This is a genomic window from Mesorhizobium sp. P2_A12 (genome assembly GCF_056405075.1).
The window spans coordinates 109081-166751 of the sequence record NZ_JBFUCU010000007.1 but is presented as its reverse complement, the minus strand read 5'-3'; the positions used below and the strand labels follow the sequence as shown (position 1 = coordinate 166751).

Annotated in this window: 38 protein-coding genes and 1 pseudogene (2 of these 39 only partly in view); 17 read left to right on the top strand and 22 right to left on the bottom strand. The window is 63.6% G+C overall.

The genetic code is table 11. The features are described 5' to 3' along the window. On the bottom strand, positions 1–347 hold the 5' portion of the coding sequence (gene aptA / locus AC1DZU_RS17655; protein WP_095088901.1) for an omega-aminotransferase AptA. It extends 982 nt beyond the left edge of the window; only the first 347 of its 1329 coding nucleotides appear in the window; its start codon is at positions 345–347; its stop codon lies off the left edge, out of view. 242 nt (positions 348–589) lie between these two features. On the opposite strand from aptA, the gene AC1DZU_RS17650 reads away from it, so the two are divergent. Next, on the top strand, positions 590–1225 hold the full coding sequence (locus AC1DZU_RS17650; protein ID WP_477286774.1) for a TetR family transcriptional regulator C-terminal domain-containing protein: 636 nt from the start codon (positions 590–592) through the stop codon (positions 1223–1225). Positions 1226–1238: 13 nt separating this feature from the next. On the opposite strand, the gene AC1DZU_RS17645 is transcribed toward AC1DZU_RS17650, so the two are convergent. Then, positions 1239–2141 (bottom strand): helix-turn-helix transcriptional regulator, encoded by a 903-nt coding sequence (locus AC1DZU_RS17645; RefSeq protein WP_477286772.1) that lies wholly within the window; start codon positions 2139–2141, stop codon positions 1239–1241. Positions 2142–2244: 103 nt separating this feature from the next. Here AC1DZU_RS17645 and AC1DZU_RS17640 point away from each other — a divergent pair, with 103 nt between their 5' ends. Both AC1DZU_RS17640 and AC1DZU_RS17635 read left to right on the top strand, forming a co-directional pair. Further along, on the top strand, positions 2245–3090 hold the full coding sequence (locus AC1DZU_RS17640; RefSeq protein WP_477286770.1) for an SDR family NAD(P)-dependent oxidoreductase: 846 nt from the start codon (positions 2245–2247) through the stop codon (positions 3088–3090). Further along, entirely contained in the window at positions 3087–3809 is a 723-nt protein-coding gene (locus tag AC1DZU_RS17635) for an SDR family oxidoreductase (RefSeq protein WP_477286768.1), read from the top strand. Before AC1DZU_RS17640 ends, AC1DZU_RS17635 begins: the two co-directional genes overlap by 4 nt. Before the next feature lie 45 nt (positions 3810–3854). On the opposite strand, the gene otsB is transcribed toward AC1DZU_RS17635, so the two are convergent. The 11 genes from otsB to AC1DZU_RS17580 form a co-directional block, all read right to left on the bottom strand. After that, complete coding sequence (otsB, locus tag AC1DZU_RS17630; RefSeq protein WP_477286766.1) at positions 3855–4616, bottom strand: trehalose-phosphatase; 762 nt, start codon at positions 4614–4616, stop codon at positions 3855–3857. Then, positions 4616–6400 carry an alpha,alpha-trehalose-phosphate synthase (UDP-forming) gene (locus tag AC1DZU_RS17625; protein WP_477286764.1) on the bottom strand — a complete coding sequence of 595 codons (1785 nt, stop codon included), beginning with the start codon at positions 6398–6400 and terminating at the stop codon, positions 4616–4618. The genes otsB and AC1DZU_RS17625 overlap by 1 nt, the downstream gene beginning before the upstream one ends. Before the next feature lie 145 nt (positions 6401–6545). Then, complete coding sequence (locus AC1DZU_RS17620; RefSeq protein WP_477286762.1) at positions 6546–8708, bottom strand: amylo-alpha-1,6-glucosidase; 2163 nt, start codon at positions 8706–8708, stop codon at positions 6546–6548. A 50-nt stretch (positions 8709–8758) separates the two neighbouring features. Beyond that, complete coding sequence (locus tag AC1DZU_RS17615) at positions 8759–9820, bottom strand: glycosyltransferase family 4 protein (protein WP_477286760.1); 1062 nt, start codon at positions 9818–9820, stop codon at positions 8759–8761. A 158-nt stretch (positions 9821–9978) separates the two neighbouring features. Beyond that, on the bottom strand, positions 9979–10356 hold the full coding sequence (locus tag AC1DZU_RS17610; RefSeq protein ID WP_477286758.1) for a DoxX family protein: 378 nt from the start codon (positions 10354–10356) through the stop codon (positions 9979–9981). Positions 10357–10424: 68 nt separating this feature from the next. Then, a complete protein-coding gene (locus AC1DZU_RS17605; RefSeq protein WP_477286756.1) occupies positions 10425–10883 on the bottom strand; it encodes a carboxymuconolactone decarboxylase family protein in 459 nt (152 codons plus the stop codon). Between the two features lie 10 nt (positions 10884–10893). Further along, complete coding sequence (locus AC1DZU_RS17600; RefSeq protein WP_457151188.1) at positions 10894–11412, bottom strand: RrF2 family transcriptional regulator; 519 nt, start codon at positions 11410–11412, stop codon at positions 10894–10896. Positions 11413–11525: 113 nt separating this feature from the next. Continuing rightward, positions 11526–12839 carry an NAD-dependent dihydropyrimidine dehydrogenase subunit PreA gene (gene preA, locus AC1DZU_RS17595; RefSeq protein ID WP_457151189.1) on the bottom strand — a complete coding sequence of 438 codons (1314 nt, stop codon included), beginning with the start codon at positions 12837–12839 and terminating at the stop codon, positions 11526–11528. Positions 12840–12851: 12 nt separating this feature from the next. Beyond that, positions 12852–13694, bottom strand: a complete 843-nt coding sequence (locus AC1DZU_RS17590; RefSeq protein ID WP_477286754.1) for a class I SAM-dependent methyltransferase — start codon at positions 13692–13694, stop codon at positions 12852–12854. Positions 13695–13698: 4 nt separating this feature from the next. Continuing rightward, positions 13699–15054: an NAD(P)-dependent oxidoreductase gene (locus AC1DZU_RS17585; protein ID WP_477286752.1), complete on the bottom strand. Its 1356-nt coding sequence runs from the start codon at positions 15052–15054 to the stop codon at positions 13699–13701. 120 nt (positions 15055–15174) lie between these two features. Then, positions 15175–15900, bottom strand: a complete 726-nt coding sequence (locus tag AC1DZU_RS17580) for a gamma-glutamylcyclotransferase (protein ID WP_477286750.1) — start codon at positions 15898–15900, stop codon at positions 15175–15177. Positions 15901–16073: 173 nt separating this feature from the next. On the opposite strand from AC1DZU_RS17580, the gene AC1DZU_RS17575 reads away from it, so the two are divergent. Continuing rightward, positions 16074–16850, top strand: coding sequence for a VOC family protein (locus AC1DZU_RS17575; RefSeq protein WP_477286748.1), 777 nt, complete (start codon positions 16074–16076; stop codon positions 16848–16850). An 85-nt stretch (positions 16851–16935) separates the two neighbouring features. Here the strand turns inward: AC1DZU_RS17575 and AC1DZU_RS17570 are convergent, their stop codons facing one another. Continuing rightward, a complete protein-coding gene (locus tag AC1DZU_RS17570; protein WP_477286746.1) occupies positions 16936–17424 on the bottom strand; it encodes a hypothetical protein in 489 nt (162 codons plus the stop codon). Positions 17425–17629: 205 nt separating this feature from the next. On the opposite strand from AC1DZU_RS17570, the gene AC1DZU_RS17565 reads away from it, so the two are divergent. Then, the gene (locus AC1DZU_RS17565; protein ID WP_477287054.1) at positions 17630–18022 is read left to right on the top strand and encodes a DoxX family protein; all 393 of its coding nucleotides are present in this window, start codon (positions 17630–17632) and stop codon (positions 18020–18022) included. Between the two features lie 102 nt (positions 18023–18124). Here the strand turns inward: AC1DZU_RS17565 and AC1DZU_RS17560 are convergent, their stop codons facing one another. Together AC1DZU_RS17560 and AC1DZU_RS17555 are read right to left on the bottom strand one after the other, a co-directional pair. Further along, complete coding sequence (locus tag AC1DZU_RS17560; protein WP_477286744.1) at positions 18125–20551, bottom strand: GcvT family protein; 2427 nt, start codon at positions 20549–20551, stop codon at positions 18125–18127. Positions 20552–20608: 57 nt separating this feature from the next. After that, positions 20609–22147, bottom strand: a complete 1539-nt coding sequence (locus tag AC1DZU_RS17555) for a trimethylamine methyltransferase family protein (RefSeq protein WP_477286742.1) — start codon at positions 22145–22147, stop codon at positions 20609–20611. Between the two features lie 216 nt (positions 22148–22363). Between AC1DZU_RS17555 and AC1DZU_RS17550 the strand changes: the two genes are divergently transcribed. After that, positions 22364–22954: a transglycosylase SLT domain-containing protein gene (locus AC1DZU_RS17550; RefSeq protein WP_477286740.1), complete on the top strand. Its 591-nt coding sequence runs from the start codon at positions 22364–22366 to the stop codon at positions 22952–22954. A 32-nt stretch (positions 22955–22986) separates the two neighbouring features. On the opposite strand, the gene AC1DZU_RS17545 is transcribed toward AC1DZU_RS17550, so the two are convergent. The 6 genes from AC1DZU_RS17545 to AC1DZU_RS17520 all read right to left on the bottom strand — a co-directional run bounded on the left by AC1DZU_RS17545 (position 22987) and on the right by AC1DZU_RS17520 (position 37574). Then, entirely contained in the window at positions 22987–25179 is a 2193-nt protein-coding gene (locus AC1DZU_RS17545; RefSeq protein ID WP_477286738.1) for a dipeptide ABC transporter ATP-binding protein, read from the bottom strand. 60 nt (positions 25180–25239) lie between these two features. Continuing rightward, complete coding sequence (locus AC1DZU_RS17540) at positions 25240–26397, bottom strand: ABC transporter permease (RefSeq protein ID WP_184874997.1); 1158 nt, start codon at positions 26395–26397, stop codon at positions 25240–25242. A 12-nt stretch (positions 26398–26409) separates the two neighbouring features. Continuing rightward, positions 26410–27444: an ABC transporter permease gene (locus tag AC1DZU_RS17535; protein WP_477226940.1), complete on the bottom strand. Its 1035-nt coding sequence runs from the start codon at positions 27442–27444 to the stop codon at positions 26410–26412. A 226-nt stretch (positions 27445–27670) separates the two neighbouring features. Beyond that, a complete protein-coding gene (locus AC1DZU_RS17530; RefSeq protein ID WP_477286736.1) occupies positions 27671–29323 on the bottom strand; it encodes an ABC transporter substrate-binding protein in 1653 nt (550 codons plus the stop codon). Between the two features lie 265 nt (positions 29324–29588). Continuing rightward, positions 29589–35642 (bottom strand): translocation/assembly module TamB domain-containing protein, encoded by a 6054-nt coding sequence (locus AC1DZU_RS17525; RefSeq protein WP_477286734.1) that lies wholly within the window; start codon positions 35640–35642, stop codon positions 29589–29591. A 3-nt stretch (positions 35643–35645) separates the two neighbouring features. Beyond that, on the bottom strand, positions 35646–37574 hold the full coding sequence (locus AC1DZU_RS17520; RefSeq protein WP_477286732.1) for an autotransporter assembly complex protein TamA: 1929 nt from the start codon (positions 37572–37574) through the stop codon (positions 35646–35648). Positions 37575–37846: 272 nt separating this feature from the next. Here AC1DZU_RS17520 and AC1DZU_RS17515 point away from each other — a divergent pair, with 272 nt between their 5' ends. The 11 genes and pseudogenes from AC1DZU_RS17515 to AC1DZU_RS17465 all read left to right on the top strand — a co-directional run. Further along, a complete protein-coding gene (locus AC1DZU_RS17515) occupies positions 37847–43327 on the top strand; it encodes an alpha-2-macroglobulin family protein (RefSeq protein ID WP_477286730.1) in 5481 nt (1826 codons plus the stop codon). Positions 43328–43435: 108 nt separating this feature from the next. Further along, entirely contained in the window at positions 43436–45526 is a 2091-nt protein-coding gene (pbpC, locus tag AC1DZU_RS17510; protein WP_477286728.1) for a penicillin-binding protein 1C, read from the top strand. An 18-nt stretch (positions 45527–45544) separates the two neighbouring features. Next, entirely contained in the window at positions 45545–46267 is a 723-nt protein-coding gene (locus tag AC1DZU_RS17505) for a M15 family metallopeptidase (RefSeq protein WP_477286726.1), read from the top strand. A 167-nt stretch (positions 46268–46434) separates the two neighbouring features. Next, entirely contained in the window at positions 46435–50724 is a 4290-nt protein-coding gene (locus tag AC1DZU_RS17500) for a beta strand repeat-containing protein (RefSeq protein WP_477286725.1), read from the top strand. Positions 50725–50804: 80 nt separating this feature from the next. Next, entirely contained in the window at positions 50805–51908 is a 1104-nt protein-coding gene (locus tag AC1DZU_RS17495) for a TIGR03032 family protein (RefSeq protein ID WP_477286723.1), read from the top strand. A gap of 223 nt (positions 51909–52131) precedes the next feature. Beyond that, a complete protein-coding gene (locus AC1DZU_RS17490) occupies positions 52132–53160 on the top strand; it encodes a sulfate ABC transporter substrate-binding protein (protein WP_477286721.1) in 1029 nt (342 codons plus the stop codon). A gap of 22 nt (positions 53161–53182) precedes the next feature. Beyond that, positions 53183–54034, top strand: a complete 852-nt coding sequence (gene cysT / locus AC1DZU_RS17485; protein ID WP_477286719.1) for a sulfate ABC transporter permease subunit CysT — start codon at positions 53183–53185, stop codon at positions 54032–54034. Then, on the top strand, positions 54027–54911 hold the full coding sequence (cysW, locus tag AC1DZU_RS17480) for a sulfate ABC transporter permease subunit CysW (RefSeq protein ID WP_477286717.1): 885 nt from the start codon (positions 54027–54029) through the stop codon (positions 54909–54911). The genes cysT and cysW overlap by 8 nt, the downstream gene beginning before the upstream one ends. Before the next feature lie 13 nt (positions 54912–54924). After that, positions 54925–55965, top strand: coding sequence for a sulfate/molybdate ABC transporter ATP-binding protein (locus tag AC1DZU_RS17475; protein WP_477286715.1), 1041 nt, complete (start codon positions 54925–54927; stop codon positions 55963–55965). A gap of 217 nt (positions 55966–56182) precedes the next feature. Beyond that, positions 56183–57168: pseudogene (locus tag AC1DZU_RS17470) on the top strand (sulfate ABC transporter substrate-binding protein). Between the two features lie 353 nt (positions 57169–57521). Next, positions 57522–57671, top strand: partial view of an RrF2 family transcriptional regulator gene (locus tag AC1DZU_RS17465; RefSeq protein ID WP_013530871.1) — the 5' end (the start) only. The gene runs 300 nt beyond the window's last position; the window shows 150 of its 450 coding nt (coding positions 1–150); it begins with the start codon at positions 57522–57524; its stop codon lies off the right edge, out of view.

Sequence of the window (57671 nt, the reverse complement as noted above, 5' to 3'; positions counted from 1 at the left end):
GAGCCGGAATTGGTGAAGAAGACATGGTCCATGCCCTTGGGCGCAAGGTCGACCAGGCGGTTGGCCAGTTCGAAGACGATCGGATGGCCCATCTGGAAGGCCGGCGCGTAGTCGAGCTCGGCCGCCTGATGCTGGATGGCCTCGGTGATCTTCGGCCGGCAGTGGCCGGCGTTCACGCACCACAGACCGGCGGTGCCGTCCAGTACCTTGCGGCCGTCGCTGGTCGTATAATGCATGTCCTTGGCGGACACCATCATGCGTGGCGCCTGCTTGAACTGCCGGTTTGCCGTGAACGGCATCCAGAATGCGCTGAGATCGTTCGGCGTGACTTTCAGCCGGTTGGACATGACCAAGACTTCCCCTTGTAACTTGTTTCGGTGCGCCCAACGCTTGGTCTTCGTTGCGATTTCGTGCTACGCAAATTTTTGACCGATTGGACAAACGTTAGCACCGCCCTGTCGGCGGTCAAGGGATTACTAGCGGAAATGCGGCACCTGAAGTGCGTTCCACAGGCCAAGGAAAAACTGGTCCAGAGAATTGGTCCAGATGACCTTGAACGCGAGGTTTGGCAAAGCGAGGGCTGGCAACGGTGACCACCAGCACGAACGCCCCTCGCCGCACCCGCATCCAGCAGGAAAAGCGCGAACTCATCCTGGAGGCGGCGCTCGAGGTTTTCTCCACCAACGGCTTTCGCGGCTCGACCATCGACCAGATCGCCGAAGCCGCCGGCATGTCGAAGCCGAACCTGCTTTATTATTTCCGCCGCAAGGAGGACATCCACGAGACGCTGATGCAGCGCCTGCTCGACACCTGGCTGGCGCCGCTGCGAGAGCTGGACGACATCGGCGATCCGATGACCGAATTGCGCAACTACATCAGGCGCAAGCTCGAAATGGCACGCGATTTTCCGCGCGAGAGCCGGCTGTTCGCCAACGAGATCCTGCAAGGGGCGCCGCGCATCATGCCGCTGCTGGCGGGTGAACTGAAAACGCTGGTCGATGAAAAGGCCGCCGTCATCAAGAGCTGGATGCGCGCCGGCAAGATCGCCAGGACCAACCCCTGGCACCTGATCTTCTCGATCTGGGCAACGACGCAGCACTATGCCGATTTCGACGTCCAGGTCCGCGCCGTGCTCGGCCCCGACCGCGGCGGAGATGGCCGTTTCGAGGATGCCGCCCGTTTTCTGGAGCAATTGTTCCTCGACGGGCTGAAGCCGAAGAACTAACTTTCGTCGGTTATCAGGCGCTGCGCCGTTCGGCCGGCAGCGCGTCCAGCAAAGTCTGCAGCTTGGCGACCGAGTTCTGCTCGGCAAGCGGCGTGTAGACGATCAGCTTCATGTCGGAGCCGTCGCCGACCGACAAGCTCATATGCTCGAACGTCATGGCGCCAGCGCTCGGGTGCCGGACATGCTTCACCCCCGACAATCGGTGCGCCACGTCGCGCTGCGGCCACCAGGCGCGGAACTCCGGGCTCGAGCCCGTCATCAACTCGATCAGCCGCTCGAAATCCGGATCGCCGACATATCTGGCGCTTGCGGCCCGGAACGAGGCCAGCACGATGCGCGCCAGTTGCTCCCAGTCGACCAGCAGCCGCCGGTGGTGCGGATTGGTGAAGACCATGTGGACGATGTTGCGGGCATCACCTTCCAGCAGACCATAGTCGCCGAACACGGCCACCGCCGCCGGGTTCCAGGCCAGCACATCCCAGCGCCGGCCGACGACATAGGCCGGCTGCAGCACCAGGCTTTGCAGCATGTGCAGCAAGGGGCCGTCGACCTTTTCCGGCGCCACGGCGCGACGCTCCGGCTGCTGGCGGCCGGCGAGGATGAACAGATGCTGTTTTTCGGCGCCGTCGAGGCGCAGCGCCTCGGCAAGCGCGGTCAGCACCTCGACCGAGGGCCTGACCTCTCGCCCCTGCTCCAGCCATGTGTACCAGGTCGTGCCGACGCCGGCGATCATCGCCACCTCCTCGCGCCGCAGCCCGGGCGTGCGACGTCTGAGGCCGGTGGCAATGCCTGTGGCCGATGGCGTCAGCCTTTCACGGCGCGAGCGCAGGAAGGCGCCCAACTCGCGCCGGCGGCTGTCTTCAGCGGAGTGAGTGGGGGCAGAGCGAGTGAGGGCAGAGTGAGATTGGGATTCCATGAGCCTATTATAGCAGTATTGATACCAGGATAAAGTTTGAACTGTTTGGCGCGCGCTGGCTGTTCCATCTTCCGTTCAGAGCAACAGAACGGAGGTTCCGAATATGGAACTCAAAGACAAGACAATCCTCGTCACCGGGTCAACCGACGGCGTCGGCCGCGTCGTCGCGCGACGGCTTGGCGCTGGTGGCGCCCGTGTGCTGGTGCATGGCCGCGATGCGACACGCGGCAAGGCGACCGTCGCCGACATCGAAGCCGCCGGCGGCAAGGCCGAGCTGCTGGTCGCCGACCTCTCTTCACTGGCCGAGGTGCGCCGGCTCGCCGAAGCCGTGCGCGCCAGGACGGACCGGCTCGACATCCTCATCAACAATGCCGGCATCGGCACCGCAGGCCAAGGTGCCAAGCGGCAGGTCAGCGCCGACGGCTATGAGCTGCGCTTTGCGGTCAACTATCTCGCCGGTTTCCTGCTGACGTCGGAACTTCTGCCATTGCTGAAGGCAAGCGCTCCGGCGCGCATCGTCAACGTCGCCTCGGCCGGACAGCAGGCGATCGACTTCGGCGATGTCATGCTGACCCGCAGCTACGACGGCGTGCGCGCCTACTGCCAGAGCAAGCTGGCGCAGATCCTGTTCACCGTCGACCTCGCGCAGGAGCTGAGAGGGACAGGCGTTACGGTCAACGCGCTGCATCCGGCCAGCTACATGAACACCACCATGGTCCGCCAGGCAGGCGTGACGCCATGGAGTTCGGTCGAAACCGGTGCCGACGCCATCCTCAACCTCGCGACCTCATCGTCCCTGGAAGGACGCAGCGGCCTCTATTTCGACGGCCTGCGGGAATCCCGCGCCGACGCCCAGACCTACGACGCCAAGGCAAGACAACAGTTGCGAGCCTTGAGCCTCGACCTCGTCGGCCTCGCCTCACCGACATCGAAGGAACAGCATTCATGACCACGACAATCCAGCACACCGTCGTCATCGGCGGCTCGTCCGGCATCGGTCTGGCGACGGCGCGCAAACTACTTGGTCCCTGCATGAAGGTGACCATCACCGGGCGCAACCAGGATCGGCTCAACGGCGCGTGGAAGAGCCTCGGCGGGGCCGTCGAAAAGGCTGCGTTCGATGCCTCGAAGCCGGACGAAGTCAGCCAGTTCTTCGAACGCCTCGGCCCCTTCGACCATCTGGTCCTGGCAGCCAGCGGCGGCAAGGGCCTTGGCCCCTTCCAGACGCTTGACCTGACCGACATCGGCAGCGGCGTCGACGAGAAAGTCCGCCCGCAACTGTCATGCCTGCAGGCCGCCTTGCCGACGCTGAACAAGAGCGGATCGGCCACCTTCATCTCGGCAGTATCGGCTCAGCTTGCGACGCCGGGCGTCGCCGGCATCGCCGCCATCAACGGCATGCTTCTGACCGTGGTGCCGATCCTGGCCATGGAACTGAGGCCGCTGCGCGTCAATGTCGTGGCGCCTGGCGTCATCGACACGCCCTGGTGGGATTTTCTCGCCGAGGAGCAGCGGCAAGCGATCTTTGCCGAATATGCCGGCAAGACCCCGGTCGGCCGCATCGGCCGCGCCGAGGACGTCGCCGGCGCAATCGCCTTTCTCGTCTCCAACGGCTTCATGACCGGTCAGGTGCTGACCTGCGACGGCGGCCTGCGATTTGCGGCTTGATCCACATCGCCCAAAAGTGGCCGCGGTTGCTTGTCTCGGCTGGACCTAAAGTTGGCCTCTCAGCCAGGCGAGCGTTTCGGTAACGCCGGCAAGGCCAAACCGCGCGGTGGTAAGCGCTGGTGGTTTGATCCGTATCGATATGCCGCCGGCATCGTTGACAGCTTCGAAGCCGTTTTCGTCCGGCGTGTCGTCGCCCAGGAAGACCGGGCGGCGGCCTGTGAAGGGCGCGATACGCATGAACCGCCGGATCGCAGCACCCTTGGCCGCCTCTAGCGGCAGCAGCTCCACGCCGGCATTGCCGGCAACCACGCGGTAGCCCTCGGGCAGGCTGGCCAGCGCCTGTTCGACAAGCTGCGTTGCGCGCGGAAGCAGGTGCGGGGCAGCGCGCGTATGGATGGCGAGAACCCGGCCTTTGCGCTCGATATAGGCCTGCCCACGGCCGAGTTCAGCCTCGATCTCGTCAGCAAGAGCAGCAATATCCGCCGGCTCTCCCGCGACTTCCACATCGTCGTCCGGCAGAAGTCTGTGTTCCAGGCCATAAAGCCCGGCCGCGCGCAGCTTCAAAGGCTGAAAAAGCTGATCAACGGCCGCAACCGAGCGGCCCGTGATAACGGCCAATGCCCCGTTCAGCTTGTGATCCAGGCCTTGCAGCAAGGAGCGAAGTTCGTCGCTGACCGAGACCGCGTCCGGGTGTTCCGCATGCTCAAGCAGAGTGCCGTCAATGTCGAGGAACAACGCCCATTCGCCAGTCAGCAAGGCCTGTGGCTTCTGCAGGGTCTCGCTCACATTTTCCAGGGTCTCGCTCATCACATTGCCACCCGTTTGCGCTCGAACATGGAAACGACATTGTCCATGCCTGGCGGCCGGTCGCCGGCACCGGTCACCCGATCGAGGTCACCGCGCTTGCGCAACCGCGCCGCATCCAGAAGCATGCTGCCGGCCCAGCGATAGACATTGTTGTCGCGGACCATCTGCCGCATCGGCCGCATGCGCTCGCGCTGTTCGTCGGGCGTCATGGTCAGCGCCTGCAGTAGCGCCTCGCTCATCATGGCGGCATCGTAGGGGTTGACGATCAGCGCCTCCAGCAATTCGCGCGAGGCACCAGCGAACGTGCTGAGCATCAAGATGCCCTGTTCGTCGTCGCGCGCCGCAACGAATTCCTTGGCGACCAGGTTCATGCCGTCATGCAGGCTGGTGACCATGCATATGTCGGCGGCGCGGTAGATCTCATAGACCTGTTCCTGCGAGTGATGTTCGGCCACCATGAGTACCGGCTTGTAGCCTTCGCTGCCGTAACGCTCGTTGAGCTCTTCGGCGTAGCGGTGACATTCGTCGTGGAGCAGCTTGTAAGCCGGGAGCGTGCCGCGGCTGGGTGCAGCGATCTGCAGGAAAACCAGTTTTCCGATCCATTCCGGGTATCGCTTGAACAATTCGTCGAGCGCCTGAAACCGATCCAGAATGCCCTTGGTGTAGTCGAGACGCTCGACGCCGACGCCAAGCTTCACATCCGCTTTCAGCCCGAACCTGTCACGCAGGCGGGCCCGGCAGTCGTCGACATCAGGCAATCTTGCCAGGAGGTCCGCCGGCCATTCTATGGAGATGGGATAGGCGTGCACCAGCGTCGTCTGCCCGCCATAGGAGATGGCCGCATCGGCCCGCTCGATGCGGCTTTCCAGGAAGCGATCGACGCTTTCGGTGAAATTGTTGGCGTGGAACTGGGTGTGGAAACCGATGATCGAGCTGCCCAGCAGCCCCTCAAGGATGCGCTCACGCCATGGACAGATGCTGTACACTTCCGAGTTCGGCCACGGGATGTGCCAGAAGGTGATGACGATCGCGTCGGGCAGGCGCTCGCGGATCATCCGCGGCAGCAGCGCGAAATGGTAGTCCTGGACCAGCACGATCGGTCGCTCGTTGCGCGCCTCGGCCACCACCGTTTCGGCGAACTTCCGGTTGACGGCTTCATAGGCCTCCCAGTCCGAGGCGCGAAAGATCGGCCGGGTGAAGGCGATATGGCAAAGCGGCCACAGGCCCTCATTGGCGAAGCCGAGATAGTAGCCCTGATGTTCTTCCTCCGTCAGCCAGACCCGGCGCAGCGTGTAGGACGGATTGCCGGGCGGCACCTGTACCCGGTCGTCCTTGTCGACCATGAGACGGTCCGCGGTTCCGCCGCCATAGGCGATCCAGGTCCCAGCGCAGGCGCGCGTGATCGGTTCCAGCGCCGAAACCAGCCCGCTGGCCGGCACAAGCAGTTCGACGCCGTTACCGCTGACGTTGTGAATGTACGGTTCGCGGTTGGAGACCACGATGACCTGCGCATCGGGCAGATCGTCGGCCAGTATCTTGCGCAATGTTTCGGGCGACCATGTCACCAGGGCGGCATCGGCCGATTGGCCATTCTGGCCGTTCTTTTCGAACTCCCGTATGATCTTGCGCGCCGCTTCCGCGGTCACGTCCTCACCGGCCGGATGTGCTACCGTTGGCGGCTGACTGCGGCGTTGCCGCGATATGGAGAAGAAAACGGCAAGAGCGGAAAGACCGAGGCTCGCGAGGATCAGGACCCAAAGCAGGCCCGCACCATAATCTGTCATTGGAATGCCAACTCACCTCAGGCCGTACGGCGGCCTTTTTGTTCGTGTTTCCGATTTGAAACTGTCCGCGGCGACCTAGTCGCCGTCCGAACCTGTATTTTGCAACGCACAAGGCGGCGATCGGTTCCAGCCAATCTGGCTCGGATCATGTTCTGACGATGAGCGGCACCAGGCCTTCATGCCGGTCGGCGAGGAAGGCGACGACACGGTCGCCGACGCGCTGGAACGTGAGATCGACCACTCTTTCGCCGACGCCCAGATGTCGCAGCGTGAGTGTGTCGATGCCGATTGGCAGCCTCGGACGGGTGACGCGGATTTCGCCATCCCAGCCATCGATTTCCAGCCCGAGGCAGGCCTGCATCAGCATGAAGGCGGACCCCGCCGACCACGCTTGCGGCAGGCAAGCGACGGGATAGGCGATCGGCGCTTCGCCCGGCGCGCGGGTAAAACCGCAGAACAGTTCGGGCAACCGCATGTTGAAATGGACCGCGGATTCGAACGTGCCGCTCATCAGGCGAACCACGCTGTCGCGCTCGCCATAGCGCGCCAGCCCGGCGCCGCACATGGCGGTGTCATGCGGCCAGATCGAGCCATTGTGGTACGACATCGGATTGAAGAACACGGCATCGTCGGCAAGTGTCCTCAACCCCCAGCCGGAATGGAAGGAGGCCGAAAGAAGCTGATCGGCGACCATCTGCGCCCGCGCCGGCTCCGGAAGCCCGACAAGGAGGAGATGGCCCGCATTCGAGGTCCGCACCTTGCAGGGCTCGCCGGCACCATCGATCGCCAAGGCATAGAAGCCAAGGTCGTCCAGCCAGAAATCGCGTTCCACCGCCGCCCGCATCGCCTCGGCGAGGCTGTCCCAGTGATCGGCTCTCTCATCCTCGCCACGGCGACGGGCGAGCGCCGCCAGCCCCCGGAAGGCGGCAAAGACATAGCCTTGCACCTCGACCAGCGCTATCGGACCCTTGGGAATGCGACCATCGGCATGAAAGACGGAATCGAAGCTGTCTTTCCAGCCCTGGTTGGCGAGGCCGGACTCGGCTGCCCGCTGGTAGGTCACGAATCCGGTCTCGCGGCCCGCCTCCTCCGTCCATTCGGCCGCCGCGCACAGCGACGGCCACAGGCTGTCGATGAACGCCATATCGCCGGTGCGATCGGCATAGGCACAGGCGAGATGGATGTAGAGCGGCGTCGTATCGACGCCGCCATAGTAGCGGCCGAACGGAAGCTCCCGCAGCGCCGCCATCTCGCCCTTGCGGGTCTCGTGCATGATCTTGCCCGGTTGCGAATCGCTGAACGGCGACGTCTCCGTCGCCTGGTGCTGGGCTAGGAAGGCCAGCACGCCCCGCGCCAGGCCGGGATTGAGCCAGAGCATCTGCAGCGCCGAGATGACGCCGTCACGGCCGAATGCCGTCGAGAACCAGGGGATGCCGGCATAGGGATAGGGTCCGGTCGCAAGCTCGGTGGTCAGCAGCGCGACATCGGCGCGGGCGCGCTCGACCCAGTCGTTGAAGACGCGACCGGAACTGTGCACCGTCGCGCCATGGCGCCGCTTGGCCCGCATGCCAAAGCGGGCCCGGGCGGCGGCGGCGCGGAAACGGTCGCGATCGGGCGCATCCGCCACCTCGGAACCGACCTCGACATAGAGCACCTTGCTGCTGCGCTTGGTCACCGCGAGCAGGAAATCGGCGCGGTCGGCTGTCAGTTGATCGGGTGCCTGCGAGAACGAGATCGCCGACGCGCGCGCCAGCCCGTCCAGCCCGTCGTAGCGCAACAGGACGGATGTCGCATCCATCTCGGCCATATGGGTCATGCCGCGCCGCAGCCGTGTCGAGCCGCGCACTTCGAACATGTCACGGAAATCAGCGGCAAAGTGCAGGGAAACGCCGATTGTCGAGGTTTCCCGACTGTAGTTGGAAAGGGTGATGCGTTCGAACAGCCTGTCCTGCCAGAGCAGCCGGACGCGTTCGACATGAATGGCTCCCTGCGGAATATCGCGACCGCTGGCGCTGAGCATCGGCAGGTTGGTCAGGTTGGTGGTGAACAGCACATTGTCCTGGCTGAGCGAGGCGCCAAGCAGCGATGTCTGCCTGCCACCGACGGTCAGCCGGAACTCCGAGAGCACCCGTGTGTCGTCGCGGAAGAAACCGTCGCCAGCGCCGCGTATGTCGCCATAGGCATCGGCAACCGCAAAGCAGTCACCCTGCTTGAGCGCAAACAGCCGGTGCGGCTCACGAGGCGCGGTCGCGTCGAGCGAGGCAAGCGCGACGGCGGGATCGAGCTGGCGCTCATCGAGTTGGGCCATTCGTCACAAATCCCTGTCGTTTCATTCCCATAGATCGAGCGCGTCGCTGCTCACGACGCCTTCGCCTCGCTCGGGACACCGAGCAGGCGCGCATAGGCGGCCAGGTAGTCGCCGGCCATTCTTCTGGCGGAAAACCGCTTTTCGAAGACGCCTCTCACCTTTCGCCTGTCGAGCTGCAGCAAGTCCGGCACCGCGGCGACCGCGCCATCCAACGAATCCGCGATAAAGCCGGTGACGCCTTGATCGATGATCTCGGGCAGCGCGCCGCAATTCCAGGCGATCACCGGCGTGCCGCAGGCCATTGCCTCGATGGCGGCAAGGCCGAACGGCTCCGGCCAGTCGATCGGAAACAGCAGGCCGGCCGCGTTGCCGAGAAATTCCGCCTTCTGGTCCTCCTCGATCTCGCCGACATAGTCGATGCGATCGCCGTCGATCAAAGGCTCGACCACCTCGTGGAAATAGGCTCGGTCGTCGTCGCCGATCTTTGCCGCAAGCTTCAGCTTGAGCCCGGAGCGCAAGGCGATCTCGATGGCGCGATCCGGGCGCTTGTCGCGTGAAAACCGGCCGAGGAAGGCAAGATAGGGTTCTTGCGCCTTCGTCTCGAACGTCGGTTCGTAAACACCGGTCGGCAGTCCGTGGTGGATCGTTGCCAGCCAGTTGGCCCTGGCAAGGCCTGTCTTCTGGCTGCGCGAAATGGAAATCATCGGGAAGCGCGGGAACCGCTCATAGGCCGGCGCCAGGTCGACATAGTCCAGCCTGCCATGCGGGGTCGTCACCGTCCGTCCCGCCATGTCCTCGAAGAAGGAAAAGTGCAAGAAGTGGCTGAGGTGGAAGTGGATGACGTCAAACTCGCGCGCCCGTTCCCGCACCTGCGCAAGCATCGAAAGATGCGCCGCAATCTCGGATTTGAGCGGACGCGGATCGAGGCGAAGCGCGCATTGCCGGCCGGCGACCAGCTTTGCGGAGGTCTGGCTGTCGCCGCTGGCAAACAGCGTCACCTCATGGCCTAGGTCGACCAGCGCCTCGGTCAGATACGAGACGATGCGTTCCGTGCCGCCATAAAGTCTGGGTGGCACCGATTCATAAAGCGGCGCGACATGGGCAATTTTCATATTTCATCCCGGGATGCTCGGCATACAGGTGCGAAATGCATCAACGGCTCGATTGGTTCCGATTTAAGATCGATGCCGTCGGGGGCTACGGGCCAGCGGTCACTATGGAAACACGCATCCAGGAAATGACAATGGCTGCAAGACCGCCGCCCGATCTGTCAAACAGACTGAGCGATCAGCATCAGAAAACCACCGCCCAGTGCGACATTGCCGACGAATCCGTTGATGCGCGACGCCCGGTCCGGGCCCTGATGATCCCAGAAATTGTGGAACATTGGCGTGGCAACGATGAGGAACACGACCAGCACCGCACAGGCAATTGCGGTCCAGAAGCCCGCCATTACCAAGACGCCGGCAATGATCTGCAGGACAATGCCGGCCCATAGCGCCAACCGCGCCTGCGGCACGCCGCGCGCGGCCATCAGATGGGTCAGGAAGGCCGCGTTCTGGATGTTTCGCAGGCCGGCGAAGACGAAGGCGCCGCCGAGCAACAACCGGCCAAGAAACAACAAGGTCGAAGGCAAATCGATCGGCATCAAACTCTCCCTTTCAAAACAGTTGGAGCGCCGCCTCCTCGACGACGCCCCAAGTCAAAGCCTGTCAATCAGGCAGCTTTGGCCGTCGCCACTGGATGGATGGCGTGGAACGGGATGCAGAGCCGGTTCCAGGTGTTGATCATGCCGAGCGCGACCGACAGCTTGACCAGTTCCTCTTCCGAGAAATGCTGGAGCGTCTTTGCATAGAGTTCGTCCGACACGCCATTGTCAGCGATCAGGGTAACGGCCTCGGTCCAGGCTAAGGCGGCGCGCTCACGCTCGGAAAACAGCGGCGATTCCTTCCAGGCCGAAACCAGATAGAGCCGTTGCTCGGTCTCGCCGTCGCGCCTGGCCTCGCGGCTGTGCATCTCGACGCAGAACGAGCAGCCATTGATCTGCGATGCCCTGAGCTTGATCAGGTGCAGCAGGCTCACCTCGAGCCCGCATTCGTCGACCGCCTTGTTGAGCGCCGACACCGCCTTCATGATTTCCGGCGCTTTGGCGAAGAACTGGAGCCTCTGTTTCATCTGATGTCCTTTACGCTTGCTTGGTTGAACTGGATTTCTGTGGCCGCTGATGGCGCGCCACGAAGGCGCAGCCGGCAGCAACCGAACGCGGATCCGCATCGGTCACGTATTCCGCCACGATGTCGGACAGCTTCGCTTCGGCGAGTGCGGCGCGGTAGGCCTTCTCGGCCTTCAGCATCGCGATATTGATGCCGCAGGGTTTGACATAAGCCGAGGCGTCTAGCCTGGTCGGACCGTTGCGGCGGATCTCGCCACACCGGAAGGCCGGTTCACGCCCTTCGACCGCCAGCACGATATCGAGCAGCGTTATGCGCTCGGCCGGCCGCGCCAGCCGGTAGCCGCCGGCCGGTCCCGGCACCGATTCCAGGATGCGCGCAGCGCTCAGCATGTTGAGATGCTTCAGGAGATAGCTTGGCGACAGGCCAAATGCCTCCGCCAGCGCGGCGCCCGGCATGGTCGCTTCGCCCTCGACGCCGGCCAGCATGGCGGCGCAGTGGATGGCTGCTTCAACGCCCTCGCCCAGCTTTATTGTGTTGATCTCCAATTCATGGATAATTTTTATCGTGGATAATTTCTATCTGCAATAGGAAAAATGAAAAAAGGCGCCCGAAGGCGTCGCTTTTTTCGACGAATGGCTGCCCTTTACTCCGCCGCCACCTTGGCCATCGGGTTGTTCGGGTGCGTCGTCCAGTTGGCATAGATCGGCGACACTGGCTTGCCGGTACGCTGGTCCATCGCGCCTGCCGCGAGCGGCTCCATGGTGATGCAGTTCTCGACCGGACAGACATTGACGCACAGATTGCAGCCGACGCACTCGGCCTCGATCACCTCGAAATGCCGCTTGCCGTCGACCATGCTGGTGATCGCCTGGTGAGAAGTGTCCTCGCAGGCAATGTGGCAGCGGCCGCATTGGATGCAGGCGTCCTGGTCGATACGTGCCTTGGCGACATAGTTGAGGTTGAGGTACTGCCAGTCGGTGACGTTGGGCGTGGCGCGGCCGACGATGTCGTCGAGCGAGGCATGCCCCTTCTCGTCCATCCAGTTTTCGAGACCGGCGATCATCTCCTGCACGATCTTGAAGCCGTAGGTCATCGCCGCCGTGCAGACCTGCACATTGCCGGCCCCGAGCGCCATGAACTCGGCCGCGTCACGCCAGGTGGTGATGCCGCCGATGCCGGAGATCGGCAAGCCGTGGGTTTCGGGATCGCGCGCGATCTCGGCCACCATGTTCATGGCGATGGGCTTCACCGCAGGGCCGCAATAGCCGCCATGCGAACCCTTGCCGTCGATGGTCGGCTGCGGCGCGAAACTGTCGAGGTCGACGCCTGTGATCGAATTTATGGTGTTGATCAGCGACACCGCGTCGGTGCCGCCGGCAAGCGCGGCACGCGCCGGCTTGCGCACATCGGTGATGTTGGGCGTCAGCTTGGTGATGACGGGCATGCGGGTGTTGGCCTTGCACCAGCGCACCACCATTTCGATGTATTCCGGCACCTGGCCGACGGCGGCACCCATGCCGCGCTCGGACATGCCATGCGGACAGCCGAAATTGAGCTCGATGCCGTCGGCTTCCGTCTCCTCGACCACCGGCAGGATCGCCTTCCAGCTCTCCTCGACGCATGGCACCATCAGCGAGACTACGATGGCGCGGTCGGGCCAGTCCTTCTTGACCTGCTTGATCTCGCGCAGATTGACCTGCAGATCGCGGTCGGTGATCAGCTCGATGTTGTTGAGGCCGAGCAATCGCCGGTCGGCGCCCCAGATCGCGCCGTAACGCGGGCCGTTGACGTTGACCACCGGCGGACCTTCCTCGCCAAGCGTCTTCCAGACAACCCCACCCCAGCCGGCCTTGAAGGCGCGGATGACGTTGTAGGCCTTGTCGGTGGGCGGCGCCGAGGCCAGCCAGAACGGATTGGGCGATTTGATGCCGACGAAATTATTGCGGATGTCTGCCATGACAGGTCCCTTTCAACCGAGACGAAGGAGCAGTTCGACGGGTGCAAGAATGCCGCCTTCAAGTGCGGCGGTGAGATTGGCGATCTTGGTGCGGGCGTCCTCGCCCATGACGAGGCCGACGCCGGGCGGCGGCTTGCTGCCTTCCGCTTGCGCGGCTGCCAGGCGCGCACGCATCGTGGCAAAGAACTCGATGGCAAAGCCGCCGCGCGGCCGCTCGGCGATCACAGAGAACCCTGCAGCGACGGCCGCCGAGCGATAGTCGTCCGGGGTGGCAACGAAGGACATGGTTTCATCAGACGCCCATGGCAGCGGATAGGTTAGCGCGCCGTCCTTCAGCCGCATCACATCGTAGACGGCGAAAACGCCGCCCGGCCGCAGCACGCGGGCGGCCTCGCTCATCAGTCCCGGCTTGTCGGGGAGGTTCATGCCGACATGCAGGATGATCGCCGCATCGAAGCTGGCATCCGCGAATGGCATGTCCAGCGCACTGCCTTGCACGAATCGCGTCTTGCCCGCCATGCCGGTTCGCTCGGACAGGCTGGCCGCGATATCGACATAGCTTTGCGTGAGGTCGATGCCGGTAACATCGGCGCCAACATTGTTGGCGACAAAGCGGGCCGGCCCGCCGACGCCCGACCCGATGTCGAGAAGCATTGTCCCCGGCTTCAGCCCCATCTGCCCGACGAGTGCCTTGGTGGCGGCCACGCCGCCAATGTGAAATTCGTCGACCGCTTCGAGATCGCTTGCACGCAGATTGGCAACGTCCACGCCGCTATCGGCGAGCGCGGCAATGATCCGCTCCTCCAGGCCCGATATGTCGTAGTGTCGGGCGATGCCCGGTTCCACCGTGGCCATGATCCTATCCCTGAGCGAGGCTCCTGTGGATGCTCTCCGCCGCGTCGCGGCCTTGCGCCACGGCAGAAACGGTGAGGTCGTCGCCACCGAAGATGCAGTCGCCGCCGGCCCAGACCTTGGCGAGCGAGGTGCGCCCTTCCGCATCGACCTTGATGCGGCCGCCTTCGAGCTCGATCTCGGCACCGCTGCCGTTAAGCGCGGCTGGCACGAAACTCTGGCCGATGGCCTTGAACACCTGGTCGGCGACCAGTGTCAGCCTCTCGCCGGTGCCGGCAAGCCTGTCGCCGTCCATGGCGGTGTATTCGAGTTCGATGGCCGACACCCTGCCGCCTTCGGCAATCACCCGCTTCGGCTGCAGCCAGTGGCGGATGGTGACGCCGTTGGCCGCGGCCAGATCCTGTTCGAACCCGGAAGCGTTCATCTGCTCCTGGCCACGCCGGTAGCAGATCGTCACTTCCTCGGCGCCGAGCAGCTTCGACTGGACCGCCGCGTCGATCGCCGTCATGCCGCCGCCGATGACGACGACACGCCGGCCGACCGGCAGGCTGGCGAGATCACTGGCCTGGCGCAGTTCGGCAATGAACTCTACCGCATTGGTGACGCCGTCGGCATCCTCGCCATCGGCACGCAGCGCATTGACGCCGCCTAGCCCCATGCCGAGGAACACGGCATCGTAGTTGCGCATCAGGTCGGACAGCTGGTAGTCGCGGCCAAGCGCCTTGCCGTTCTGGATGTCGATGCCGCCGATGGCGGTGACGTAGTCGACTTCGGCCTGGGCGAAATTATCGACGCTCTTGTAGGCGGCGATGCCGTATTCGTTGAGCCCGCCGGCCTTCGGCCGCGCCTCAAGAATGGTCACGTCATGGCCATGGCGAGCGAGCCGGTGTGCGGCGGCGAGGCCTGCCGGCCCTGCGCCGACCACGGCGACCGTCTTGCCGGTGGCATCGGCGCGTTGGTAAAACTGCTTGTTCTCGCTCATCGCGACATCGGTGGCATAGCGCTGCAGGCGGCCGATCTGCACCGGCTTGCCTTCCGCCACCTCGCGCACGCAGACCTCCTCGCACAGCGTCTCGGTCGGACAGACGCGGGCGCACATGCCGCCCAGAATGTTCTGGTCGAAGATCGTCTTGGCAGAACCAATCGGGTTGCCGGTCGATATCTGGCGGATGAACAGCGGAATGTCGATCGAGGTCGGGCATGCATTCATGCACGGCGCGTCGTAGCAGAAATAGCAGCGGTCGGATTCGACCAGCGCCTCGTGGTGATCGAGCGGCGGGTGCAGGTCGGAAAAATTGTCCGCATACTGGTCGGCTTGGAGCCGGCCGCCGGCAATGCCTTCCTTGAACTGGCCTTCTGGCATCGTCAGTTCCCCATGTTTTGTTTTGGGGAAGGCTAGCACGTTTTATTTTTTTATCAATTGGTCAATTTTCGGGCGCAAGGCCTTGAAAAGGCTGGATAAAACATGATATTTTTACTCATGTTATGGCGTTTGCAGTGCCAGCGAATGGCTGGGCTCGACAGCATGGCCATGGATAGCCCGGACCTCGTCCGCGACCAGTTCCTGCAACCGCCACAGATTGCGGTCGTGGATGCCGAACGCTTCGAGATGACTGACCGTGTTGTAGAGATATTCGGCGCCGGATCCGATGTGCCCGCAGGCTCTGGCCAGCACGCTCGCCACCTTGTCCAGCGGCTGCTTCAGCGACGTTCCCCTGCCCTTCACGCCAACCCAGAAGCCAAGCGCGCGCAGCGACCCTTGTGCCGTATGCACCGGCAGCCACCTGACCGTGTCGATACTTTCGTGGTCGCTGATCTCGCGCCGCAGCAGCCTTTCGATCTGAGCGGGTTTTTCGCCCTCCGGCAAACGGTAGATGACGCCGTTGCACCGTCCGCCCCGTTCGAGCGCCATCATCAGCCCCGGCTGCTCGGCGCTGCCGCGCCAACGCACCATGTCGAGGCAGAAGGAGCGGTGCCAGCCAAAGGCCGTGGCGAGTTGCTGCTCGACCGACTCGAACTCCGGCTTCCAGATCAGCGACCCATATGCGAACACCCATAGCGGCCCCTCGTCGGCTTCATCGGACAGCCGCAAGGCAAGGGGCCGGAAATCCTCGTCTTTCAACTCCGTCCAGCTCGGGTCAGGGCCAGGATCGGCCTCCTCCCGATGGCACAGTGCGACAAGCTCAGGCGTGAGCGACATCCGGCGCATGAAACGACATCCCCTCTCCACCGCAGAGAAATCGAAAACCGGTGGGCGCGCAACCCGGGAACGCTTGTCGTGGATCGACATTCTTGTTTGGGCGATTGTCGGATTTCCGTCGTGAAGATCGTCCTAGGATGGATCGACCGACGATCGATGCATAACCGGTGAGGAGACCGACCATGCCAAAATCCCCGATGCCCTTTTTCTGGTACGAATTGTTGACCACCGATCTCGACGCCGCCGAGGCGTTCTACACCAATGTGGTCGGCTGGACTGCGCAGCCTTTCGACAAGGCCCCTGGCATGCCGCGCTACATCGTCATGAATGTCGGCGAGCGTGGCGTCGGCGGGCTGATGACGATGCCCGAGGACGCCGCCAAGATGGGCATGCCGCCCGCCTGGCTCGGCTACATCCATACAAAGGATGTCGATGCCGCGACGGCGTCGCTGGAGAAAGCCGGCGGTGCGGTTCACCGCAAGCCCGACGACATTCCGGGCGTCGGCCGCTTTGCCGTCGTCGCCGATCCGCAAGGCGCGACCTTCATGTTCCTGCAGCCGAACGGCCCGGACCAGCCCATCGTGCCGGCCAGCACACCGGGCCATATCGGCTGGCACGAGCTTTACACATCGGACTGGAAGGCCGCGTTCGATTTCTATTCCGGCCAGTTTGGCTGGGCCAATGCCGGCGATTTCGACATGGGCCCGATGGGCACCTACCAGACCTTCACAGCCGGCCCCGAATCCGGCGGCGGCATCATGAACAAGCCACAGCAGATCCCAGTCCCGGTCTGGCAGTTCTACTTCAACGTTGCGGCCATCGACGCGGCGGCGAAACGCGTGACCGACAATGGGGGCACGATCCTGATGGGCCCGATGGAGGTTCCCGGCGGCAGCTGGATCGTCCAATGCCAGGACCCGCAAGGCGCCCATTTCGCACTGATGGCGCCGGTGCGCTGACGGCGATCAGCGCCATCTGGCGCAAAGAGACGGCCTTTCATCGCACCACCGATGAAAGGCCGTATTCCTCGGTCCTGGCGCCGACCTATTCCGGCACCAGCACCGCGACCTTCAGGTCTGCCTTTTTCGCGCCGCTGAACTGGACGGTGGCGGGTCCGGCCGCGAGCTTGAAACGCACGCTCTTGCGGATGCCGGGGCAGGTTTTCACACCGCTATAGCCCACTGACTTCATGGCGTGGCCGTCCTGAATGACATCGATCCAGGCCTCGCCTGACAGACTTATCTGAATGGCCCCCTCGGCCGGCACCTCCACGCTGGCGACGGCACCGAACGTGCCTGATGCGGGCGCGCGTTCGGGCGGCAGCGCGAAACCGGCTTTCTCCGCCGGCACCAGTGCCAGATCCGCGGCAGCACCCACCACCAAGGTCGCTCCGGACGGCGTCGCAGGCGCTGCGGCAAACAGCGCCTGTTCCCGCGTCACCGGCCATTTGAAGGCCTCGCAGCCGGCATCCTCGGCCATGGCAAAGCTGGTCCCTGCAAGGATTGCGAATAGGCTGACGACGACTTTTTTCATGACCAAGGGAACCCAGCTGTTCGGAATGTCCATATTAGGGATACAACCATAGCGTTACAAATACAACCCCCACGAGAACAATATGAAAGGTCAAACCGGGGAGCATTTCCAATCACCGATTGTTGATGGCATGGCATGGGAAGTGAATGGTCCGTTGCCCAGCGACAATCTATGGCCGGTCGGGAAGCGACAAATGGAGCCATTTATGAAGCTTTTCGAAAGCCTCGCCAAGTATCAGCCGCAGGTTCTGGGCGTGCTGCGCATCATGACGGCGCTGCAGTTCATCGAGCACGGCAGCCAGAAATTGTTCAATTTTCCCATCAGCGACCAACCCCATACCCTCACCGGACTGACACTCACTGCTGCAATTCTCGAATTCGCCGGCGGCATCCTGCTGGCGCTGGGGCTGTTTACCCGCCCGGTCGCGTTCCTTCTGGCCGGCGAGATGGCGATCGCCTATTTCATGGCACACATGCCGCGCGACTTCTTCCCGATCAACAACGGCGGCGATTTGGCGATCTCGTTCTGCTTCATCTTCCTCTATCTGGTGTTTGCCGGTGCCGGCGCTTTTGCGCTAGACAACCGCCGCAGCGCCTGACGCTCAACCAGCCGCCCGATGCATGTCGCCCACGCCCAGCGGTTTTGGTATGACGACATGCATAAGAAAGAGTCTGAAGCGCAGCGGCGAAGCCGAAGCGCTTCAGGCGCGCATCCGTTCGAAATTGGCGTCGAACAGCGGCGCCGCCTGCACGCGCGCCGCATGCCGCTTGCCCAAAAGCTCGATCTGGAAGCCGTCGCTCTCGTCGGCGATCTCCTTCGGCACATAGCCGACGGCGACGGACTTCTTGGAATGATGCGCGTAGCCGCCCGAAGTCACCCAGCCACGCACCGTGCCGTCGAACCAGATCGGTTCGTCGCCGATGACATCGGCGTCGTCGGCATCGACGATGAAGGCGCGCAGCCGCAGCTTGCCACCCTGCTTGCGCTCGGCCAGTGCCGCGGTCTTGCCGATGAAGTCCGCATCCTTGCTGTAGGCAACGAAGCGGTCGAGACCGGCTTCCAGCGGCCCATAGATCGGCCGGTACTCGCGCGCCCATGAACCGTAATTCTTCTCCAGCCGCAGCGCGTTCAGCGCCCGCGAGCCGAACAGACCGATGCCGAATTCCTCGCCGGCTGCCATCAGGGCCTGGAAAGCGGCGCGCTGGTACTCCGGCGCCACCCAGATCTCGTAGCCGAGGTCGCCCGTGTAGCTGACGCGGCCGACCAGGCAAGGCGCCATCCCGATGTCCATTGTTGCAACCGCCATGAAGGGAAACGCGGCGTTGGAGACATCCGCGCGGCTAACCTTGGCCAGCACTTCCCGCGCTCTCGGCCCGGCGATCGCCAGGCCGTTGAGTTTCGGTCCCAGCGCCTCGATGCGGACCGAACCATCGGCAGGCAGATGCCGTTCGAACCAGCGCATATGGTATTGCTCGGCGATGCCTGAGCCGGCGAGGAACCAGCCTTCGCTATCCAGATTGGCCAGCGTAAAGTCGCCGATCAGCTTGCCGTCTTCCTTCAACATCGGCGCCAGCGTCATGCGGCCGGGCCTGGGCAGCTTGCAGGCGAGCATCCGGTCGAGCCAGGCGGCCGCCCCCTCGCCCGCCACCTTGTATTTGGCGAAGCTCGAAATCTCTGACGCGCCGACACCATCGCGAACGGTCGCGACCTCCCTGGCGACGTGGGTGAAATCGCTCGAGCGGCGCCACGAGAACTCGTCCTTGACGCCCTCGGGCGCATACCAGAGCGGCACCTCCAGCCCATAGGCGACGCCCCATTGCGCGCCCTTGGCCGACAGCAGGTCATAGACCGGCGTCGTCTTCAGCGGCCGCCCGGCGGGCAGTTCCTCATTGGGGAAGCGGATCGAAAAGCGCCTGGAATAGTTCTCGCGCACCTTGGCGTTGGTGTAGGCCATCGTCGCCCAGTCGCCATAGCGCGCGACATCCATCGCCCAGATATCGGCGCCGGGATCGCCCTCGATCATCCAGTTGGATAGCGCCAGGCCGACGCCGCCGCCTTGGCTGAAGCCGGCCATGACCCCACAAGCAACCCAGAAACCCGGCAGACCGCGCACCGGGCCGACCAGCGGGTTGCCGTCCGGCGCGAAGGTGAAGGGGCCGTTGATGATCTGCTTGATGCCAGTGTTCTGGAACGCCGGGAAATGCCGAAAGCCGACCTCGAGCGACGGCGCGATGCGGTCGATGTCCGGTGCCAGCAATTCATGGCCGAAATTCCACGGCGTCTGGAACTCGGACCACGGCTTGTTGGCCTTCTCATAGGTACCCATCAGCATGCCGCCACGCTCCTGGCGCAGATAAAGCTCGCCATCGAAATCGACCGCGTGGATGATCTCCGTGCCGGTCTTGGCGTTCCAGGCGGCGACCTCAGGCATGTCCTCGGTAATCAGGTACATGTGCTCCATCGCCAGCACCGGCAGTTCGAGCCCGACCATGCGGCCGACCTCGCGCGCCCACAGACCGCCGGCATTGACGACATGCTCGGCCACCACCTCGCCCTTGTTGGTAATGACGCGCCACATCCCATCGGCGCGCCGCACGATGTCCTCGACCTTGGTAAAGCGCTCGACCTCGGCGCCGAGTTTGCGCGCCGCCTTGGCATAGGCGTGGGTCACCCCCGACGGATCGAGATGGCCGTCCTCCTTGTTTCTGACAGCGCCGACGAACTGCTTGGGATCGAGCAGCGGCATCAGTTCGGCCGCCTCGCTGGGCGAGATCTCCTCAAGCTCGATGCCGAGATAGCGGCCCTTGGCGACGACGCCGCGCAGCCAGTCCAGCCGCGCCTCGGTCGCCGCCAGAAGCACACCGCCGGTCAGGTGCACGCCGGTCGCCTGGCCGGAAAGCTCCTCGATCTCCTTGTAGAGGTTGATGGTGTATTTCTGCAGCTTAGCGACGTTGGGGTCGCCATTGATCGTGTGCATGCCGCCGGCCGCGTGCCAGGTCGAGCCCGAGGTCAGGTCGTCACGCTCCAGAAGCACGACGTCGGTCCAGCCATGGCGGGCCAGATGGAACAGCACGGAGCACCCGACGACGCCGCCGCCAATGACCACGACCTTTGCATGCGATTTCATGGATTTGTCTCTGATATCAGTGAGTTGGATGGGTGAGATGAATCGAAACGGGAGACATCACGGTTCGCCTTGCCCGATCGTTTCGCGCCGCTTGGCCATGTAGGCCTCCAGTGCTTCGCGCACGGCGATATCCATCACCGGCTCGACATAGTCCTCAAGCGCCTTCTTCCACAGCCGCGTCGCGCGCGCCGTGGCGTCGAGGCCACCGGCCTCCTGCCAGGCTTCGTAATTCTGCCAATTGGACAGCATCGGCTGGTAGAAGGCGGTGGCGTAACGCTCGAGCGTATGCGGCTCGCCGAAGAAATGGCCGCCGGTCGGCACCGCGCCCAAAGCCTCGACGGCAAGCTCCGCCTCGTTGACCTCGATCGGGCGCAGGAACTCCATCATGTGCTGGATCATCTCGACATCGATGATGAGCTTCTCGAACGACGCCGTCAGTCCGCCCTCCTGCCAGCCGGCGGCATGATAGACGAGATTGCCATGGCCGAGCACCGCGCCCCACAGCGCCATCAGCGTCTCATACGCACCCTGCGCATCGGCGGCGTTGGAGGCCGAACCCGGCGTGGTGCGGTAGGGCAGATTGTAGCGCCGCGCCAATTGCCCCGAGGCGATGTTGGCCTTGGTATTCTCTGGCGTGCCGAAGGCCGGCGCGCCCGACTTCATGTCGACATTGGAGGTGAAGGCGCCGTACATGACCGGCGCACCGGGACGGACCAACTGCGTCAACACTACGCCGAACAGCGCCTCTGCATTCTGCTGCGCAAGCGCGCCGGCCAGCGTTACCGGGCTCATCGCCCCCATCAGCGTGAACGGCGTCACCGCCACCGACTGGCCGAACTCGGCCATGGTCATCAGCCCCTCGGCCATCATCTCGTCAAAGCGGCGCGGCGAGTTGACCGAGATGATGGTGGTGATCCCGGGATCGTCGCGCATCTGGTCCAGCGTCAGCCCGCGCGCAATCGCCATCATCTCGATGCCGTCCAGCGCCCTACCCCTGCCGATCGCCGAGACATGGAAACTCTTGTCGGTCAGCGTCAAATTGGTGAAATAGGTGTCGAGATGGCGGGAATTCGCCGGCAGTTCCACCGGCGCGCAGACCTGGTTGCCGAGCATGTGGATGCAGTTGAAGTGCTGCGCCAGCCGGGTGAGGTCGGAATAGTCGCACAGATTGCCGGCGCGGCGGCCGCGTTCCATGTCATGCACATTGGGCGGCCCGGCGACGAGCGTGAAATTGATGGTGTTGCCGCCGAGATGAATGGCGTTGGCCGGATTGCGCGGCGTCAGCACATAGCTGGACTGCGTGGTCTTCAGCGCCTCGGCGACGAGGCCGCGATCGATGCGGACATTCGCCGAGGCATGATCGACGCTGGCGCCGGCCTTCTCGAACAGCGACAGCGCGCGCGGGCTCATCACCTCGATGCCGAAATTCTCCAATATGTGCATCGACGCCTGATGGATCTGCTCGATCTGGTCGGCCGAGAGCATTGCCATTGGCGGATAGGGATTGGTCACGCGCCGGAGCGGCAATTGCGGGATGGCCGATGGCCCCCTGTTGCTGGTGCGCTCGGCGCCGCGCTTGCGTCTTGGTTCGTTCATGCCTGATATCAATCCCCGGCGAACCAGACAAGCTGTCAGAAATGCGCCGTTTGCGGGCGTGATTTTAGCCACGGCGGCATTTCTGCGATCTCCCTTTAAGAAAAACGACCAAATACGTCGCTTTATCAGTACTGGATGTCATCGAGCGGCTGCGCTGATGAGGCATTAACGAACGGCGCAAGATTCCTTTTATGTTTTCGGACTATTGCTCCTCCAATGCGTAGTTCGAGTTTTAGTAAAATTGGTGCGGTTTGCGTGCTGCTGGCGCTTTCGGCCTGCGCGACGGCGCCCAGTCATATCAACAATGTCTGCGCCGTCTTCGACCAGAATGACGGCTGGTTCGACAACTGGCAGTCGGCCGCCGAGCGCACGCAGGAGAAATACGGCGTGCCGGTTCCCGTGCTGATGGCGACGGTGCGCAAGGAATCCGGCTTCAAGAGCAATGCCCGGCCGCCGCGCACCAAGCTGCTCGGCTTCATTCCGTGGAAACACGTCTCGTCGGCCACCGGCTTCTCGCAGGCATTGGACGGCACTTGGTCGCAATATCAGAGGGAGACCGGCAATTGGGCGGCGCGGCGGACCAAATTCGCCGATGCCGTCGATTTCGTCGGCTGGTATCACTCCAAGACAGCGGACAGCTATGGCGTCGCCCGCAACGACACTTACAATCTCTATCTCGCCTACTATCTCGGCTGGACCGCCTATGGCCGCGGCAACCGCGGCGATGCCGGCGTGCAGGGCTACGCGCGGGCCACCGACAAGATGGCGCGGGACTATGCGCAGCAGCTGAGCCAGTGCGGCAACTGACCACGCCGCCGAGTTGCCCCCGGCTGCGCCCGTCAGTTCGGCTTCTTGCCGCGTGGAGGCTTGGGTGTGGGCGCCTCCGAAACATGCGGCGCATCTTCCGGCACGCCCTCATGCGCGGCGTGTTCCTTGTCGAACTTGATCACCGGCTCCATCTTGGCCAGCACGTCGTCGGCCAGCCAACACAGGCTCATATGGCCGTCGCCGAGATGCCTGACCGGCGGCACCTTGGTCTCGCACAGATTGTCCGGCACCAGCTTTTTGTAGCCGCAGCGCGTCTGGAACGGACAGCCTGACGGCGGGTTCATCGCCGATGGGATATCGCCCTCTAGAACGATGTGCCGCTTCACCACGCTGGTGTCAGCGATCGGGATCGCCGACAGCAGCGCCTCGGTGTAGGGGTGATAGGGCGGCGCGAAGATCTGGTCGGTCGTGCCTTGCTCGACGATATAGCCGAGGTACATGACGACGACGCGGTCGGCGATGTAGCGCACCACCGACAGATCATGGCTGATGAACAGCATCGTCGTCTTGTTCTTGCGCTGGATATCCATCAAGAGTTCGGTCACCGCCGCCTGCACGGACACGTCGAGTGCCGACACCGGCTCGTCGGCCACCACCACCTTGGCGTCGCCGGCAAAGGCGCGCGCCACGCCGATGCGCTGCTTCTGGCCGCCGGACAGCTGGCGCGGCTTGCGGGTCTCGAACGCCCGCGGCAGCTTCACCAGGTCGAGCAGTTCCAGCATCCGCTTGCGGCGGTCGGCAACCGTCTTGCCGACATTGAACTTCTCCAGCGTACGGATGATCTGCGAACCGACCGAGTGGCTTGGATTGAGCGTGTCGAACGGGTTCTGGAACACCATCTGGATCGACGACACGGTTTCGACACTACGGTTCTCGATGCCGGTCGACTGGATTTCCTTGTTGCCCAGCGTCACCGTGCCGGCACTTGCCGTCTCCAGCCCAAGCAGCACCTTGGCCAATGTCGACTTTCCGCAGCCGGATTCGCCGACGATGGCGACCGTCTCGGATTCACGCGCCATGAACGAGATCGTCTCGTTGGCCTTGACGACTCGGCCCTCGCTCGAGCCGAACACCTCGCTGCCACCGACCTTGTAGTATTTTCTCAGATCCTCGATCTTGAGCACCGGCGCGCCGGGCACGACGCGCTCATTGACCTTCTTGGCGCCGGGCGGCAGCGCCTCCCAGTCAATCTCGTTGAAACGCACGCAGCGAGAGAAATGGCCTTCGTGGCCCGCGACCTCGATCATCGGGATTTCGGCGGCGTTGCAGACGCCCTCGACGAAATGGTGGCAGCGCGGGCCGAAATTGCAGCCCTTGGGCCGCTCATGCGGCAGCGGCAATTGCCCTGGAATGGAGATCAGTGGCCGCGAGTTCTTGTCGGCGCCGGGCAGCGGGATCGAGCGGAACAGCCCTTGCGTGTAGGGATGTCGCATGCGGTCGAACACGTCCTTGATCTTGCCGGTCTCCACGGCCTCACCCGAATACATCACCGTGATGCGGTCGCAAGTCTCGAGAATCAGGCCGAGATTGTGCGACACGAAGATCATCGAGGTGCCGAACTTCTCGCCCAGCCCCTTGACCAGATCGACGATGCCCGCCTCCACCGTCACGTCGAGCGCCGTCGTCGGCTCATCGAGCAAAAGCAGTGCCGGCTTCGACAGCAGCGCCATGGCGATGACGATGCGCTGCTGCTGGCCGCCGGAAAGCTGGTGCGGATAGGAGCGCATCATGCGCTCGGGGTCGGGCAGCTTGACCGAGCGCACCATTTCGAGCGCCCGTTTGTAAGCCTCTTCCTTCGACACCTTGTCGTGGATCAGCGGCACTTCCATCAGCTGCTGGCCGACCTTCATCGCCGGATTGAGGCTCGCCATCGGCTCCTGGTAGATCATGGCGATCTTGTTGCCGCGGATGGCGCGCAGCTCCTCGTCGGACAGCTCGCCCATGTCCTTGCCCTGGAACTTGATCTTGCCGCCGACGATCTTCCCGATGTTGGAGAGGTCGCGCATGATGCCGAGCGACACGGTCGACTTGCCGCAGCCGGATTCGCCGACGATGCCCATCGCCTCGCCCGGCATGACGGTGCAGGAAAAATCCATGACCGCCGGGATTTCGCCCTTGCGGGTGAAGAAGGAGATCGACAGGTTCTCGATCTCGATGATCGGCCCATTGGCCGGCTTAGCGGGATTTCGAACTGCCTCATTCATGGGTCGCTCCAATCCTTGTTTCAGGCCGGCTCTTCGCTCTTGGGGTTGAAGATCCGTCCATCAGTCTTTCATCGATTGTTCGCGCAGCGAATCGGCGAGCAAATTGAGGCCCAGCACGAACGACATCAGTGCGATCGTCGGCGGTAGCGCCGGATGGATGAAGGAGCGCAGCAGCCGGCTGGCGTCCTTGATCGCGGTACCCCAGTCCGGGCTTTCCGGCGCCAGGCCAAGGCCGAAATAACCGAGCGTGCCGAGCAGGATGGTGGTGTAGCCGATGCGCAGGCAGGCATCGACGATCAGCGGCCCGCGCGCATTGGGCAGAATCTCCCAGAGCATGATGTACCAGGGCGATTCACCGCGCGTCTGCGCCGCCGCCACATAGTCGCGCGTCTTGATGTCCATCACCAGGCCGCGCACGATGCGGAACACGCCCGGGCTGGAGGCGAACACCACCGCCACGAAGATGTTGAGCTGGTTGGGGTCGATGTGCACGATCTTCAGCGGATCGGCGTCGAACACCAGGCCGGCATAGATCCAGCCGCCGACGATCAAGGTGATGCCGAGCAGGATGTAGAGCCGGTCGGGCCGGTTCTTGTAGCGCGTCCAGAACAGCACGCTGAAGAAGATGATCGGAAACAGGAAGAACACCCCGGCCATCGCATAGGGGATAGGCGTGTCCATGATGCCCGGCGTCACGAGCAGGTAGAACAGCAGGATCACCGGGAAGGCCAGCACCAGATTGGCCAGGAACGACAGCACAGTGTCGATCTTGCCGCCATAATAGCCGGCTGGCAGGCCGAGCGTGATGCCGACCATCAGCGCGAAGCCCGTCGCGGCTGGCGCGATGATCAGCACGATCTGGCTGCCGTAGACCATGCGCGAAAACACGTCGCGCGCCAGCTTGTCGCCGCCGAACAGATAGGTCAGCCCCGATTGTGGCTCGATGGCCCCGGGCAGCACGTCCTTCATGATGGGGACCTGGGCCAGTGGATCGAAAGGCGAGATGGTTGCGGCGAAGATCGCCGTGAACAGCCAGAACAGGCAGATGCCGACGCCTACGATGCCGACGCCGCTGTCGAACAGCTGGCCGTAGAGCGCCAGCTTCTTCTTGTAGGCGAAGCTCGCTCCCATGACGATGAGAAGCGCGATCCAGACCGGCCAGAAGCGCGACAGCACTTCGAGAACGACGGTGAAGGCACTGATGTATTGGACCGGCATCCGCTTCGCTCCCTACTGAACTCTAATACGCGGGTTGAGAAACGCGTAGCCGACATCGGAAATGAGCTGCGTGATCAAGACGATGAACACCGAAACCAGCGAGCAGCCGAGCAGCAGGTCGATGTCGTTGTTGCCGGCCGCCTCGACCAGCGTGTAGCCGAAGCCCTGATAGCGGAACATCACCTCGACGATGACGACGCCGGTGAGCAGCCAGGGAAACTGCAGCATGATGACGGTGAACGGCGCGATCAGAGCGTTGCGCAACGCATGTTTGACCACCACGCTGCCGAAGGAGAGGCCCTTCAATCGGGCGGTCCGGATATATTGCTGCGTCATCACCTCGACCATCGAAGCCCGCGTCATGCGGGCGATGTAGCCGATGCCGTAGATCGCCAGCGTCATCACCGGCAAAGTGAAATTGTAGAAGGTTATGCCCTGGCTGGCCGAAGCCGCCGAGCCGTTCAGCCAGCCAAGCCATGAGGCGAAGATGACGGTGAAGATGACGCCCGACACATATTCGGGTGTCGCCGTCGAGGCGATCGAGGCCACCGATAGCACGCGGTCGGTTCGCGACCCCTCGCGCATGCCAGCCAGAATGCCGATCAGCAGCGAGATCGGCACCATCACCGCCAGCACGCAGAGCATCAGGGTGCCGGTCGCGCCAAGGGCGGGAAACAGTTTCGAGGCGACGCTAGCCTTGAACTTGGTAGAGCAGCCGAAATCGCCCTCGAGAACGCCAGCGAAGGTCGGCACGACCGGATCGTTGCAGAAGGAGAAACGCTGCGCTGGCTTGCCGGTCGCCGGGTCGGTCACCGGCTGCTTGGGCACGACGCCCAGCCACTGTCCATAGCGGACGAAGAAGTTCTGCCGATAGCCATGGTTGACCAGCCAACTCTCGAGCTGCTCGGCAGATGTATGCATTTCGGTCTGGCTGATCGCCAGCTTCTTCAGATTGGGTTCAAGGTTGATCAGGAAGAAGACGATCATGGTCAGGCACAGCATCGTCAATGCCATGGTGCCAAGACGCCTGATAACGAAAGAAAGCATGGCGGTCCCCTGCCGATGGGTTGGGGTTTGAGCCGGCTATGAAAGCCAACCCTGCCGTGACCGGCGGGGCTGGCTGTCAGGCAGGCCTTCGGATGCGATCAACCTGTTTTTGTTGCATGACCTTGCCTGGGAGTCCGCAACATTTTTTGAGAAGCGCGGACCAACAGGCACCGATGATGCAAAGAGCAGGGGAAAGGGACTGACGCCCCTTTCCCGATCCGTGCGATCAGGCCTGGTCGAGCCAGACCTTGCCGTAGTCGCGTTCGAAGGTCGGATGCATCTTGTAGTTCTGCACCGCCTTGACCGAGTGGCTGTAGAGCTTGCGCCAGTATGGCTGGATCAAGATGCCGGAATCCTGCAGGATCTGCTCGATGTCCTTCATCATTTCCTTGCGCTTGGCGGCGTCGGCAACGGCGAGCGCTGCATTGAGCTTGGCGTCCCAGTCGGGGTTCGACCAGGCAGTCTCGTTCCAGGCCTCGCCTGTGCGATAGCCGATGGCAAGCACCTGGACGCCAAGCGGCCGCATGTTCCAGTTGGTCATCGACAGCGGATACTTGGTCCAATCGTTCCAGAACGTCGAGCCCGGCAACACGGTGCGCTTCACCTTGAGGCCGGCATCGCGCATCTGGGCGGCGATCGCATCGCCGGTGTTCTTGTGCCAGTCCTCGTCGACGGTGATCAGCTCGTGCTCGAAGTCGGCCTGGCCTGCCTCCGCCATCAACGCCTTTGCCTTGGCCGGATCGCGGGCGACCTTCGCAAGCTCGTAATATTCCGGGTGAATCTGGCAGACATGGTGGTTTTCGGCAACGGTGCCGGCATTGCCGTAGCCGAGCTGAAGAACGACATTGTTGTCGACCGCAAGCTGCAACGCGTTGCGCACCTTCTGATCGCCATAGGGCTTGTTGTTGACATTGGTGCGGCAAACGATGGTCGACGCCGTGACGATTTCCGACTTGACCAGGTCCATGCCGTCGAGGATCGACACATAGTCGGCCGAGGTCTCGAAGTTGGTGTGGACTTCGCCGGCTTCGAAAGCGCTGACCATGGCTGCCGGATCGGTGCCGTAGTCGATGAATTCCAGGCCGTCGAGGAACACTTCGCCGTCCCACCACTTGTCGTCGGTGCGGCGCTTGTAGACCACTTTCTGGCCGACATCATAGGAGACGAGTTCGAACGGGCCGGTGCCGATCGGGCAGGATTTGAAATCGCCGCCCTTCTCATCGAAGCTCTTGTGAACGATGAGACCGGGATAGTCGCACATGTTCGGGATCAGCGCGATGTCAGGCTTGGCGAGCTTCAGCACGACCGTGTGATCGTCTGACTTGGAGACGGCGCTTTCGTCGAGCTTGTCGTCCTTGACCAGCGAACCGAGACGGCCGGGCATGGAATTGCCTTCGGCTTTCTTGTCGGCCCAGCGCTTGAGGTTGAAGATGACGTCATCGGCGGTGAAGGGGTCGCCATTCGACCAGGTGACGCCCTTGCGCACATGCAGAGTGTACTGCGTGGCGTCGTCGTTCACGTCCCAGCTTTCCAGCAGATAGGGGCGGAACGTGTATTCGGATGTGTACTTGACCAGTGGCTCGAGCGCCTGGCGCTCGGCATTGGCGATTTCCGACCAATCGGCCTTGCGCGGGTCCTTCGGATCCTTGATCCACTGGGCGATCTTCAGCGTGCCGCCCTTCTTGCCTTTTACCTCTTCGGCCTTCGCCGGCGTCGGGTCGGCGAGGCCGAGCAAGCCGTAAGCCATTGCCGTCGACGCGCCGAACACGCTGGCCATGGCCAGGAATTCGCGACGATCCACTTTGCCTGCCTTGGCGTCTTCGGCCATGGCCAGGATGTGATCGGGAACGCGATCGCCGTTGCTCTTATAAATTGTCATGACTTAACTCCCATTGTTGGCTTTCCGCCTTTTAACATTCCGCATCCAGGCCATGATGTCAAAGCCGGTATGGATTGGAACATGTTAGCGAATGTGCAACTTTGGAAAGCGAGCGGTTCGCGTGATAACGACAGTCTTGGCGCAAAATTGCTACTGCCCGACGGATTCCTCTGGAATCTCGATAGTCGAATAAACTGAGACATTTACTGAAGGCCGGACAGCGCCAGCCTGGGGCCACCATGGGGCCAAAAGCCCCGCCGAAATCTCAATATTCCTTCTCGTAGAAGATGCCGCCCTTGGCTTCGCCGGCATCATTGGCCTCGCCGCGCAGTTTGACGCCGCGCCCGACATTGAGGTCGATGGTTGCCTTGCCGGAACCCGGCTTGTCACCTTTCTGGATCGTCACATAGGTGCGGTCGTTCAGATACTTGCCCGCCGAAACCGCTGTACCGCCCTTCTCGTCGGTGGTGACGTCGAGATCGTCGACGCCGATTGCGCTGCGCAGGTTTTCAAGCAGCGACGTCGAGCCACCGACCCCGGCCAGTTGCCCGGCCGCTTCGGCGAGCTGGGCGATCTGCAGCGGCGACAAGTTCGACATCGAGCGCCCGAAGATCAGCTGCGCCAGCACCTCGTCCTCTGGCAGCGCCGGCACCGAGGAGAAGGTGAATTTCGGATTGGTCGCCTCACCCGACACCACGATGGTGACGGTGGTGCTGGTCGTCGTCGTTGTCGCCGTCAAATTGAGATAAGGCACCAGCGAACCGGAGAAGCCGACCGTGCCTTCGGTGAAGGTCAGCCGCTTGCCGAGGATCGACAGCCGCCCGCGCTGCAGGGTGAAGGTGCCGACCGCTTGCGGCGACGATGCCGGGCCGGTCAGCCGGAGCGAGCCGCCGAGTTCGGCATCGACGCCCCTGCCCTGGATGAAGATCTGGTTCGGCGCGTTGACCGTGACGTCGAGGACGAGGCCGCTGCCGCCGCCACCGCCACTGGTCGTCGGCGGGCGCAGCGCCTTGTCCTGCGCCCGCACGGCACCCGGCGCATTCTTGTGCTTGACGTCGAGTGCCGAAAGCGAACCTGGCAGCCTGTCTGGAACCGTGATCACCGTCTTGGCGAGATTGATGGTGCCGGCAATCACCGGTGCGGAGGTCAGCGGCCCCTTGATCGTCAGGTCGCCGCCGAGATTGGCCGTCACCACGCGGCCGTCCGTATAACGGCCGTCGACCAGCTTAATCGACAGATCGGCTGGAAAGCCCTGCTCCGGATTGATGCCGACCGTGCCGCTGGCCGACAGGCTGCCGCGCGTCGACAGCGTGCCGGTCAGCCGGTTGATCCTGGCGACGCCGCCGGCGATCGATACGTCGGCGGCGATATCGTTGACAGCGAGGCCCGAGCGCGCGTCGACGAGCCGCGCGCCGGAAGTGCTGACCGAGCCGCCGATGACAGGCGATGTCGCTGGACCGCGAACCTGCACGTTGACATTGGCCGTTCCAGACAGGGACAGCCCCTGCGCGGCAAGCTTCTGGCTGATGAGCCCGAACGGCACGGCGCCATTGAAATCGAGCACCAGCGCCGGGGTGCCTGCCGTTATCACGGTGCCGCCGCCCTTGAGGCCAAGGCCGGCTCCATCGCTGACATTGGCGTTGAAGGTCAGCTTGTTAGCGGCGAAGGTACCGGACGAAGAAACACTCACCGCACCGACACCCGCACCCCGGGTCTGCGACGTCTGCACGCCGGTCGCGTCGATGTTGAAGGCAACAGCGGGGCTCGCCGGCGCACCCGTCACCTTCGCTGTGCCCGAGATCGAACCGGCGGCATCGAGGCCCGGCGAGAAACTGTTGGCAAGTGACATCGGCACTCGCGCCAGCGTCGCGTTGATGTCGAGCGCTGTGCCGACCTTGCCGGTCACCGTCGCCGTACCGCCACCCAGGTTGAGCACCAGCCGGTCCAGCGTCGTCGTGCCATTGGCAATGCTGACGGTCGAGGCCTGGGCTATGGCCGCCTTAATGCCCTTGACCGTGGCCTGGCCGGAAGCAAGCTCGATGGTGGTCGTGCCGTTGGCCACTTTCACGCGGCCAGCAGCCTGCGCCGGGATGCCTTTGACGGTGGCGCCGCCGGAAAAGCCGGTCCAGTCGCCATCGCGCTTCAAATCCACATTGATGCCGCTGATCACGGTGCCGCCAGAGGTGACGGTGTCAGCCCGTATCTTTCCGGAAATCACCGGGGCCGCGAGATAGTTGGCGATGAGCGCATCGACGGAAACGGCCCTTGCCTGCAAATCGCCGCGCGAGATCGACGCCGTCGCCGCCTTGATCGCGACTTGCGGGGCGGTGCCGTTCTTGGAAAAGGCGATGGTGCCGCGGACGTCGCCTTCCGCCTTTTCCAGCGCAAGTGCCGCCAGTGGGCCGATATCAGGCAGGTCGAGCGCGATGGTGCCGACCGGCACGAACTTCTCGTCCAGCGCCAGATCGCCGGAGATCCTGTTCTTGCCGAGCGACAGCAGCAGGCCGTTGATGGCGCTTTTGCCGTCCGCCGTCGCCAGCACCGCACTGCCTTGCAGTGGCTGGCCGGCGACATTGCCGGTGAGTTGTACATTCGCCGCCGGGTTGGCGGCATCGGCCTTGCCGGTGGCGGTAAGCTTCAGCCCGGTGATCTCGCGCGCGGCCACCAAAAGCCGATCGCTGTCGACCGTTAGCGACAGATCGGGCGCGGTCGCGGGGCCCTGTGCGTTCAAGGCGAAGCCGATAGCGCCCTTGGCGTCTTTCGAGAGCAGCGAGATGTCGCTTAGCGCGCCCTTGATGTCGGCGGCGACCTTGTTGTCGGCAAGGCTTGCCTGCCCCTCGGCAGTCAGTGCACCGGAGGCGAGCTTCAATCCGTCGACATTGACATTGCCCGACGCATCGCGCTTCAGCGCCGCACTCAGTTCCGCGCGTTCGGCAAGCACGCCGCGCACCGCCGCCGGCAGCGCCGCGGAGGCGGCGTCGGCTTTCAAATTGAGCTCGATGGCGCCGTCGGCCAGCGATACCCGGCCGCTAAAGCCGCTGTTCAGCGCATCGCTCGTCACCGAGCCGCTGTCGATGGTGATGGCATCCTTGGCGAGGCTGCCGGCAACCTTGGCCGTGACCTTGCCGGCGATCAGTGGCGCGATGGTTGGGTTGTCGAGGCCGATCTGGTCGGCCGACACTGTGCCGGAGATCTGTCCCGTCCGCGCCTTCAGATCGAAAGCATCGGAATGCAGGGCGACAGCGACGCCTTCCACCTTGGTCAGCTTGGTGGCGACCGAAGGCAGTGTCGCCGAAATGTCGAGCCGCGGCTGCGTGCCCTGCCCCACTGCCTTTACCGACAGTGCCTGCAGTTCGAGCTTGATCGGGCTTTCCGCGCTGCCCAGCGTCAGCGGCAGGCTGGGTCCCGTCGAGGCGAGATCGAGGGCGAAATCGCTGGCACCATTCGGGTTGAGGGTGCCCGCCGCCTTGCCGGAAATCTTATCGCCGGAGAGCGTCGCATGGTCGAGAGCGACGCCTCCGGTCAAGGTGTAGCTGCCGGCCGCATCGACGGCGAGCGGCCCGAGCCCGGCCTGGCGGGTCTGGCTGGTCTCGACGCCGGCCAGTTGTGCGTTGAACCGAACCTCGGGCGCCGATGGCGATCCAGTCACTTGCGCTGTACCGCCGAGGATGCCCACGGCATCGAGACCGGGCGAAAAATCATTGGCGAGTGCTGCCGGCAATGCCGAGAAATGCGCCGCGAGATCGAGCGCCTGGCCGGCGGTGCCGGACAGCGTCACCGAGCCGCCGCCGACATCGAGCGCCAGTTTTTCGATGCTGGTCGTGCCATTGGCGATGCTCAACGTCGATGGCTGCGCGATCGCGGCCTTTATACCGCGAACCGTGGCTTCGCCCGACGCGATCTCGATGCTAGTCGTCCCGTCCGCGATCTTGACCCGTCCCGCAGCGGTCGCCGGAATGCCCGATACGGTGGCGCCGCCGGTGAAATTGGTCCAGTCGCCGTCGCGCTTCAGGTCGACGCCGATGCCGCCGATTTCCGTGGTTCCGGAGGTGACGCTTTCGGCCTTGATCGAACCGGCAATCGCCGGCGCCTTGAGATAATTGGCGATCAGCGCATTGACGGTGATGGCCTTGGCCGTCACCTCGCCGCGCGCGATCGACGTGCTCTTGGCGTCGATCGCGACCGATGGTGCGTCGCCATCCCTGGCGAAGCGGATAGTGCCGTCGATGTCGCCCGTCACCGCCTGGCCGGCGAGCGCGGCCAATTGGTCGATAGCAGGCGCGGCGAGCGTCAGCGTGCCCAAGGGCATGAATTTGTCATCCAGCGCGAGATCGCCCGAGACCTTGTTGTCGCCAAGCGAAACCAGGAACCCATTGATCGAACGCTTGCCTTCGCTGGTCACCAGCGCCGCCTTGATGTCGAGCGGCTGGTCGTTGACGGAACCGGTCAGCGAGACATTGGCGGAGGGGCTCGCAATGTCGGCCTTGCCGCTTGCCGTCAGCTTTATGCTCTTCACCGTGCGGCCCGAAGCCGTCAGGCTGTCGCTGTCGGCGGAGACCGTGAAATCCGGCGCTGTCCTGGCGCCGCTTGCCGACAGCGCGAAATCGACGCCGCCGGCAACCGGCACGCCAACCATTGGCGACAGCACCGAAACGTCGCCCAGCTTGCCCTTGATATCGGCCTGGATGTCGGTGCCCTGCGCGCTGGCGGTGCCGCTGGCGCTGAGCGTGCCGGAGGTGAATGAGATCGAGTTGGCGGCGAAGGATCCCTGCGGATCGCGCGTCGCCGCGGCCGAGAACTTCACCCGTGCGCCGAGCACCGAGGCGATCTGCGGCGGCAACGCCGTCGCCACGGCATCGGCATTCATCTTCAGCTGCATCGACAGGTCGGCAAGCGCGACCGTGGCAGTCAGCGAGGCGTTGACCGCGTCGGAGCGCAACGTGCCCTCGTCGATGGCAATGGCGTCCTTGCTGACCGACCCGGCTAGATCGACATTGACCTTGCCGGTGACCAGCGGCGCCAGTGTCGCCACGTCGGTTTTGAGGCCGCCGGCCGCTAGCTTGACGGTGACCGGCCCGGCGCGATTCTGGATATCGAAGCCGTCCGAATGGATCTGCGCCGCCAGATTGTCCAGCCGCGTGCCGCCGGCGACGATTGAAACAAAGGAGGCGCCGATGTCGATGATCGGAGTCTTGCCGTCGCCGAACGCGCGTGCGGTGGCGTTGTTGATTGCCAGCGTGATCGGCTGCGCCTTGCTGCCGACGCTGATCACCACAGGCGCGCCCTTGGCGGCGAGTTCGACCGCGAGATCGCTGGCTCCGGCAGGATCGACGATGCCGGATGCGGTGCCGTGCACCGCATCGCTGTCGATGCTGGCGCGGTCGACACTGACACCGCCGGCCGATGTGGCGGTGCCGGCGACATCGAAGCTGGTCTTGCCGGCAAACAGCGTCTTCAAATTCTCCGGCAGGAAGCGCGCGAAATCGCCGTCGCCCTTGGCCTCGATGTGATTGCCCTTGTCGGTCAGTTGATGGCGCCCGGTCAGCTGGGTGACGATCTGGCCGTCGACAACGAAGGTCCCGATGCCGCTCCAGTTGGCCAGCGGCCCCGTCCCCGAGACAATGATGTCGACGGGCGGCGCATCAGGCAGATTGAGCAGGTTGGCGATGATGCCACCCGCCGGCTCCGATGCCTTCAGATCGAGGTCGAGCTTGTTGTCGGCTGGCGCGAAATGGACTTTGGCGTCGACATTGCCTTGCTTGCCGTCATGGCGGGTGACGTTGAGGGTCGTCTCGACCGCCAGCGGCGCGACGTCGGCCTTGAGCATGCCCTTGGCGGCGAGTTCGGCGATGCCGCTGCCGGCCAGGTCCTGGCCGAGCGCGATTTCGGGAAGGTCGATCTGCTTGATGTCAAGCGAGACCGGCAGCGTCGTCGTGCCGCCGCTCTGTGCCGGCTGCGTACTGGCGACTGGCAGACGCGCCAGTTCGATGCGCCCGGCCGCGATGCGCTGGGCACTGAAGCTTTTCGACAGCAGAGCCAGCGGCGACCAGTCGACGGCGACCTTGCGCGCCACCAGCCAGGCGCCTTGACGGTCTTCCAGCACGACATGGTCGACGCTGAGCGCACCCGACCAGATGCCGTCGATGCCGCTGACGGTGATCTTGCGGTCGTCGCTCGAGGCCAGCCGCGAAATGATGCCGGCAAGATTGTCGCGTCCACGCTCGGTCTTGGTCAGCACCAACAGCGCGCCGATCGCCCCGGCGACAGCGATGAGCAGCGTGTAGAGGACAATGCGAAGGATGCGTCTGAATATCTTCATCGCTCAGAACGCCTGTCCGATGCCGGCATAGATGCCGAAATGCGGATCGTCTGGATCGCGATTGAGCGGCACCGCCGCGTCGATGCGCAGCGGCCCGAATGGCGTGACATAGCGCAGGCCGACACCGGCGCCGACCTTGACGTCGGAGAAATTGGGCACCGATTTGGTCGACACCGTGCCGGCATCGACAAACGGCACGATGCCGATCGTGTCGGTGATCGCGATGCGCATTTCGACCGAGGTCTCGAAGAAGGACAGACCGCCGATCGGCTGGCCGGTGAAATCCTTGGGACCGATGCCTTGGTAGGCATAGCCGCGCACCGAACCGCCGCCGCCGGAATAGAAGCGCCGGTCGGCAGGTACATTTTCGAGGCTGGTGCCGACGATCGAGCCGACGGCGACACGCTCGGCCAGCACGAACTTCGAAGCCGAATCCAGCGACTGATAGGCCGAACCCTCACCCTTCAGCTTGAGGAAGGCCGCACCGCTCAGAATGTCATAGCTCGGTTCGGCATAGGCCAGCACCCGGAAGCCGCCGGTGGGGTTCAGCCGGTTGTCACGGTTATCGTAGACATACTGCAGCGGAATGCTGGCGATCAGATATTTGTGCTTGCCGAAAGCATCGTGGATTCGCGAATAGTCGAGCGACACTTCCGCCGAAACCGTCTGCTTCTTGGTGAGTTCGTAAGACAGGCCGGTGCTGCCTTTGACCGAGAAATGGTCATAGGCGTCCGGATGCTCGAGCACGGTCTTGAACCTGGCGAAGAACTTTGACGCCGGCCCGATCACGCCCGGTTTTTCGAACATGATGCCGGCATTATAGTTGAGCTCGCTGAGGTCGTTGCTGCCGATACCGCTGATGGCCCCGTCGATGCGCAGCTTTTCGGCCCGCCCAAACAGGTTGCGGTGACCCCAATAGCCTTCCAGGCCGAGCCCCTCAGTGTTGGAGAAGGTGCCGCCGACACCGAAATAGCGTGGCTTGCGCTCGCTGACCTGGACGCCGATCGGAATGTTGCCGTCGGCATCGAGCTTGTCGGCTTCCTTGAACGTCACGCTGTTGAACACCTCGAGCGCCAGCAACCGGTCGCGCGCATCGCTGATCTCGTCGGGCGAGTATTGCCGGCCGCGCTTGAGGCCGGTCATATATTCGGTGAAGTCGCGATCAACCTTCTCGGTGCCTTCCACCGTGGTGTCGCCATAGCCGGCGACCGGCCCGGCGGCGACCGTCAGCGTCACGTCGAGCGTCGAGGTGGCATGGTCGGCGACGATCTGCCGGTCGGTCACCTTGGCCAGCGGTCTACCCTCCTGCTTCAGCGCCCGCACGATCAGCGCCTCGGCCTTGAGCACGGCGCCGGATCCGGCGTCGCCGCCGGCGATCAGGCCATAATCGGCGCTCATCAGCCCCGCCGCGTCACCCTCCAACCGGACATTGCCGAGAGTGAATTTCGGCCCGCTGACGATATCGATGGCCACCGGTACCGGTTGCGGGCCCTTGAATTCGGCATCAGGCGGCAAATCGTCGAGCGGCTTGCCGTCGATGGTGATGGTGACGACGCCTTCATAGCGGGCATCGGCATAGAGCGCCGCGACCAACTGCTCACGGTCGCTACGCGCCTTGGCCATCAGCCCGAGCGAGCCGGAAACCGGGCGCTCCTCGTCGCCTTTCAGGGCCGAGGCATTTTCGAGCTTCTTGAGGAGATCCTTGTCGGCATCGGGCGCGGAAATGGTGACGGCATAGCGCAGGGGGTCGACGATGTCGGCGTCCTCGTCTTCCGACGATCCCCACAGCTTGATGCCGAAAAGCTCGAAAGCAGCAGCATTTCCGGCCTCGGCGACAAGCGCGGTTGAGCAGATCATGACCAAAAGCAGGGCGCGCGAAAGCACACGCCCTAGCGCGGTACCTCCTGACATCTGCTCTTCATGCGCCGGCATTAAGACAACCTAGAATGAAAACCTAAAATTGGAATGAAGTTCTGAAGCGCTCGTAAAGGGGCCACAATCCAATTGTCTGAAATAGGACGGGCTTGGAATTCACACCTTCTGCGTCGCCGCAAGAAAGCGTGATCCCCTGTCCTATGGAGCTACTACCGGCGATCGGCCGGAAAGGAAACCGTTGGCAGGCGGAACCCTGTCGCGTCCTTGTGTTGACAAGCATGACTGATGCTTGATCATGCCTGGACGTCAGCAGTGTCTGGGAGGGTGTTATGGCAATGCGCGCGGCTCGTGGTCTGTCGATCCTGATTCTTCTCTTTTTTGCCTGGAGTGGTGTCGCGCAAGCGGCTGAAGCCAGGCGAATCGCGACAACGGACAATTCCGATTATTTCGGCTTTGATCTCAGGTCCGACCAGAATGTCACGCTCGACCAGTGCAAGACGACATGTCTTGGTGATCCAGCCTGCCGCGCCTTCACCTACAACAACAAAGCCAAATGGTGTTTCCTCAAATCCGACTACAATCAGCTGAAGCCGTTCAGCGGCGCGGTCGCCGGCAAGGTCGTCAACATCGATGGCGACCCCGACATCGGCGCGCCGCCGGAACTTGCCTTCTTCCCCAACTGGATGGCCGATCAGGCCCAGCAATACCGCAACAAGCTGTTGGGTCCGGCCTATGTCAAGCCGACGGAAGGGCTGACGGCGCTGACGAATGCCGCCGAACAGTCCGTGCTTACCGGCGATCACCGCTCCGCCATGCTGAGATATGAAGGGGCCGTGTCCGTCATGCCCGATGATGGCCAGCTCTGGCTCGACCTGGCGCGCGAAACTCTGGCCGTGCAGCCTGCCGCCAACACCTCCGAGGCTTCCACTTTGCCGGCAAACGGCACCTCCGCCGCCTTCAACGCCTATAAGCTGCTGCGCACCACCAAGACGCGCGCCGAAGTGCTGGCGCTGCTCGGCAACGGCCTCGACAAGCGCGATCTCTACCGCCCAGCCCTGCAGGCCTATGAGGCCAGCCTTGCGCTGGTCCCTTCGCCGGCGGTCCAGGCCGACTATGCCGACCTGAAGGCCCGCAAGGGTTTCCGCGTCATCGACCACACTGTCGATGCCGACACCAGTGCGCCGCGCATCTGCGCGCAATTCTCCGAGGACCTGGTCAAGACCGGCGTCGACTACGCCCAGTTCGTCACCGTCGACAACGCGCCGCCCAAGGGCGTCGAGGCCAAGGACAAGCAGATCTGTGTCGAAGGTCTGGAGCATGGCCAGCATTACGACGTCACCTTCCGCGCCGGTCTGCCGGCCGCCATCGGCGAGGTGACCGCCGCCCCCGTGGTGCTGTCGATCTATGTGCAGGATCGGGCACCATCGGCCCGCTTCACCGGCGACAGCTTCGTGCTGCCGGCAGGCGCGCGCCGCGGCATTCCGGTCGTCACCGTCAACATGAACGCGGCCGAGATGAAGCTCTACCGTATCGGCGACCGTTCGCTGGCGCAGCTTCTTTCGGGCTATCAGTTCCTCCACCAGCTCGACAGCTATGATATCTCCAACATTTCCGAGCAGATGGGCGAGCCAGTCTGGCACGGCCAGCTCGACATCGCCAATGATCTGAACAAGGAGGTCACCACCTCCTTCCCGGTCGACGAGGCGCTGCCGCAACGCAAGCCCGGCGTCTATGTGCTGACCGCCCAGGCCGTCAACGACAAGAGCGACGACTACAATTCTATGGCCACGCAATGGTTCGTCGTCTCCGACATCGGCCTGTCGACCTATACCGGCCAGGACGGGCTCAATGTCTTTGCCCGTTCGCTGGGCAGCGCCAAGCCGATCTCGGGCGCCGAACTGACGCTGGTTGCCCGGAACAACGAGGTTCTCGGCATCGCGACCACGGATGCCGACGGCCACGCCGTTTTCAACCCGGGCCTGACGCGTGGCGACGGCGGCATGGTGCCGGCCGTGCTGATGGGCAAGCAGGGCGACAATGATTTCGTCTTCCTCGACATGGGCCGGGCAGGCTTCGACCTGTCCGACCGCGGCGTCACCGGACGCGCCGCGCCCGGCGCGCTCGACGTCTATGCCTGGACCGAGCGCGGCATCTACCGCGCCGGCGAGGATGTCCATGTCGCGGCCCTTGCCCGCGACGGCGGCGCCAAGGCGGTCGAGAACCTGCCGCTGACCTTCATCTTCTCGCGCCCCGACGGCGTCGAGGACCGCCGCATCGTCAGCGACGGCGCATCGGCCGGCGGCCACGCCGTCGACCTGCCGCTCGAGCCGAACGCCATGCGCGGCACCTGGTCGGTGTCGATCTACACCGATCCCAAGCAGCCGGCGGTCGCCAGCCAGATGTTCCTGGTCGAGGATTTCGTGCCGGATCGCATTGAATTCGACATGAAGGCCGACAAGCAGGAGATCGCACAGGGCGAAACCGCCAACATCAACATTGACGGCCGCTTCCTCTACGGCGCGCCGGCAGCAGGCCTGGCGCTGGAGGGTGAGCTGACCCTGTCGACGTCCCGCGATTGGGACCGTTTCCAGGGCTTCTCCTTCGGCCTCGCCGATGAGCAGTCGGCCGAACCCACGGTCACCCCTCTCACAGATCTGCCGGTGGTTGGCGATGACGGCAAGGCGACCTTCCCGGTCTCCGTCGAGCAACTGCCCTCGACCACCAAGCTGGTCGACGCCAAGGTGACGGTCCGGATGCGCGAGACCGGCGGCCGTGCCATCGAGCGTTCGCTCAACATCGGCATCCGCCCGCAAGGCCATATGATCGGCATCCGCCCGGATTTCGCCGACAATGAAGTGCCGCAAGGCGGCACGGCGAAGTTCAGCCTGATCGCTGTCGATCCCGACGGCAAGCGTGAGCCGCTGAAAGGCGCGCAGTGGACGCTGGTCAAGGTCGAGCGCAATTACCAGTGGTATCGCTCCAACAACTCGTGGAACTACGAGCCGGTCACCTTCACCAAGTCGATCGCCAACGGGCAGGTCGACCTCAGCGCCGACGGCGACGCAACTGTCTCCGTGCCGGTCGATTGGGGCCAGTACCGGCTCGAGGTCGAGACGTCGGATCCCGAGGGACCAGCGACCAGCTATGAGTTCGACGCAGGCTGGTACGTTTCCTCGACCACCACCGAAACGCCTGACGGCCTCGAGATCGGCCTCGACAAGGACACCTATGCCGCCGGCGAAGTGGCCAAGCTCAAGGTATCGCCGCATTTTGCAGGCGAACTCCTGATCAACATCGGCTCCGACAAGCTGTTGAAGACCGTCACGGCAACCGTGCCGGCCGGCGGCAGCACCGTCGACATCCCGGTCGGCGACGACTGGGGTGCCGGCGCCTATGTCACGGCAACCCTGTTCCGGCCTGGCGACGCACAGGAATCGCGCATGCCGGCCCGCGCCATCGGCGTGAAATGGCTGAAGGTCGATCCGGGCTCGAAGAAGCTCGCCGTCACCCTCACGCCGCCGGACAAGACCATGCCGCGCCAGCAGCTGTCGATCCCGGTCGCGGTGGCCGGCGTACAGCCGGGCAGCAACGCCTATGTCATGGTTGCCGCCGTCGATGTCGGCATCCTCAACCTGACCAACTACAAAGCGCCGGATCCGGAAAACTGGTTCTTCGGCCAGCGCATGCTGGGCATGGAAATCCGCGACCTCTACGGCCGCCTGATCGACGGCTCGCTGGGCAACACCGGCAAGCTCAGGACCGGCGGCGACGGCGCCAACATGCAGACGCAAGGCAGCCCTCCGACCGAAAAGCTGGTCGCCTTCTTCTCTGGTCCGGTTGAGCTCGACGCCGACGGCAAGGCGCGGATCGACTTCGACATCCCGCAGTTCAACGGCACCGTGCGCATCATGGCTGTCGCCTGGACCAAGGAAGCGGTCGGCCATGCCCAGTCCGACGTCATCGTGCGTGATCCGGTGGTCATCACCGCCGGCCTGCCGCGCTTCCTGGCGCCTGGCGACGCCGCCGTCATGCGCCTCGATGTCGCCGACACCGATGGCCCGGCCGGTGACTATGCGCTGTCGATAAACACGACCGGCGACCTGTCGACCGGCGACAAGCCTCTGCCTGAAAAGCTGACGCTGGCCAAGGGCAAGCGACAGACACTGACCGTGCCGCTGATCGCACAGACGGCGGGCAATGCCTCGATCACCATCAAGCTTGCTCATGCCGACGGCACCGCTGTCGAGCAGACGCTGTACGTGCCGGTGCGTCCGGCGCAATTGCCGGTCACCACCCGCCTGGTCGTCGACCTCAAGGGCAATGGCGGTGCGTTGCGCGTCGACAAGGAGCTCCTGGCGGCAAGCCTGCTCGACGGCGCTTCCGTCAGCGTCGGCGTTTCGCAGGCGGCAGCCTTCGACGTGCCGTCGCTTTTGATGACGCTCGACCGCTACCCCTATGGTTGCGCCGAGCAGACCACCAGCCGCGCCATGCCGCTTCTCTACGTCAATGAATTGGCCTCCGGCATCGGCATGGCCAGCGATCCTGACCTGCATGGCCGCATCCAGGATGCCATCTACAAGGTTCTGAGCTACCAGGCCTCTGCCGGCAGCTTCGGCCTGTGGGGTCCGGGCTCCGGCGACCTCTGGCTCGACGCCTATGTCACCGACTTCCTGACCCGGGCGCGTGAGCAGAAATACGACGTGCCGAGCCTGGCCATGAACCAGGCGCTGAGCAACCTGCAGAACTCGCTCGGCTACGATCAGAGCGTACAGGACCGTGGCAGCGAGATCGCCTATGCCCTCTACGTCCTGGCCCGCAACAAGAAGGCCTCGATCGGCGACCTTCGCTACTATGCCGACACCCAGCTCGAAGCCTTCTCGAGCCCGATGGCGGTTGCCCAGCTGGCGGCGAGCCTGGCGCTCTACGGCGACACGCCGCGCGCCGAGGCGACGTTCAAGACCGCGCTGCAGCTCGCCAAGGCGACAACCGACTACGACTACTACCGCTCCGACTATGGCTCGCCGCTGCGTGATGGCGCGGCGATGCTGGCGCTGGCGGCGGAATCGAAGCCGGTGCCAACGATCGTACCGGAGCTTATCAAGCTGGTGACGAAGGAACGCGCCGAAGCCGATTGGACCACCACCCAGGACGAATCCTGGATGCTGCTGGCGGCCCGCGCATTGAAGGAAGGCAATGATTCGATCACGCTGACCGTCAATGGCGCGCCGCATTCTGGCGGTTATTCCAACCAGATCAACGGCAGCGACCTGGTCGACAGCCCGCTCGCCATCGCCAACACCGGCAAGACCCCGCTGCAGGCCGTCGTCACCACCGTGGCGTCGCCGATCCAGCCGCTGCCGGCCAGCGGCGACGGCTTCACCATCGGCCGAACCTACTACAAGCTCGATGGCACCGAAGCCAACGTCACCGAGGCGACGCAGAACGAACGCTATGTCGTTGTGCTCAAGATCTACGAGCAGAACAACTGGCCTTCGCGCCTCCTGATCACCGACTTGTTGCCGGCAGGCTTCGAGATCGACAATCCGGGCCTGGTCTCCAGTGCGCAATTGTCGAACTTCTCCTGGCTCGCCCAGACCGACGCCGCCCATCTCGAATTCCGCGACGACCGTTTCGTCGCGGCGTTCAACCCCAATGAGGGCGATGGCGACCGCAACATCACGCTGGCCTATGTCGTTCGCGCGGTGACACCGGGCACCTACGCCCATCCGGCGGCGACGGTGGAGGATATGTACCGGCCGCAATATTCGGCCCGCACCGCCACCGGCATGATGGAGGTCAAGGCGCCGTAAGGCGCCGATGGTGGCGATCATGAACAGAACGATGGCGCCAGCGACATCCCCCCTCTCCCCGTCACCATACGGGGAGAAGGTGCCCGCAGGCGGATGAGGGGCAGCGGCATGCTCTCAAAAAAAATCCTGCGCCGCGCAGCCATTACCGCAGCTTCCTGCGCCGGCATCCTTGCCCTTTCCGTCGCCTCCCTCTGGGAACTCGACCGCGCCTTTCCGCCGCCGCTCCCGGCCGAGCTCACGGTTTCGACGGAAGTCCAGGACCGCGACGGCCAGCTGTTGCGCGCCTTCGCCACCCCTGACGGTTATTGGCGGCTCGAAACCAGGCTCGACCAGGTCGACAAGCAGTTCGTCGACATGCTGGTCACCTATGAGGACAAGCGCTTCTGGGACCATGAGGGCGTCGACGTTCTGGCGCTGACCCGAGCCGCCGGCCAGTTCGCCACAACCGGCCATATCGTCTCCGGCGGCTCGACCCTGTCGATGCAGCTCGCCCGGCTGATCGAGCCGCGCGAAAGCCGCAGCCTCGGCTCCAAGATCAAGCAGATGCTGCGCGCCATCCAGATCGAGCGCAGGCTGTCCAAGCGCGAAATCCTCGAACGCTATCTGACCCTGGCACCCTATGGCGGCAATCTGGAAGGCGTGCGCGCCGCCTCGCTGGCCTATTTCGGCAAGGAGCCGAAGCGGCTCACCGTTTCGGAAGCCGCCCTGCTGGTTGCCTTGCCGCAGCTGCCGGAAAAGCGCCGGCCCGACCGCAACCTGCAGATCGCCCACGCCGCGCGCGACCGGGTGCTGACCCGCATGGTGTCAGCCGGCCTGCTCGGCGAGCGCGAGGCCGCGCGCGCGGCTCTCGACGATGTGTCGGGCCTGCGCCGCACCTTGCCGGCGCTTGCCCCGCACGCCGCCTATGCGATGCTGCCCAAGGCCGTCCCCGGCCAACCCTTGCAGCTGACGATCCGCAAGAGAGTCCAGGAAGGGCTGGAGCAGGTCGCCAGGGACGCCGCCACCAAGCTTGGGCCTCGCCTCTCCGTTGCCATGGTGCTGGCCGACGCCCGCACTGGCGATATTCTCGGCGAGGTCGGCTCGGCCAATTTCTTCGACGCCAGCCGCTCCGGCTGGATAGACATGACCAAGATCGTCCGCTCGCCTGGCTCGACGCTGAAGCCGTTCATCTATGGGCTCGCCTTCGAACAGGGGCTGGTGGCGCAGGAAACGCTGATCGACGACAGCCCGGTCGATTTCTCCGGCTACCGGCCGAAGAATTTCGACATGGGCTACCAGGGCGACGTCAGCATCCGCCAGGCTCTGCAGCTGTCGCTCAACGTGCCGGCGATCCGCGTGCTCGACGCGGTCGGGCCAACGCGGCTGATGGCGCGCTTCCGCCAGGCTGGGGTGAGCCCCACGCTGCCAGTCAACGAGGCGCCGGGCCTGGCCATCGGCCTCGGCGGCGTCGGTGTGTCGCTGCGCGATCTCGTCCAGCTCTACACAGGCCTCGCCAATGGCGGCAAGACGCACACGCTGCATGACGGCACCGAGCCGGCCAATGCCGAGCGCACCACCGCCACCATCCTCGACGGTCAGGCCAACTGGCAGATCATCGACATCCTGTCTGGCGTCAAGCCGCCCGAGGGCGCCTCGCAGCGCGGCATCGCCTACAAGACCGGCACCTCCTATGGCTACCGCGACGCCTGGTCGGTTGGCTTCGACGGACGCTACGTGCTGGGCGTCTGGGTCGGCCGCCCCGACGCCGGCGCGGTTCCCGGCCTCTCCGGCTACGTCTCGGCCGCCCCCATCCTGTTCGAGGGCTTTGTTCGTTCGGGTCTGGTCGCCGTGCCGTTGCCGGGCAAGCCGCCCGGCGTCTTCAGCCCCAAACGCGAGGACCTGCCGACGACGCTCGCCCGCTTCGGCACCGGTTCGGACGGGCTCGTGCAGGCAACACCGACCGAACCCGCGCCGACCATCATCTTTCCGCCGGACGGCGCTCGCGTCGACCTCGGCACCAACTCGGCCGATGCCTCGCCGCTGGTGCTTAAGCTGCAAGGCGGCCGCGCGCCGTTCCGCTGGCTGGCCAACGGCAAGCCGCTGACCGGCATCGACCGCCGCCGCACCGCAACCTGGCAGCCGGATGGCGCCGGCTACTCGACGCTGACTGTGATCGATGCAGCTGGACGCGCAGCCAGCGTGAAAGTGTTCGTCGAGTGAAAGCGTTCCTTGAATAGAATGCGCCAGGCGACTCAGTGCATTGGCTTTTGCGCGCTGATGGTCGCGGCTTTCGCTCTGCCGGCACATGCCGATATCCTGCCCGCCGGCTTTGTTCGCCTCGCAGACATCGACCCTTCGATCCGCCAGGATATCCGTTACGCCGGATCGGGCAATTTCCTGCACCGCAAGGTGAACGGCTATGAAGCGCCGGCCTGCATACTCACCGAGCAGGCGGCCAAGTCGCTTTCCGGCGTCCAGAAGGCGATTGCCACCAAGGGCCTGACGCTGGTCGTGTTCGATTGCTACCGCCCTGCCCGTGCCGTCGCCGACATGGGGCAATGGACACGAGAGGGCGGGCCGCCCGATCCGCAATGGTATCCGCGGGTCAATCGTGGCGATCTGATCGCCAAGGGCTATGTCGGTGAACTGTCCAGCCATTCCCGCGGCTCGACGGTCGATGTCGCCATTGCGCGAGCCGACAGAAGATCCGCGCCGAAACCGGCTTGCGGCGCCGTCGATGCCGACATGCTCGATTTCGGCACCGGCTTCGACTGCTTTGACCCGATAAGCGAGACCGCCCACCGCGGGCTCGCCAGCGAAGCCGCGCTAAACCGCAAGATGCTTCTCGATGTCATGCGCACCGGCGGCTTCAAAAACTATGCCCGCGAGTGGTGGCATTTCACGCTGGCAAATGAACCGTTCGCCAAGCAGCGATTCGACTTTCCCGTGATCGCCAGGTGAGACAGCCACCAAACCGGTGGAACTGCTGTTCAGCGAACTGATACTTCAACAAGTTGTTGTATAAATACAACTTAAATTGCCCGTCACTAATGATTGCCCTGAAATCGCGCAGACTCGAATTGCAATTCCCTTCCGCAAGGATACGCATGGCCGCTGGAGGGCTTCCAATGGGTTTTACGTCGGGTTTTGACGTCGTGTTCGTGCGCGACGTCGTTCAACTATGTCCAAAGCGTCGCCGCTCGCTGCTTTTGGGCACGGCGCTTGGCTCGACGCTAGCAGCGCTCTCCGCCTCCCCGTCCTTCGCGGCAAACTGCACGCAGCCGGCCTCACCCTCGCCGATCACCGTCAACGCTGCTGCACCGCCGATTTCGTGCACCAACACCGTCGCACGCGCCGCAACCGTGGCTGGCGACAACGCCATCGGCATTGTGACCGCCGGCAATGGCAACATCGTCGACATCACCAACAGCGGGCTGCTGACCACGGCGTCGACTTCACTCATTCCGGGGCCGACTTTCTCGCAGTCTACTGGCGCGCGCGGTATCTATGCCGGCACCAACGGCATTGGAGCTGACATCACTATCAACAACACCGGCACCATCAACTCGTACAGCGACAGCATCAAGGCGACCGACGCCGCCACGAGCGGCACCGTTTTCAGCAGCGACACCCACATCACCATCACCAATTCAGGCAACCTGACCGCTGGCCCCAACGCCGAGGGCATCTATGCCAACGCCAGTTACGGGTCCAACAACGTCGTGACCATCGACAACAGTGGCGCCATCCAGACCGGCGCCAGTGCCTCCCAGAGCGGCGCATCGTCCGGCATATTCGCCACCGTCGACGGCGACAACAGCCAGATCAACATCGCCAACAGTGGCGCCATCAGCACGATCGGCGGCACCGCTTCGGGTATCTCGGCGATCGCCAATCATTACTATGGCGACAACGGCAGCATCGTCATCGACAACAAGGCAGCCATCACCACGACGGGCGCCGGCGCCAACGGCATCCTCGCCCAGGCCGGCAATCCGGACAATGGCGGCACGGTCAAGATCACCAATGCAGCCACCGTCAGTGCCGGCAATATCGGCATCGCCAGTTTCACCAATGGCGCAGGCGGCAACATCACCATCGACAATAAGGGCACCATCACGGCCGGCACCAGCGGCGCCAATGTCTCCGACGGCATCATGGCTGTCGCCTACGGCAGTGACGCGACCATCACCATCACCAACAGTGGTGCCATCGACACGACCGCCGGCGGTCACCGGTCTGTCGGCATCGAGGCCACGGCTGGCTACTACGACTCCAGCAATGCGCACATTTCAGTAACCAACACTGCCAGCATCACCACCGGCGCCTATTCCGAGGGCATCCTCGCCCGCTCCTATGGCACCGGCGCCACGGTCACCATCGACAACAGCGGCGCCATCAATGCCGGCTCGCTCGGTATCGTCGCCAACGTCTACGGCGACAGCAGCCAGATCAGCGTCACCAACAGCGGGGCGATCACAACCACGGACCCGAACGCGAATGGCATTACGGCGGTCGCCATTTCCTATGGCAGCAGCGGCGACAGCATCGTCATCGACAACAAGGCCGGCGGCACCATCGACACCAGCACCGGTACGTTCGGCATCTTCGCGCTGGCAGGTAGCAACGGCAATACCGACCCCGACAATGGCGGCACCATCACTATTACAAACGCCGCCACGATAAATTCCGGCCACACGGGCATCGCCGCCATCACCTATGGCAATGGCGGCGCCATAACGGTTTCGAACTCGGCCGCGATCACAGCCGGAAAACTGGGCGGGAACGGTTCCTACGGCATCCTGGCTGTTGCCATTGGCAGCGACATCGCCATCGACATCACCAACAGCGGCGCCATCGACACGACTGCCGGCGGTCCTAACGCGACGGGCATCCAGGCCACGGGCACCTATTCCTCGGCCAGCAACGTGCACATTTCGGTCACCAACAGCGCCAGCATCACCACCGCCGCCAATTCCGAAGGCATCTTCGCCCAGTCCTACGGTGACGGCGGCATGGTTGCTGTCGACAACAGCGGCGCCATCAGGACCGGCGACAGCACCTCGACGAACGGTCGTTCGTCCGGCATGGCCGCCAATGTCAATGGCGACAACAGCCAGATCAGCGTCACCAACAGTGGCGCGATCACAACCATCGGCGTTGGTGCGAACGGCATCACCGCGATCGCCAACCTGTATGGCACCTGCAGCTGCCAAGGGCCCCTTTTCCCGGCCACCAGCAACGGCAGCATCGTCATCAGCAACAAGGCTGGCGGCACGATAACCACGACAGGCAGCGATGCGTCGGGCATCTTTGCACAGGCCGGCAACAAGGATCCGTCCGACCCGGGCAATTCCAATCCCGACGATGGTGGCACGATCAGCCTTGCCAATGCCGCCGTCATCAGATCGGGGGCCAAGGGTATTGCCGCCGGCACTTACGGAGCCGGAGGCACCATCAGCGTCACCAACAGTGGCGACATCGTCTCGACGGCCGGCGAAGGCCTCTATGCCAAGTCCAGTGGCGACAACAGCAGCGTTACCGTCGCCAATACGGCATTCGTCAAGGCCAAGGGCGGCGTTGCCGGGCTGGCTGCCTACACGAGCGGCAGCGGTAGCAACATCGTCATCGTCAACAGCGGACACAATGCGGAATTGTTCAGCAGCGTGGGTTTCGGCGCAATCGCCGGCGCAACCGGCGCGTCGAGCACAGTGCTCGTCACCAACGATGGCAAGATTCACGGCCAGCTTGGCGGCCTGCAGGTCAGTTCGAGCGGCGGCTCCACGGTCACCATCGGCACGTCCGGCTTTGTCGGCGCCAACAACAACCTGGCCATCAAGTCGACCGCTGGAACAACCAGGATCGACGATGCCGGCGTGATTGCCGGCCGGGTCGAATTGAGCGACGCCGGAAATGTCATGAGCGTCAATGACGCCGGCATCTTCAGGGCATTCACCGACAGCAAGTTCGGCGCCGGAGCCGATGCGCTCAACAATCTTGGCACCCTCTACGCATCAGGCAGCTTCTTTGGGTCTTCACCAGGCACTGTCAGCTTCATCGGCCTCGAAAACTTCGTCAACGGCAGCCTGGGCTCCGGAGCCGGCCTGACAACGATGATCGATGGCGTGGCCGGCGACAGACTGACCACCAGCGGCAACTTCACGGGCCAAGGCAATTCCAAGCTCGGCGTCGACGCCAACTTTACCACCGGCGTCGCCGATACTCTGACGATCGGCGGCAATTCGTCCGGTCATACCGATTTGGTCGTGAATGTCGTCGGCGCCGGCGCGCCGGCGGTCTTCATCCCCGTGGTCACGGTGACCGGGACAACCGCCGACAGCGATTTCGATCTGGCTGGTCCCGTCAATGCCGGCTTCTTCACCTATGGCCTGTTCCTGCAGGGCAACACACACGGCTTGCGTTCCATCGGCCTTGACAATGCCGGTTTCGAACTGCCTGCCGGCGTGACCGGAGCACAGGATGTGTGGCTGGACACGACCGGCTTCTGGCAGGACCGCATGGCGGATCTGCGCACGCAGGAAAGCGGTGTCCACAACGCGGATATGCCGGAGGAAAAACTCGCCGCGCGCATGGGCGGCCTCTGGGCGCGGGCGTCCGGCGATTGGTCAAACCGCGACAGCAGCGTAAGCTACACCGATCCGGTCTCGCTGCAGAGCGAGACCCTCAACCTCGATCGCAAGCAGCGCACCGGTGCCTTCCTCGGCGGCATCGACATGGGGCTCGAAGGTATCGCCGGCGGCGATATGCTGTTCGGCGTCATGGGCGGCTACGTCACCTCCAGGCTCGACTTCAAGGCGACGGACGACAGCTGGAACTACAAGGGCGGCACGGTCGGCGCCTATGCCACCTACCTGAATGGCGGCTTCTACCTCGACGGCCTCGTCAAGGCCGACTTCCTCGATGTCGACATCAACGACGTCGGCGGCAAGGCGAGCACCAACGCCACCAATATCGGCGCACGCCTCGACGCAGGCTACCGCGTCGCCATGGGCTGGGGCTTCATCGAGCCGCAAGCCAGCCTGGAATGGGTCCGCACCAATATGGATTCGGTATCGCTGTTTGGCGGCGACATCGACTTCCAGAACGGCAGCAGCGGCCGCGCCAGGATCGGCGTGCGCATCGGCACCGATATGCAGATGAACGACATGACCGTCAGTCCGGATCTGACGCTGAGTGTCTGGAACCATTTCGGCGACAGCAACGCCGTCGACATCAACTTCCCCGGCAGCGCCTTCTCGGCCATCGACAGCGCCGGCAACGGCACATTCGGCGAGGTCGGCGTCGGCGTGAACGTGGCCAGCGCCAGCAACTGGTCCGGCGTGGTCCGCGGCAGCGTCCGCTTCGGCGACAATTACAGCGCCGGCTCTGTTGGCGCGGCACTCCGTTACGGCTGGTAGTCCAGCGGATTGCATCTGAACTTCTTGCGCCGGCCCTCGCGGCCGGCGTAGTCATGACTAGGTCCACCTATGGAGCAAGCGTGAGCACATCCAAGGCCACTGACGAGGCCCCGGCGAAACCGCCCGAAGCCGCGTCTCCCAGCGCGGCCGAACAGCAGACCAACATCTCGCTGTCGCGCGGCTTCATCAACTGGATGGAGACGGCGCAGTGCTCGTTGGCCTTCACCTCCTACCAGACCGGACAGCTGTTCCTGGTCGGCCTCACCGGCGACAGGAAGGCCTCGATCCACCAGACCAGTTTCGTAAGGGCCATGGGCGTGACCGTTGCCGGGCAGCGCATCATCCTGGCCTCCGACACGGCGGTGTGGCGGTTGGAAAACATCCTCGGGCCCGACCAGGTCGCCAATGCCATCTACGACCGCATGTACATGCCGCGCGCTGCTTCATACACAGGCGACCTCGACATCCATGAGCTGGCCGTCCGCGAAGATGGCCAGATCGTCTTCATCAACACCAAGTTCTCTTGCCTGGCGACGCTGAGCCCGACGCATTCCTTCCGGCCGTTGTGGAAGCCCTCTTTCATCAGCAAGCTGGTGCCGGAGGACCGTTGCCATCTCAACGGCCTCGCCATGCAGAACGGGCGCGCCCGCTATGTCAGCGCGATCAGCCGGTCGGACTCGGTCGGCGGCTGGCGCGACCGGCGCTGGGAAGGCGGCATGATCATCGACATCACCGAGGACAGAGTGGTGGTCGACGATCTGTCGATGCCGCATTCGCCGCGCGTCCATGACGGCGCGCTTTGGGTGCTCGATTCCGGCCGCGGCTTCCTGGTCCGCATCGATCCTGCAACCGGACAGCGGCAGAACATCGCCTTCTGCCCCGGCTTCCTGCGCGGCTTGAGCTTTCACGGCCGCTTTGCCATCGTCACCACGTCGCTGCCGCGCGATGGCCTGTTCAAGGACCTGCCGCTGCAGGACAATCTGCAGACGCGCGACGCCGAGCCGCGCTGCGCGCTGTACATCATCGACCTGCATACCGGCGGCATAGCCGAGTGGATCGAGTTGAAGGGACACATCACCGAGTTGTTCGACGTCGCCGTCATTGCAGGCTGTCGCTGTCCCTCGTCGGTGCCGCTCAACAGCCCGAACGTGGCTTCGCTGATCACCATCGACAGCGAAGGTTGAGCGAATCGGGCTCGGCCTGCGAAGTCCTTGTCCCGGCCGGTCCAAAGCCTAGATCAATCATCAGGCAGGCTCGGAGTTCGCTCAGCGCAGCCATGAGGAAGAAATTTCTCCACACACCGAAATATCGTCGAACATTTTCTTCAGGAGGGCAAAAAAGGCAACATTGAATGCATCTAATTTCTATCAGTTCGGTAGATTTGGCGCCGGTTCAACGGAGGCAGAAATGACCAAACCTCATTTCAGGAAACTGCTCGGCGCACTGGTCGCCACATCTGTCCAGTTCGGCACGCTCGGTTTCGCGTTTGCCGACACCACCATCCTCAACGTGTCCTACGATCCGACACGCGAGCTCTACAAGGCCTATGACGAAGCCTTCGCGGCGCATTGGAAGGCCGAGACCGGCGAGACGGTCACCATCCAGCAATCGCATGGCGGATCGGGCGCCCAGGCCCGCGCCGTGATCGACGGCCTCGACGCCGATGTGGTGACGCTGGCGCTCGAAGGCGACATCAACGCCATCGTCTCGAAATCGAAGAAGATCAATCCCGACTGGCGAAAAAAATTCGATAACAATTCAGCGCCTTACACCTCGACCATCATCTTCCTTGTCCGCAAGGGAAATCCCAAGGGCATCCATGACTGGAACGACCTGGTCAAGGACGGCACCCAGGTGATCACGCCCAATCCCAAGACCTCCGGCGGCGCGCGCTGGAACTATCTCGCGGCCTGGGCCTACGCCAACGCCAACGATGGCGGCGACGAGGCCAAGACCAAGGAATTCGTCGGCAAGCTCTACGCCAATGCCCCTGTGCTCGACACTGGCGCCCGCGGCTCGACTGTGACCTTCGCGCAAAAGGGCATCGGCGACGTGCTGATTGGCTGGGAAAACGATGCCTATCTGGCGCTCGACGAATTCGGCGCTGACAATTTCGACATCGTCTATCCCCCGACATCGATCCTGGCCGAGCCGCCGGTGGCGGTTGTCGACGCCAATGTCGACGCCAAGGGCACGCGCAAGGTCGCCGAAGCCTATCTGGGCTGGCTCTATTCCAAGGAAGGCCAGACAATCATCGCCAAGAACCACTATCGTCCGGCCAAGCCCGACCTTGTGGCTCCGGCTGATCTTCCCAAGACACCCGATATCAAGCTGATCTCCATCGACGATCCGCTTTTTGGCGGCTGGAAGAAAGCACAGCCTTATCATTTCGGCGACGGTGGTATATTCGACCAGATCTACAAGCCGGCCCAGTGAGCTAGATCTAGATCAGGACGATATGACCACAGCACCCGCGCAGGCGGGGTGGCGGTTCAGACAGCCGAGTGTCATTCCGGGTTTCGGACTGACGCTCGGCTTCTCGCTTGCCTACCTCACCCTCATCATCCTCATCCCGCTATCCGGGCTGCTCTGGCGCTCGGCCGCGCTTGGCTGGCCTGAATTCTGGGCCATCGCCACCGATCGCCGCACGATCAAGGCGCTGGAAATCAGCTTCGGCACCGCCTTCATCGCGGCTGCCGTCAATGTCGTCTTTGGCACGCTGGTCGCCTGGGTGCTGGTGCGCTACCGCTTTCCCGGCCGCCGCATCGTCGATGCCATGGTTGACCTGCCGTTCGCGCTGCCGACGGCGGTGGCCGGCATCGCGCTGACCACGCTCTACGCGCCGAACGGCTGGATCGGCAAATTGCTGATGCCGCTCGGCATCAAGGTCGCCTATACGCCGCTCGGCATCGTCATCGCGCTGGTCTTCATCGGCCTGCCCTTCGTCGTGCGCACCGTGCAGCCGATCATGGAAGAGATCGACAAGGAGGTTGAGGAAGCCGCCGCCACGCTTGGCGCCAGCCGCTTCCAGACCATCACCCGCATCCTGTTTCCAGGGCTGGCGCCGGCCATTGTCACCGGCTTTTCGCTGGCCTTCGCCCGCGGCGTCGGCGAATACGGCTCGGTCATCTTCATCGCCGGCAACCTGCCCTATAAATCCGAGATCGCGCCGCTGCTGATCGTCATCCGGCTGGAGGAATACAATTATCCGGCGGCGACCGCGATCGCGGCGATCATGCTCGCTCTGTCGTTCGTCATGCTGCTGGTCGTCAATCTCGTGCAGGCATGGAGCCGCAAGCGCTATGGCTGATCCCGAGATCAAATCCTATGAGCCGCATCACGAGAGCCAGTCGGCGGCGGTCACGGAGAGCCGCCCGGCGCGCCTGGCGCTGATGGCCTTTGCCTTCGCCTTCCTTGGCATCTTCCTGCTGTTGCCGCTGATCATCGTCTTCCACGAGGCACTGGCAAAGGGCGTCGGTGCCTATTCGCAATCGCTGAGCGACCCCGATGCGCGCTCGGCGATCCGGCTGACGCTGCTTGTCGCCGCGATCTCGGTGCCGCTCAACATCGTCTTCGGCATCTCCGCCGCCTGGGCGATCGCCAAGTTCGAGTTCAAGGGCAAGGCCTTCCTGACCACGCTGATCGACCTGCCCTTCTCGGTCTCGCCGGTCATATCGGGTCTGGTCTATGTGCTTTTGTTCGGCGCCCAGGGGCTGCTCGGCGGCTGGCTGAAGGCGCATGGCATCGTCATCCTGTTTGCCGTGCCGGGCATCGTGCTGGCCACTGTCTTCGTCACCTTTCCCTTCGTCGCCCGCGAACTGATCCCGCTGATGCAGGAACAGGGCAATGGCGACGAGGAGGCAGCCCTGTCGCTCGGCGCCAATGGCTGGCAGACCTTCTGGTACGTGACCTTGCCCAACGTCAAATGGGGGCTGCTCTATGGCGTGCTTCTGTGCAATGCGCGTGCCATGGGCGAGTTCGGCGCGGTGTCGGTGGTGTCGGGCCACATACGCGGCCTGACCAACACCATGCCGCTGCATGTCGAAATCCTCTATAACGAGTACAACGCCGTCGGCGCCTTTGCCGTCGCTTCATTGCTTGCGGGCCTGGCGCTCGTCACGCTGGTCTTGAAAACACTTCTCGAGATGCGCTACGGCGCCGAGATCGCCGCGACGCGCGGACACTGATAGAGGGGTTTGCATGGAAGTTCGCGTTGCCAACGTGCGCAAGGAGTTTGACCGGTTTCCGGCGCTTCACGACGTGTCGCTCGACATCAAGTCGGGCGAGCTGATCGCGCTTCTGGGGCCGTCCGGTTCCGGCAAGACGACGCTGCTCAGGCTGATTGCCGGGCTGGAGCGGCCGACGCGAGGAAAAATCTTCTTCGGTGACGAGGACGCCTCGCAGAGGTCGATTCAGGAGCGCAATGTCGGTTTCGTCTTCCAGCATTATGCGCTGTTCCGGCACATGACGGTGGCCGACAACATCGGCTTCGGCCTCAAGGTCCGGCATGGGCCGTCGCGCCCGCCGGCGCAGGAGATCCGCCGCCGGGCTTCGGAACTGCTCGACCTCGTCCAGCTTTCGGGGCTAGAAAAGCGCTATCCGGCACAGCTCTCCGGTGGTCAGCGCCAGCGCGTGGCGCTGGCGCGCGCCATGGCGATCGAGCCCAAGGTGCTGCTGCTCGATGAGCCGTTCGGTGCGCTCGACGCACAGGTGCGCCGGGAATTGCGCCGCTGGCTGCGCGAAATCCATGACGCCACCGGCCACACCACTGTCTTCGTCACCCATGACCAGGAAGAGGCGCTGGAGCTTGCCGACCGCGTCGTGGTGATGAGCCAGGGCCGCATCGAGCAGGTCGGCACCGCCGACGACATCTACGACACGCCGAACTCGCCCTTCGTCTATGGCTTTATCGGTGAATCGAGCTCGCTTCCCGTCAAGGTCGAGAATGGCGAGATCTGGCTTGCCGACCGCCCTATCGGACTTGCCGCGCCTCACGAGCCCTCGGGCGATGCGACGCTGTTCTTCCGCCCGCACGATGTCGAATTGCTCGACGGCTGCAGCGGCTGCATCGCCGGCACGGTCGCCGCCAGCCGCCGCGTCGCCGGTACGCGGCGGGTGGAGCTTGAGATCGGCGGCGAGCGCCAGCGGGTCGAAATCGAACTGCCGGTCGATCACCCCGCGGCGCAGAAAAGTCGGGTGGCCTTCCGCCCCGGTCGCTGGAAGCTCTTCCCGGCCGCTTGATCCAATCCGCCTGCGCATCGGTTCGTGAAGGATTTCGTGCGTACGCTGGCTGGAGTTCCGAAAGGACCTGTTGCGTGGAGGAAATCCTAACATCCGGCCGTTTTGACGATATCTTTTCTCGCGGCACGAGCATGGAGCCGCTGCGCGTGCCTCGTCGCGCATCATGCCCCACGGCTATGGTCCGACCATAAACGCATTGCATCGGAGGTCTGTTTTCATGAAGCGATTTTTCCTTGGCGCCGCCGCCGTCGCCGGCCTGTTCCTCGCATCCTCCCAAGCCTGGTCGGCCGACAAATGCTCAACGCATCCTATGATGTCGGCCGTGAACTGTTCGTCCAGGTCAACAAGGCCTTCATCGCCGGGCATCCCGGCGTCACCGTCGACCAGTCGCATGCCGGCACCTCGGCGCAGGCGCGCGCCATCGCCGAAGGGCTTGGCGCCGATGTCGTCACCTTCAACCAGGTCACCGACATCGACTTCCTGGTCAAGAAGGGCCTCGTTTCGGCCGACTGGCAGAAGGATTTTCCCGACAACGCCTCGCCCTTCTATTCGCTGCCGTCCTTCCTCGTGCGCGCCGGCAACCCCAAGCACATCAAGGACTGGAACGATCTCGTGCGCGACGACGTCCAGGTGATCTTCCCCAACCCGAAAACCTCGGGCAATGCGCGCTACACCTATCTGGCGGCCACCGCCTACGCCAAGGAAGCCTTCAAGGGCGACGACGCCAAGGTGAAGGAATTCATCACCAAGCTGTTCAACAACGTGCCGATCTTCGACACCGGCGGGCGCGCCGCGACCACCACCTTTGTGCAACGCGAGATCGGCGACGTGCTGATCACCTTCGAGTCCGAGACCCGCGGCATCCGCAAGGAATATGGCGACGACAAGTTCGAGCAGGTCACGCCCTCGGTCAGCCTGCTGGCCGAATTCCCGGTAGCGATCGTCGACAAGGTGGCCGACGAGCATGGCACGCGCGATCTGGCCAAGACCTACCTTGACTTCCTCTACACGCCGGAAGGCCAGGACATCCTCGCGCAGAACGGCAACCGAGTCCGCGATGCAGCCGTCGCCGCCAAATACAAGGCCGACTTCCCCGATGTCCGCCTGCTGACCGTGGACGACGTCTTCGGCGGCTGGGATAAGGTCCAGAAGGAGCATTTCGCCGCCGGCGGCCTGCTCGACCAGACCTACGGCAGCCGCTGACGGGGCAGCATCCGAGGTGAACGCGAAAGCCGGCGCTGTGCCGGCTTTTTTCGTTTCGTGCGCCGGCAATCCGGTATTCAGCGGACCAAAGCATGATCCCGAACAGCGGAATCCGGTTTTCGCCAGAATCATGTTCAAGCCGAGAAGCAGAGTTCCATCCCGATTCTATCGGGTGGAACAGGCTCTATCGGCTTCATCATGCAAAACGTTACAAAGAATCAACGCGTTTGTGCCTAACGTGCCATCTGGCGGCTTGTTTTCGCGAAACGCCATCGCGCGGCGAAAACGTCATTATTTGCACACAAACAGTCGCCAGATGCGGGTGGTTGGGGCTTCAATGGGTTGATCTGGGCATGCTGACTAAAAAAGGCAAATACGGCCTCAAGGCCCTTGTGCATCTGTCCGGCCTGCCGGCTGGCCAACTGGCCTTTGTCAACGACATCGCGGTCGCCAACAACATCCCGAAGAAGTTCCTCGATGCCATCCTGGGCGAGTTGCGCAAC

Bases quoted from the DNA above. Each gene is read 5' to 3' on its own strand.
- AC1DZU_RS17640 (WP_477286770.1), top strand. From the start codon at position 2,245: ATGGAACTCAAAGACAAGACAATCCTCGTCACCGGGTCAACCGACGGC.
- AC1DZU_RS17575 (WP_477286748.1), top strand. From the start codon at position 16,074: ATGCCAAAATCCCCGATGCCCTTTTTCTGGTACGAATTGTTGACCACC.
- AC1DZU_RS17620 (WP_477286762.1), bottom strand. From the start codon at position 8,708: ATGGCCCAACTCGATGAGCGCCAGCTCGATCCCGCCGTCGCGCTTGCC.
- otsB (WP_477286766.1), bottom strand. From the start codon at position 4,616: ATGAGCGAGACCCTGGAAAATGTGAGCGAGACCCTGCAGAAGCCACAG.
- AC1DZU_RS17565 (WP_477287054.1), top strand. From the start codon at position 17,630: ATGAAGCTTTTCGAAAGCCTCGCCAAGTATCAGCCGCAGGTTCTGGGC.
- AC1DZU_RS17525 (WP_477286734.1), bottom strand. From the start codon at position 35,642: ATGAAGATATTCAGACGCATCCTTCGCATTGTCCTCTACACGCTGCTC.
- AC1DZU_RS17550 (WP_477286740.1), top strand. From the start codon at position 22,364: ATGCGTAGTTCGAGTTTTAGTAAAATTGGTGCGGTTTGCGTGCTGCTG.
- AC1DZU_RS17590 (WP_477286754.1), bottom strand. From the start codon at position 13,694: ATGGCCACGGTGGAACCGGGCATCGCCCGACACTACGACATATCGGGC.
- AC1DZU_RS17520 (WP_477286732.1), bottom strand. From the start codon at position 37,574: ATGCCGGCGCATGAAGAGCAGATGTCAGGAGGTACCGCGCTAGGGCGT.
- AC1DZU_RS17530 (WP_477286736.1), bottom strand. From the start codon at position 29,323: ATGACAATTTATAAGAGCAACGGCGATCGCGTTCCCGATCACATCCTG.
- AC1DZU_RS17625 (WP_477286764.1), bottom strand. From the start codon at position 6,400: ATGACAGATTATGGTGCGGGCCTGCTTTGGGTCCTGATCCTCGCGAGC.
- AC1DZU_RS17560 (WP_477286744.1), bottom strand. From the start codon at position 20,551: ATGAAATCGCATGCAAAGGTCGTGGTCATTGGCGGCGGCGTCGTCGGG.
- preA (WP_457151189.1), bottom strand. From the start codon at position 12,839: ATGGCAGACATCCGCAATAATTTCGTCGGCATCAAATCGCCCAATCCG.
- AC1DZU_RS17635 (WP_477286768.1), top strand. From the start codon at position 3,087: ATGACCACGACAATCCAGCACACCGTCGTCATCGGCGGCTCGTCCGGC.
- AC1DZU_RS17535 (WP_477226940.1), bottom strand. From the start codon at position 27,444: ATGCTTTCTTTCGTTATCAGGCGTCTTGGCACCATGGCATTGACGATG.
- AC1DZU_RS17555 (WP_477286742.1), bottom strand. From the start codon at position 22,147: ATGAACGAACCAAGACGCAAGCGCGGCGCCGAGCGCACCAGCAACAGG.
- AC1DZU_RS17545 (WP_477286738.1), bottom strand. From the start codon at position 25,179: ATGAATGAGGCAGTTCGAAATCCCGCTAAGCCGGCCAATGGGCCGATC.
- AC1DZU_RS17585 (WP_477286752.1), bottom strand. From the start codon at position 15,054: ATGCCAGAAGGCCAGTTCAAGGAAGGCATTGCCGGCGGCCGGCTCCAA.
- cysW (WP_477286717.1), top strand. From the start codon at position 54,027: ATGGCTGATCCCGAGATCAAATCCTATGAGCCGCATCACGAGAGCCAG.
- cysT (WP_477286719.1), top strand. From the start codon at position 53,183: ATGACCACAGCACCCGCGCAGGCGGGGTGGCGGTTCAGACAGCCGAGT.
- AC1DZU_RS17515 (WP_477286730.1), top strand. From the start codon at position 37,847: ATGGCAATGCGCGCGGCTCGTGGTCTGTCGATCCTGATTCTTCTCTTT.
- AC1DZU_RS17615 (WP_477286760.1), bottom strand. From the start codon at position 9,820: ATGAAAATTGCCCATGTCGCGCCGCTTTATGAATCGGTGCCACCCAGA.
- AC1DZU_RS17605 (WP_477286756.1), bottom strand. From the start codon at position 10,883: ATGAAACAGAGGCTCCAGTTCTTCGCCAAAGCGCCGGAAATCATGAAG.
- AC1DZU_RS17645 (WP_477286772.1), bottom strand. From the start codon at position 2,141: ATGGAATCCCAATCTCACTCTGCCCTCACTCGCTCTGCCCCCACTCAC.
- AC1DZU_RS17570 (WP_477286746.1), bottom strand. From the start codon at position 17,424: ATGAAAAAAGTCGTCGTCAGCCTATTCGCAATCCTTGCAGGGACCAGC.
- AC1DZU_RS17475 (WP_477286715.1), top strand. From the start codon at position 54,925: ATGGAAGTTCGCGTTGCCAACGTGCGCAAGGAGTTTGACCGGTTTCCG.
- AC1DZU_RS17505 (WP_477286726.1), top strand. From the start codon at position 45,545: ATGCGCCAGGCGACTCAGTGCATTGGCTTTTGCGCGCTGATGGTCGCG.
- AC1DZU_RS17610 (WP_477286758.1), bottom strand. From the start codon at position 10,356: ATGCCGATCGATTTGCCTTCGACCTTGTTGTTTCTTGGCCGGTTGTTG.
- AC1DZU_RS17580 (WP_477286750.1), bottom strand. From the start codon at position 15,900: ATGCGCCGGATGTCGCTCACGCCTGAGCTTGTCGCACTGTGCCATCGG.
- AC1DZU_RS17500 (WP_477286725.1), top strand. From the start codon at position 46,435: ATGGGTTTTACGTCGGGTTTTGACGTCGTGTTCGTGCGCGACGTCGTT.
- pbpC (WP_477286728.1), top strand. From the start codon at position 43,436: ATGCTCTCAAAAAAAATCCTGCGCCGCGCAGCCATTACCGCAGCTTCC.
- AC1DZU_RS17490 (WP_477286721.1), top strand. From the start codon at position 52,132: ATGACCAAACCTCATTTCAGGAAACTGCTCGGCGCACTGGTCGCCACA.
- AC1DZU_RS17540 (WP_184874997.1), bottom strand. From the start codon at position 26,397: ATGCCGGTCCAATACATCAGTGCCTTCACCGTCGTTCTCGAAGTGCTG.